Origin of the sequence: Streptomyces sp. 4F14 (genome assembly GCF_048159485.1) — a bacterium.
In the GTDB taxonomy this organism is placed as follows: domain Bacteria; phylum Actinomycetota; class Actinomycetes; order Streptomycetales; family Streptomycetaceae; genus Streptomyces.
In genome coordinates, this window is record NZ_JBLRVY010000010.1 from 1 (window position 1) to 55,871 (window position 55,871).

Genomic DNA, 55,871 nt, shown 5'->3' on the forward strand with positions numbered 1-55,871 from the left:
GGCGTCCCGGCTCAGGGCGTCCCGGCTCAGGGCGTCCCGGCTCAGGGCGTCCCGGCTCAGGGCGTCCCGGCTCAGGGTGCTCCGGCGATGCAAGGGGTCCCGCCTCAGGGCGTCCCCGTGCAAGGGGCTGCACCGATGCCGGGCTCCCCCGCGCAAGGCGCCGTCCCTCCGCAGGGCATGGTCCCCGCGCAGGCCCCGCAGGGTGTCGTACCGCCGCAGGGTGTCCCCGTGCCTCCGCAGGGCCAGCCTCTCGTGCCCGGCCAGGTCGCCGGGCAGCCTCAACTTCCCGGGCAGGGTCAGCCTGTTGTCCCGGGCCAGCCTCAACTTCCGGCGCAGGCCCAGCCTGTTGCTCCCGGCCAGCCTCAACTTCCCGGACAGGCCCAGCCCGTCGCCCCCGGCCAGCCCCAACTTCCCGGACAGGCCCAGCCCGTCGCCCCCGGCCAGCCCCAACCCCAGCTCCCCGCCCAGCCCGTCCCCGATTCCGCCGCAGCCGATCACTCCGGTCGGCACGACGCCGTTCCCCACGACCAGGCCGACGACCACACCCCGCCGCAGCCGCACCCGGCGAGCGCGCCGACGGGTCGCCGGCGTCGGGCCGTCGCGGTGCCCCCGGGGGCGGACGTGGACGAGGAGGCCGTGGCGCAGCAGACGCAGATTCCAGGGCAGGCGCAGATCCCGGGCCAGGCCCCCGCGCAGCCCCCGGCCGCTCTCCCGGCGCAGGCCGCGCAGAGCCCCGTACCCGGCGCCGGCCGGCCCGAGACCGGCGTACCCGGCACGGGCGTACCGAATGCGGGTGCCGCCGGGGGCCCCGTACCCGGCGTCGTCCCCCAGGCTCAGCCCCACCCCGTCCCGCAGCCGGGGCACACCGGGCATATCCCCATGCCGCTGCCCGCCGAGGCGCCGCCCGCGCAGCCGTTGCCCGCCGAGGCGATGGAGACCGACTCCACGCAGGGGCGGTCGATCAGTGTGCGGACGCTGGGGCAGGGGGTGCCGTTCACGCGGCAGGCCGCGCAGGTGCAGCAGCCGCAGACGACGCCTCCGTCGGGGACCAGTGTCGGGCGGCGGCGGAAGCTCGGGACTCCGCCGGGGCCGGAGGCGCGGCCGCATCCGGCCGCCGAGCAGCCCGTGCAACCCGCCGTGCCCGCGCAGCAGTTGCCGCATCCGTCGATGGCGGGGCAGACGCGGCTCGTGCCGGGGACGGAGGAGGCCGGGCGGTCGTACGCCATAGGGGCGCCGGACTCGAACGCCGCGGAGGGTCCTGAGCCGTTGGACGGGCCGGGCGGGGCCGTCGAGGTCGCCGACACGCCCCGACCGCAGCCGATGGACGACGAGTTGCCGCCCGAGCCGCTCGACAACCCGCGCCGGCTGCTGGTCTGGCCCGCGCCGGACGTCACCACGCAACAGGCGCTGAGCGACCGCGGATACCGGCCGGTGATCGTCAACTCCCGTGAGGAGGTGGACGCGCAGATCGCCGCGTTCCCGGCGGCCCTGTTCGTGGATCCGCTGACCGGGCCGATCACGCGGACCGCGCTCCAGTCGCTGCGTACGGCGGCGGTCGCGGCGGAGGTTCCGGTGCTGGTCACGGCCGGGCTGGGGCAGGCGACGCGGGAGGCGGCGTACGGCGCCGATCCGGCCGTCCTGCTGAAGGCGCTCGCGCCCCGGGACAGTGAACAGCATCCGCCGCGGGTGCTGCTGATCGAGGAACACGCCGAGATCGCGCTCGCGTTGACGTCCACGCTGGAGCGGCGGGGGATGCAGGTCGCGCGCGCGGCGAGCGATGCGGACGCGGTGATGCTGGCCGGGCAGTTCCGGCCGAACCTGGTGGTGATGGACCTGATGCAGGTCGACCGCCGGCAGGCCGGGATCCTCGACTGGCTGCGCGCGAACGGGCAGTTGACCCGGACGCCGCTCGTCGTCTACACGGCCGCCGTCGAGCAGCCCGATCTGCCCCGACTCGCCTCCGGGGAGACGGTGTTGTTCCTCGCGGAGCGCTCGACGAGCGGTGAGGTGCAGTCGCGGATCGTGGATCTGCTGGCCAGGATCGGCACCAACTAGCCCTATCTGGCCACGAGTCTGCGCGCCGCCTCCCGGATCGACGCCCGCAGGCGGTCGCGGTCCGACTCCTCGGTGCCCGCCAGGATGCGGCTCATCTGGGGGACGACCGTCATCCAGTTGGCCAGGGAGATGAGGAGCAGGAGCAGGTCGGCCGGGGGGATCGCGTCGGTGATCACGCCGCGTTCCTGGCCGTCGCGGACCGCGTCGACCTTGTGGACGTAGTGCTCGCGGCGGGCCTCCTCGTCGGGGAGGTCGGCCGTGCCGTACTCGATGCCCTCCCAGTACAGGAGGCGCAGCAGGTCCGGGTGGGCCGCGTGGTAGTCCATGAGGCGGTCGATCCAGCCGTCGATGTCGTCCGGGTCGACGGGGACGGCGGCAGCGAGTTCGACCATGCGGCGGCTGAGGACCTGCGTGAACAGCTCCGCCTTGTTGCCGTAATAGACGTAGATGAGCTGCTTGTTGGCCTTCGCCTCGGTCGCGATGCGGTCGATTCGGGCACCCGCGATGCCGTACCGGGCGAACTCGGCGACGGCCGCGTCGAAGATGCGCGCCTTGGTGGCCTCGGGGTCTCTGACTGCCATGGGTTCAGGGTAGCGGGGGCGGCGGGATAACCAACTGTTTGGTTGACAGGGAATGAGGGGTGCTTCCAGACTGTTGAGCTGTCGTCGCCAACCAACTGGTTGGTTGTGTATTCGTACGTGCTCGAAGGAGCCGAACGTCATGCAGTCGCCGTCCCTTCCCCTGACCTCGGTGTCCCGGCCCGTCCCGGCCCGCGCCGCCCGTTTCCTGTTGCCGCTCATAGCCCTCTGCACGGCGGTCACCGCCGCGAACATCTACCTCGCGGCGCCGCTGCTGCCGCTCATCGCGCGGGACTTCGGGACCAGCGCGTCGTCGGTCGCGTGGATCGCGTCCGTCGCCCAATTCGGTTACGCCGCCGGGCTGTTGGTGTTCGCGCCGCTCGGGGACCGGGTCAACCGGCGGCGGATCGTGGGGGTGTTGTCGGTCGTCACGGCGTTCGCGCTGGGCGGGGGAGCGGTGGCCGGGGGCGCCGGGGTGCTCGCCGTCGCCGTGTTCCTCGCGTCCGCCGCGACCGTCGTACCGCAGATCCTCGTGCCGTTCGTCGCCGAGCGGGCGCCCGCCGATCGCCGGGCGCGGCATGTGGCCGCCGTCATCGCCGGGCTGTTCACGGGGATCGTCGCGGCGCGGGTGTTGGGCGGGCTCGCCGGGCAGGCGTTCGGGTGGCGGTGGGTGTTCGTGGGGGCGGGGGTGCTGACGGCCGGGCTGGGGCTGGTGACGGCGGCGGTACTGCCCCGGGAGGCGCGGGGGCGGGGTGAAGGGCCTTTGTTCGCCGGGCTGTTGGGGATGCCGGGGCTGGTGCGGAGGTCGCCCGAGCTGTGGCGGGCTTGCGTGCGGCAGGCGGGGATGTACGGGGCGTGGTCGGCGTTGTGGACGTCGCTGGCGTTGCTGTTGACGGGGTCGGGGTCGAGTGCGGGCTCCGGGGCGGGTGCGGGTTCCGGCTCGGGTTATGGCATGTCCACCGCTACGGCCGGCCTCTTCGGGCTGTTCGGGCTCGCGGCGAGCGTGGTCGCGCCGCTGGCCGGCGGCCTCGTGGACCGCTTCGGCGCCGGGCACGTGGTGCGGGGCGCGTACGGGGTCGCCGCGCTGTCGGTGCCGCTGTTCTGGTGGGGCGGGTACACACTGCCGGCGATCTTCGCGGCGGCGGTGCTGATCCACGCGGCGCTGGTGGCGTCCCATGTCGCCAACCAGACACTGGCGTTGACGACGACGCCGTCCCCCGGGGTCGCCAACAGCGCGTACGTGGTGGCGGGGTTCGCGGGCGGGGCGACGGCATCGGCGCTGGCGGGGGTTGCGTACGGGGGGTTCGGGTGGGGCGGGGTGGTCGCGGTGGCGGGGGTCTGGCTGGGGCTGGGATGGGGGGTCACGGCGGTGCGACGGTGAAGGTCGGGGTGACTCTGATACGCCAGTCAGTCGAGGTCTTTCAGGGGCGCGGGGCTGTATCGATTTGCGGCTACCGCCGCGTGGGCGCGACCAGCCCCCACAACCCGCACCCGCCGGCGCACCACAAGCCACCCCTCCCCTACCGCCCTCAGACCTCCGTGATCTCCAACTCCCCCTCCGCGTACTGCCTCCGCAACACCTTCTTGTCGAACTTGCCCACGCTCGTCTTCGGCACGGCCTCGATCACCGTCCACCGCTCAGGAAGCTGCCACTTCGCGACGCCCCCCTCGTCCGCGAGGAACGACCGCAGCTCGGCGAAGTCCGCGCTCGCCCCCTCCTTCAACACCACGGTCGCCAGGGGCCGTTCGCCCCACTTCTCGTCCGGGACCGCGACGACCGCGGCCTCGGCGACAGCGGGGTGGGCCATCAGCGCGTTCTCCAGGTCCACGGACGAGATCCACTCGCCGCCGGACTTGATGACGTCCTTCGCGCGGTCCGTGAGCGTGAGGAACCCGTCGGGCGAGATGGTCCCGACGTCGCCGGTCTTGAGCCAGCCGTCCGCGCTGAACTTGTCCTCGGGGCGCAGGAGTTCGGCGTCGGGGCCGTTGTAGTACGCGCCCGCGATCCAGGGCCCGCGCACCTCCAGCTCCCCCGCCGAGACGCCGTCCCACGGAATCCGCTCACCGCCGGGCCCGGTGAGCCGCGGCTCGACGCCCGCGGGGAACCGCCCCTGCGTGAGCCGGTACGCGAACTCCTCGTCCGTACCGATGACTTGGGCGGGCGGCCGGGAGATCGTCCCCAGCGGCGAGGTCTCGGTCATGCCCCACGCGTGGCAGACCCGCATGCCGAGTTCGTCGAACGCGGCCATCAGCGCGGGCGGACAGGCGGAGCCACCGATGGTGACCTGCTGGAGGCTGGCGACCTCGCGCGGCCGGGCGGTGAGTTCGGCGAGGAGCCCCTGCCAGATCGTCGGCACGGCGGCGGCGTGCGTCGGTTTCTCGGACTCGATCATCTCCGCGAGCGGCCCGGGCTGGAGGAACCGGTCCGGCATCAGCATGTTGACACCGGTCATGAAGGTCGCGTGCGGCAACCCCCAGGCGTTCACATGGAATTGGGGTACGACGATGAGGGAGAGGTCCTCGTCGGTGAGGCCCATCGACTGCGCCATGTTGACCTGCATGGAGTGCAGGTAGATGGAGCGGTGACTGTACACAACTCCCTTGGGGTCACCGGTCGTTCCGGACGTGTAGCACATCGCCGCGGCGCTGCGCTCGTCCAGTTCGGGCCAGTCGTACGAAGTCGGCCGCCCGGCGATCAACTCCTCGTAGTCGTGCACCCGCACGGAGGCGTTCGCGAGCCCTGACCGGTCGCCGGGGCCCGAAATCACCACGTGCTCAACGGTCTTGAGGTGCGGCAGCAGCGGGACGAGCAGCGGCAGGAGGGAGCCGTTGGCGATGACGACCTTGTCCTGGGCGTGGTTGGCGACCCACACCAACTGCTCAGGGGGGAGGCGGAGGTTGAGGGTGTGCAGGACGGCGCCCATGGAGGGGATCGCGAAGTACGCCTCGACGTGCTCGGCGTTGTTCCACATGAGCGTGGCTATCCGCTCGTCGCCGGTCACCCCCAGTTCGTCCCGCAGCGCGTGCGCCAGCTGTGCCGCCCGCGCGGCCACGTCCGCGTAGCTCCGCCGATGCGGCTCCGCCTCGCCCGTCCAGGTCGTCACCTGCGAGGCGCCATGGATCGCGGCCCCATGGGTCAGGATCCTCGAAATCAGCAGCGGTACGTCCTGCATCGTGCTCTGCACGGCGTCCTCCAAGGCGACATTGCCTGCGACGGAACTGGTTGAGGCTGATTCTGCGCACATACCACTCGGTATGTCACTAGGAAGGGGCCGATCGATCGGCTCACATTAAAGCGAAGGTCAAAACGGCAGGTGCGGGGCGGTCATCGGCCCAGCGCGGCGAGCAGTTCCTCGGTCGCCGTACGCAATCGCCCGGCGCTCGCGGGATCGAAGGCGGGGCCGGTGAGCGGCAGCGGTTTCCCCTGGTTGAACGCGGTCAGGGCCGCCGCGGGAGGCTTGTCGAGCAACTCGGTCATCGGGACGATCGCCTTGGCGACCGGCGCGGCGAGCAGGCGTCCGAGGACCTTGTAGAGGGTGCGGGCGGGCTGGTTCATGCTGTCGCCGATGCCCGTGGCGACCAGGCCGGGGGCGTACAGGACGTACCGGGGGCGGGCGTCCGGGTGGACCTGGGTGAAAAGGAGACGGCGAGGAGGTCGTTGCGGCGGGCCGTCTGGGTCGCGATCCGCATCCCGCTGTAGCCCTCGCGGAGTTGCAGGTCGTCGAAGCGCATCTTCCCGGGGGCGCCGGGGCCGCGATGTTCAGCACGACCGGCGCCTCGGCGCGCTCCAGGCGGTCGTACAGGCCGTGGCCGAGGAGGTAGCGGCTGAGGTAGCCGAGCGCGAAACTCGACTCCAACCCGTCCTCGGTCTCCACGCGTTCACCCCGGAAGCGCTGGGCCGCGAGCACCAACACGTCGATGGTGTAGGGGAGTTGGGCTATGAGATCGCGTACGCCGGCCGTGGTGCCGAGGTCGGCCCGTACGAAGTCGGCGCGCTCACCGGCCACTTGGCGAAACCGCTCCCCCTTGGCCGCGCTGCTGCCCACCGCGATCACCCGGTCGCCCCGGGCCGGATAGTGCAGGGCGAGACCGCGGCCTATGCCGTCGGTTCCTCCGGTGATGACGAACGTACGCACGCTTCTCTTCCGGGCGGTCCGGGTACCTCGTGCGAGAGGGGCGGCGGCAGGGTTTCCGCTGACGGGCGCAGGCCGTCGGTGAGCAGGGCGAGGTACCGCCGCCGGTCCACACCCTCGGGATCGCCGGGATGGACGACGGCCATCGCCATCACGACGACCGCGACCAGATCCCGCACCTCCAGCTCCCGCCGCACCACCCCCGCCTCGACCGCGCGCTCCAGCAGCCGCCCCAGGGACGCCACGAACCGCTCGGCGGTCTCCCCCGCGAACGTCCGGAACCCCAGCGCCAGCGAGTGGATCGCCCGCCGCCGGACGAGTACGTCGGTGACGGTCGCGAGCGCGGCGACGAGATCCCGCCAGGGGTCATCGCCGCGGGCCGTGACCACGGGGTCGATCTCGGTGGCCAGCACATGGTCGAAAACGGCCCGGACGAGCTGATCGCGACCACCGAACCGGCGGTAGAGCGTCATCACACTCACCCCCGCCCGCTCGGCGATCTGCTCCAGCGTCGCTTCCGGCCCGACCTCCTCGAAGGCGAGCACGGCGGCGCCGAGGATCCGCTCGTGATTGCGCGCGGCGTCTGCCCGCAGGGGGCGCATGGGGTCACTCATCACGGGTAAATGTGAGCTGCCTAACACTTACCCTTCAAGGGCTGTCCGGCGGAGAAGGAGGCGCCGGGGGCCGGGGGGCGAGCCGGTCAGGCTCGCGCCAGCTCCAGCTCCGGGTCCTCCCGGAGTTTGCCCAGCGCCCGCGACACCGCCGACTTCACCGTGCCGATCGAGACGCCGAGGACCTCCGCCGTCTGGGACTCGCTGAGGTCCTCGTAGTACCTGAGGACTACCATCGCGCGCTGGCGGGCGGGGAGCTTCAGGATGGCTCGCCACATCGCGTCGTGGAGGGCCTGCTGCTCGGCGGGGTCCTCCAGGCCGGGGACCGGCTCCGGCTCGGGGAGTTCGTCGCACGTGAACTCGTCGACCTTGCGCTTGCGCCACTGGGACGTGCGCGTGTTGAGGAGGGCGCGGCGGACGTAGCCGTCGAGCGCGCGGTGGTCCTCGATACGGTCCCAGGCGACGTACGTTTTCGTCAGGGCGGTCTGGAGCAGGTCCTCCGCGTCGCACGGGTTCGCGGTCAGCGAGCGGGCGGTGCGCAGGAGCACGGGCTGACGGTCGCGGACGTAGGACGCGAACGACGGGTACCCCGGGCGGACGGTGGTCCGCGCCCCGCTGTTCGAAGCGCTGGTGCAGACGGGTGTGGTCATGTCCTCCACGCTAGGAGGGACACCCCGTGGTCCGGATCGCCCGCAGGTCCCGAAGACGAGTCCCCCTCAGGTTGTAGGGGTGGGGCAGGCCCCACCTCCTGAAGGTGGAGCCCCGGGACCTGGGTACTACGGGAAAACCCCTGGGGGGTCATCTGTCCGCTGTAAGGATCAGACCCGACGTAGGTACCCCGGTACCGGCTGTCACCAGCGCGGTCCCGGCGCCGGGCACCTGGTTCACGGCCGTCCCGCGCAGTTGCCGTACGGCCTCGGCGATGCCGTTCATACCGTGGAGGTACGCCTCGCCGAGCTGTCCGCCGTGCGTGTTCAGCGGAAGCCGGCCCTCCGCGACGTACCCGGGTCCCTCTCCAGGACCACAGAACCCGAACTCCTCCAGCTGCATGAGGACGAACGGCGTGAAGTGGTCGTACAGGATGCCCACGTCGATGTCGCCGGCGCCCAGCCCGGCCGCGCGCCACAGCCGCCGCGCGACCGCCCCCATCTCGGGGAGCCCCGCGAGGTCGCCCCGGTAGAACCCGGTCATCTGCTCCTGCCCCTTCGCCGCGCCCTGCGCCGCCGCCGCGATGCGTACGGAGGGCTGCGCGAGGTCTCTCGCGCGCTCGGGGGTCGTCACGACGATCGCCTGGCCGCCGTCCGTCTCCTGGCAGCAGTCGAGGAGGCGCAGGGGTTCGACGATCCAGCGGGAGGCGGCGTGGTCCTCCAGGGTGATGGGGCGGCCGTAGAAGTAGGCGGCGGGGTTGGTGGCGGCATACCTCCGGTCTACTACCGCCACCTCTCCGAACACCTCAGGGGTTAGGCCGTAGGTATGGAGGTACCTCTGGGCCGTCATCGCCACCCAGGAAGCCGGGGTGAGCAGGCCGAAGGGGAGGGTCCAGCCGAGGGCGACGCCTTCCGCGGAGGGCTCGCGCCGGGTGACCCCCGAGCCGAAGCGGCGGCCCGAGCGTTCGTTGAAGGCGCGGTAGCAGACGACGACCTCCGCGAGGCCGGTCGCCACCGCCATCGCCGCCTGCATGACCGTCGCACACGCCGCGCCGCCGCCGTAGTGGACCCGGGCGAAGAACCCCAGCTCCCCGATCCCGCACGCCTGCGCGACGCTGATCTCGGGGCTCGTGTCCATCGTGAACGTCACCATGCCGTCGACGTCCGTGGGAACGAGCCCGGCGTCGGCTATCGCCGCGCGTACGGCTTCCGCGGCCAGGCGCAGTTCGCTGCGGCCCGAGTCCTTGGTGAACTCGGTGGCACCGATGCCGGCGATGGCGGCGCGTCCGGCGAGGGGCGTGGTCGTGGGCCTGGTCATGGGCGTGGTCATGGGCCTGGTCATGGGAGCACCACCTGCACGGTGCCCGTCACATGGCGTCCCCGGCTGTTGTCCCCGGTGACCTTGACCGTCACCTCGTCGCCGTCGACCCGTTCGACCTCGCCCCTCAACTGCATCGTGTCCCCGGGATAGTTGGGCACCCCCAGCCTGATCGCGACCTTGCGCAGGCGGGAGTTCGGGCCGAAGTGGTCCGTGATGTACCGGCCCACCAGGCCGTTGGTCGTGAGGATGTTCATGAAGATGTCCGGGGAGCCCTTGGCGCGGGCCGCCTCGGGGTCGTGGTGGACGTCCTGGTAGTCGCGGGAGGCGATGGCTCCGGCGACGATCAGCGTGCGGGTGATCTCGACGTCCAGCGGGGGGAGTTCGGCGCCTTCCTTCATGCCGGGCCCCCTGCCGACTCTTGGGGACGGAACACCGGGAGCGTCAACTCGTCGTCGTACGCCCGGAATTCGAGGGTGACCGGCATACCGATGCGGACCTTGTCGCAGGGCACGCCGATGACGTTGCTCACCAGCCGTACGCCTTCGGCGAGTTCGACCAGGGCCACGGCGTACGGGGGGTCGAAGGCCGGGAACGGGGGGTGGTGCATGACGACGTACGAGTAGACCGTGCCCTCGCCGGACGCCTCCAGCGTGTCCCAGTCCGGGGAGCCGCAGTCGGCGCAGCCGGGGAGCCAGGGGAAGCGGAGGGCCGTGCAGGCGGTGCAGCGCTGGAGGAGGAGGCGGTGGCTCCGGACGCCTTCCCAGAAAGGGGAGTTGTCGCGGTTGATCACCGGGCGGGGGCGGTCCGGGAGGCGCTGCGGCGGGGCGTACTTGAGGATGCGGAAGCGGTGTGTGCCGACCAACTCGCCGCTCTGTACGCGCAGTTCGGTGCGGGTCGTGACGAAGTGGCCGGCGCCGAGCTTCGTGGACTTGCGGGGGGACACCGACTCGATCACCGAGTCGAAGGTGACCCGTTCGCCGAGGCGCAGGGGGCGGACGTACTCCTGCTCGGAGTCGGTCGCGACGACGGCCGTGCAGCCCGACTCGTCGAGGAGTGCGAGGAGTTGCTCGTAGGCGTCGGTGCGGGGCGGGTGGCCGGAGAGGCCGCCCATCGTCCAGACCTGGAGCATCGTGGGCGGGGCGATCGGGTCGGGGCCGGTGTAGGCGGGGTTCGTGTCGCCGAGGGCCTCGCACCAGTGGCGGATCATGGGGGCGTTCACGGGGTCCTTGGCGAGTCCGGCGACGGTGGCGGGGAGGCCCTCGTACGCCTTGAGTCTCGCCTCGTGGGAATCGTCCGGCACGGCGACCCTCTCCCTCACTGAGAAGATTCCTGACTGTCCGTCAGATGGCGTGGACTGTCAAGAACGGGACGCCAGTTGGGGACATGTGGAAACGCCTGCGCGGCGAAGCCCGAGAGCCTCGCCGCGCAGGCGTTCCACCACCCCGGTGAATCCACCCCACACCCGGTCGGAGGGCCGGTGCCGGTGCTCCGGCCCTCCCAGGTCAGCGGGTCACCACCACAGCGGGGCGAAGGTGACCTGCACGTTGTGGTTGCCCTGATTGATGGCCGTGAACGCGGAGCCGTTCACCTGGGCCGTGTTGCTCTGGTTGCTCGCGCCGGAGCCCACGGCGTTCTGCTGCGTGGTGGACAAGTTGCCGTTGTTGTCGCCGGCCACACCGCTGCCGATGATGCTGGCGACGCCCGCGTTCGATCCGTCGTCCGCGAAGCCGCCGTTGTCCGCCGCCGCGACGCCGGTGAACAGAGCGGCGGCGAGCGGGAGGGCGGAGACAGCGGCGACGATGCGGGCGGTACGGATGCTTGCCATGTTGTTCCTCCAGTGAACCCGGCTCGTGACCGGGATTGCATGAACTACGGCTGTTACCGGGCCAGTTGGCCGACCGTCCCGGTGGTTGTGACGACGTCGCGAGATCAGAGTTGCCCACCGGACCCCCACGGAACCACCCCAGGCGGCGTGATTAGCACGCAAGCGTGATGACCAGTCGATAAACCCCTTTCACCACCGTTCTGCGCGAGCGGTGACTTCCCGGGCGCGTCGCGACCGCCGTATCCCGTACGCCACTTGGGGTGAAGCGTTCCGGCAGCCCGGTCGGCGACCGCGCCCGAGACCGCCTTCCGGTTCTGCGCCCCCTCCCGTTCTTCGAACGGGTGTGCGAAACTGGGGGCATGGCCACCACCGACCGGCAGGCCACCACGCTGGCCCTGGCGCACGCACTCTCGGCCGCCGAGCGCGGCCTGTCCGTCATCCCCCTGTCCCGTACGAAACTCCCGGCCCTGCGCTCCCCCCACCGCCTCGACCCACCCGGCACCCCGCCCTGCCACGGCGAATGCGGCCGCCCCGGACACGGGGTGTACGACGCGACGACCGACCCGGCCCGCATCCGCGCGCTCTTCGCGGTGGCCCCCTGGGCGACGGGGTACGGCATCGCCTGCGGCCTCTCCCCGCACCACCTCATCGGCGTCGACCTCGACACGAAGGGCGACACCGACTCCACCGCCGCGCTGCGGGAGTTGGCCCTGCGCCACCTCTTCACCATCCCGCCGACGGTCGTCGTCCTCACCCCCTCCGGAGGCCGCCACCTCTGGCTCACCGGCCCGCCGGACGTCGTCGTCCCCAACTCCGCCGGCCGCCTCGCGCCGGGCATCGACATCCGGGGCGCGGGCGGATACCTGGTCGGTCCTGGCTCCCGTACGGACCACGGGGTGTACGGCACGGCGCCGGGTACGTCCCACCTCACCCCGGCGCCGTGCCCGCGCACCCTCCTGCGGCTGCTCCTCCCGCCGCCCCGGCCGTCGTCCTCCGCCGCGTCCGGCGCCGCCTCCCAACACGGGCAGGGGCTCGTGCAGTTCGTCCTCGCGGCGCACGAGGGGCAGCGCAACACCCGCCTCTTCTGGGCGGCTTGCCGCGCCTACGAGAACAACCTCGGCCTGTCGGGGGAGTTGCTCGAAGCGGCGGTCAGGACGGGGCTGACGGAGCGGGAGGCACGGTCAACTCTGGCGTCCGCCGCGCGACTTACGGGGTGGCGGGGAGGGCGGCTCTAGAAGCGGGGCCTTCGGGTGCCCTCGGCGGAAAGTAGCCCTTCAAACGGCGTGAACCGGAGCACCCCGTAGCGAAAAGGAGCGCTTTCGTAGGTAAAAGTGAGGACTTCGGCCTACGACACGCCTAAGGTGTCCGACCATGTCCCTGACCCGAGTCGTCCTCCTGTCCGGCCGTTCGATCGAGCTCTCCGACATCCGGCTCTCCTCGACGTACGGCGGCCTGCTGGAGGGCTACCCCTGCGCCCGTGTCAACGACATGGCGATCAACGGGCTGTTGAGGGGCGCCGAGCGCGACTCCCCGCGTACGCCGGTCCACTTGGTGGAGCCGCCGCGCACCTATCCCGACGACGACCCCAAGGGCCCCTTCGGCCCCGTGGAGATCCTCCCCGCGGTGTCCTGCGTCGCCTTCTTCCGCTCCACCCCGGTCTCCCCCTCCCTCGACCCCGTCCTGCACCGCTCCGCCCTCACGGTGATCTGGTTCCAGCAGACCGCCCAGGTGCCGTCCGGCACGGACGCGGACAAACGCCTGCGCGCCCTCGACTGGGAGGACCTGGCCCGCGACGACGAACTCTGACCAGCCCGAAGGGGTGCCCCTCTCCCGAGGAGCACCCCTTCTCACCTGCGGTGGGTGTGGGATTTGAACCCACGGTGACATCGCTGCCACGACGGTTTTCAAGACCGTTCCCTTAGGCCGCTCGGGCAACCCACCTCGGCCGCCGCCCACCTGGGGCGGAGCGGGGACAGCCTACCGGCCCCGGGTGGGGGGTGGGGTAATTCGGGGGTGCTCAGGCGGGGTTCCGGCGCAGCCACAGGAGTGCGGTGTGGACGGTCAGGCCCGTGAGGCCCGTCGCGTAGAGCCAGAAGGCCGGTGAGGTCGGGTCGGGGGTGAGGAGTTCGTCGGTGGAGAGGGCGATCAGCAGAACCGTGGAGGCCGTCGTCGCGTTGCGCCTGCGGTGGGCCAGGCGGTGGGTGCGGCGGGGGCCGTCCGCGAGGTGGAGGGCGTGGATCTCGGCCGGGCCGAAGGTCTCCTCCGCCGAGGTGCCTGGCGTCAGGTGGCTGCGGGCCTCGGTCACGTGGGCGCGGGCCTGCGCGCGCGGCATGGCGTGGCGGGTGCGGAGGAGGGCTTCGAGGTGGGTGAGCCAGTGTTCGTCGCCCGAGCGGGGGGTGAACCAGTGGCCGGGGGCGGGGAATGCGAACGCCGCGGTGGTGAGGGCCAGGCCCGCCGCGACCATCAGAGGCGCGGGGAGCGTCAGGGATCGCCCCTCCGGGAGGAGCGTGGACGCGGTGACGCCCCCGGCGAGGGCGACGACCGCCCCCGCGGCGAACCCCCACGCCCGCCGACCCGCGGCCCGGGTGACCGCCGCGAGGATCACCAGCACCACGACGGCCACGACGGCCACGTACGCCGCCAGCGACGACCAGCTCGGGCGCAGCCAGAGGCCCTCGCCGATCCAGGTGAGGACGCCCATGACGGCGCCCAGCGCGCCCAGGGCCGCGAGGTACGCCGTGAGGCGGTCGGACGGGGTCATGCCCTCGGCGTCGCGGCGGGCCCGGTGGGCGTCGGGCACGCGCTCCTCCCGGACCGAGCGGGCGTACGCGTCCGGCTCGCCGAACAGGTCGGTGGCGGTGCGGCCCGACTCGGTGACCGCCTCGTGGGCCTCGGCGAGGATCCGGGTGGGGAGGTCGTCCGGGACCTGCGGGTCCAGGGCGAGGCGGAACTCCACCACCGCCGCCCACTGCTCGTCGTCCTTGCGCTGCCACGTGACGGTCATGCCGTGCCTCCCTCCAGAAACGTTACGGCCGGGTCCGCTGTGTCCGGCGCCCCACAAAGCGTAAGGGGCGCCCTCCCTGGAGGACGCCCCTTACACACGCCACGGATCAGGACTTGCTGTCGCCCGTCCGCGAACCCAGCGTCAGGTCCACCGTCTGGGTCTTCCCGCCGCGCTGGTAGGTGATCGTCACCTTGTCGCCGGGCTTGTGGGTCCAGATCTCGCCGATCAGGGTCGGGCCGGAGTCGATGACCGTGTCGTCGAGCTTGGTGATGACGTCGCCCGCCTTGAGGCCGGCCTTGGCGGCGGGGCCGCCCGCCTCGACCGCGCCCTGGTCGCTGATCTTGGCGCCGCCGGTGCCCTCCTCCAGGGAGACGGAGGCGCCGATCTTCGCGTACACCGGCTGGCCGGTCTTGATCAGCTGCTGGGCGACGTACTTCGCCTGGTTGATCGGGATCGCGAAGCCGAGGCCGATCGAGCCGGCCTGGCCGGAGCCGAGGCCGCCGCTGCTGTTGGACTGGATCGCGGAGTTGATGCCGATGACGTTGCCCTGGGCGTCCAGGAGGGGGCCGCCGGAGTTGCCGGGGTTGATCGAGGCGTCCGTCTGGAGGGCGCTCATGTACGAGCTGCTGCTGCCGCTGCCGTCCGAGGAGGCGACGGGACGGTTCTTCGCGCTGATGATGCCGGTCGTGACCGTGTTGGACAGCCCGAAGGGGGCGCCGATCGCGATCGTCGAGTCGCCGACGGCGACCTTGTCGGAGTCGCCGAGGGTGAGCGGCTTCAGGTCCGAGGGCGCGTTCTTGAGCTTGATGACGGCTACGTCGTACCCCTGCGCGCGCCCGACGACCTCCGCGTCGTACTTCTTGCCGTCGGGGAACGTCGCCGTCACCTTGCCGCCGTCGGCCGCCTCCGCGACGACGTGGTTGTTGGTGACGATGTGCCCCTGCGTGTCGAAGACGAAGCCGGTGCCGGTGCCGCCCTCGCCGCTGCCGGACTCGGCCTGGATGGTGACGGTGCTGGGCAGGGCGCGCTGGGCGACCCCCGCGACCGTGCCGGCGTCGCGCTTGACCGAGCCGCCGCTGTCGGAGGCGGAGACGGTCGTCGAGCCGTTGTCGTCGTTGTCCTTGGCCATCGTGTAGCCGAGCGCGCCACCGAGGCCCCCGGCGACGAGGGCGGCCGCGACGACCGCCGCGACGAGCCCGCCACGCCCCTTGCGCCGGGGCGCGGGCTCCTGCCCGTACGCCGCGCCCCACGCACCGCCGGCGCCCGCACCGCCGTCGGCGTACGAGGGGACCGGCGGGGCCGGGGGCGGCCAGGAGCCGTCCACGGGAGCCGGCGCGGGGGTGGTGCCGTAGGCGTTCTGCGGGCGCGTGTGCGCGTACGGGTCCTGGGCGGGAGGCGCGTACGGGCCGGCCGGCGCGGGCTGCTGCTGGGGCGCCGGCGGCTCCGGCGCGGTCTTCGGCAACTGCGCGGTCTCCTCCGCGGCCGGGGACGTCGTGGGAGAGTCCACCGGCACGGGAGGTGCGGACGGGGCCGGGGGTACCGCGGTGCCCTCGTTCTCGGTGCTCACAGCTGTTCTCCTCGGTCCACGGCTGTCTGTCGAGTGTGCGTTGCCTATACGCTTCAAGCTTTTCCCACAGGCCGTCAGAGCACCATAAGCGGTGGCTGTGGGTCGACGGGCTTTCCTTATGTGCGACATCGGATGATACGACGGACATACCGGGCGCTCGTACAGAACATCTCAGACGGTTCTCAGATGGGACCATGACGCGGTGACCCACGCACGCCAGCACCACATCCAGGTCGTCGCCCACCGAGGCGCCTCCGAGGAGGCTCCCGAACACACCCTCGCCGCGTACCGCAAGGCCATCGAGGACGGCGCGGACGCGCTCGAGTGCGACGTACGGCTGACCGCGGACGGGCATCTCGTCTGTGTGCACGACCGGCGCGTCAACCGGACGTCCAACGGGCGCGGGGCGGTGTCGGCGCTGGAGCTCGCCGAGCTGAACGCGCTCGACTTCGGCTCCTGGAAGACGAAACGGGCCGCCCGCGCGCGCGTGGGGGACGAGGAGGAGCCCGACTGGGAGTTCCGGCCGGAGGACCGCGAGCATACGTCCGTGCTGACGCTGGAACGGCTCCTGGAGCTCGTCGCGGACGCGGGGCGGCCGGTGGAGCTGGCGATCGAGACGAAGCATCCGACACGTTGGGCCGGGCAGGTGGAGGAGCGGCTGCTGACGCTGCTGAAGCGGTTCGGGCTCGACGCGCCGGACGACCCGGCCGAGTCCGCCGTACGGATCATGAGTTTCTCGGCGCGGTCGCTGCACCGCGTGCGCGCGGCGCAGCCGACGCTGCCGACCGTGTACCTGATGCAGTTCGTCTCGCCCCGGCTGCGGGACGGGCGGCTGCCGGCGGGGGTGGGGATCGCGGGGCCGTCGATGCGGATCGTGCGCAGTCATCCCGCGTACGTGGAGCGGCTGAAGCGGGCGGGGCACCAGGTGCACGTGTGGACGGTGAACGAGGCGCAGGACGTCGACCTGTGTGTGCGGCTGGGGGTCGACGCGATCATCACGAACCGGCCCGGGGCCGTGCTGCGGCATCTCGGCACCCGGTAGGCGACCGTGATCGTCACGGGGTGTGCACCGGCGCGTTCGGTGCGTGTACGGGCGTGAAGAATGCGTCAGCGGACGGTCATCCACCGGTTTCCGGTACAGGCCAAGGGGGCATCCACTCGGTGGCGTGGGGCGAAGGAGGTCTCGGGGGTGGCGTTGGTGGTGGCACAAGAGGTGCCCACGTCGTCGAGCATGGCCGTGTCCCATGGCCCTGCGGGCGTGGGCGAGGCGAGACACCGGATGCGGGACCAGCTGCGCGGCGGCGGGGTCTCCGAGTCGGTCGTCGACGACGCCGTACTGATCCTGTCGGAACTGCTCAGCAACGCGTGCAAGCACGGGCGTCCGCTGGGCGACGCGCTCGCGGGTGACGGCGACGTGCGCGCGGCCTGGCGGGTCGACGCGCGCGGGCGCCTGGTCGTCGAGGTCACGGACGGCGGCGGCCCGACCCGGCCCTCCCCGGCCCACCCCTCCGTCACCGCGCACGGCGGCCGGGGGCTGAACATCATCTCCGCGCTCGCGCACGACTGGGGCGTCCGCGACGACGTCCACGGCGAGGTCACCGTCTGGGTCGTCGTCCACAACGACGTCCACGACCCGGACGCGTGCACGGCCGCCCGTACGGACTTCTCGCCGGGGCCGGTGACGCCGTCGCTGGCCGGGCTGGACTTCGAGGACCTGGAGTAGGCGGGGCGCCCGCGCGCGGGGCCGCTCCGCCACCCCGACCGGCTAGGCTCCCGGCGTACCAGACCAGCCGTACCCGGGAGACAGTCGATGGCCAAGAAGCGACCCCAGACCAAGGCCCAGGGGCCTCAGGTGACCGACGGGGAGATCCCGGTCGTGGGGGCGCGGGAGCCGTGTCCTTGCCGCAGCGGGCGGCGCTACAAGGCGTGTCACGGCCGGGCGGCGGCGCAGGCGGTCACCGAGCTGGTGCACCGGCCGTTCGAGGGGCTCGCGGGGGAGTGCGACTGGGTCGCGCTGCGGGAGCTGGTGCCGGCCGCGACGGCCGGGCTGACCCTCAAGGGCGGGCTGCCGGACGGCGTGCCCTCTGTGACGCTCGCCACGGTGCTGCCGATGGCGTGGCCGGCGCTGCGGCGCGACGACGGTTCGGTGCTGCTGGGGCTCCAGAACGACACCTCGTCGGGTGACGTCAGCCGCGACCTCGCGGACAACCTGCTGCGCGCGCTCCAGGCCGAGCCGGGCACTGCGGTGCAGGGCCGCCGGGCGCCGGCGGACGGTCCCCGGCTCCAGGATCTGCTGGATCCCGAAGGCGGGTTCGAGCCAGTTGTCCGCCCCGGTTTCGACTTCTGGGTGCCGGACACGGAGAACGCGACCGCGGACGTGACGGCGTCCCTGGAGCGCGCGAACGAGGCGGTGATCCCGACGGTCAAGCTGACCGGTGTGGACGCCGCGTACTGGTGCGAGACGCCGGAGAAGAACCACCTCAGGTGGGTCATGCCGCACCCGGAGGAGCGTCTTCTGGACGCTCTCGCGCGCCTGCACGCGGCCGGTGCGTCGAGCCTCGGCGAGGGCACCCGCCTGGTCGGTTCCTTCCGGGCGCACGGCCTGACCGTGCCGGTGTGGGACCTGCCGAGCGAGGTCCGCGCGGAGGACGTCGAGAAGCCCGCCGCCGCGTTCGCGGAGCGCCTCGCGACCGCCCTGGCCACGGACGCCCCGCTGACCCCGGACGAGCGCCGGGCGCGCGGCGGTCTGACGAACCGCCAGGTCACCCTGAGCTGACGCGGGGCTCCCCCGGGCGGGTGACTCCGCTCACAACTCCCGTACCCCGTAAGGCCGCTGAGCGCCGGAATCCGCCGCTCAGCGGTTGTCCGGAAAGACTCCGGACCATCGATGAAAACGGGAGATCGAATTTGCTTGGAGCCGATCTCTTGTTACGGTTCGAGTAGCCCGGTTGCTGGTGCATCCCCCGTCGCCAGCAACCGGGTCTTTTCATGCCCCCGCCCGGGCCCCGCGCCGCTTCACAGTCCGGCGCGATCCGTCAACTCCCCGTGTCCGGTGCGGAGTTGCTCCCCGAGCGCAGCAGCAGCGGCCCGTCGCCGCGGTGCGCGAACTCCGTCACGGCGCTGTAGGCGTCGAGGTTCCCCCGGGTCCGCTCACGGGGCGTCTCGCAGCTCGTGGGCTCGTCCTCGGCGCCGACGGCGCACCGCCGCTGGACGGTCCGCCCGTCGGGCCCCAGGAAGCTCAGGACGGCCTCCAGGGCCCGCCCGGTGGCGTTGCGGTAGTAGGTCCGCGCCCAGGTGTCCTCGCCCTGCGTCAGGACGCAGGTCTGCGCCTCCACCCCGTCCGGCGAGGTGAGTTCGGGACCGCAGCGCGCGGCGCTCGCGCCCCCGAGGCCCAGCAGGCGCGCGGGCCGCGAGGGCACGGCCGGCCTGGGGTCGTCGCGGGCGGGTACGACCGCCCGTACGGCGTCGTCGAGGACGTTGCCCTCCTCGCCCGCCGGGCCCGCCGACGCGAGGGTCAGGGGGAGCGCGACGGCGCACAGGGCGGTGGCGCCGAGGGCGAGGAGGCGAAGGTTCATAGGCGGAAGATAACGACCACGCGCGCGCGTGCCGTCCCTTCCGCGCCGGGCGGCCCTACAACTCGGGGGCGCTCACACCCGTACGAGTGAGGACGTCGACGACCGTGTCGACCACGGCCTCCACGTCGGGCACCCAGGGCGTGGCGGAGCCGGGCAGCGGGGCGCGCTCCCAGCGGATGTCGCCCTGGCCGCAGAGGGAGGGCGGGAGGGCGAGGTAGCCGCCCTCGCCGTGGAAGCGGAGCGAGCCGGGGACGTAGTCCTTCGCGTACAGGAGTTCGCCGAGCTGTTCCATCGAGTACGGCTTGACGAGGATCGCCCAGCGCGCGGGCGCGGCGACGACCGGGCCCAGGCGCATGCCCTTCGCGTCGAGTTCGGCGAGGGCCTGGGCCGCCGCGCGCGCGGGCAGGCTGACCGCGCAGGGCGCCGCGCCGCCGGTCGCCAGGACGATCGGGGCGGTGGGGCGGTTCGTCCACCACCAGCGGACCATCCGGTCGTCGGTGGTCGCCGCGAGGAGGCCGGGGTCGAAGGGGTGCGCGCCGGGCATCGTGCAGCCCGGGTCGGGGCAGGTGCACCGGGACCGGCTCTCCGGGTCGGCCGGCGCACCGGGGAGCACCGGCCACTGCCACTGCGTCGCGCAGGTCAGCGCCGCGTCGATCAACTCAGGCATCCCGTCGCCGCGTTGGGACAGAAGCCTGCGTCGCCTTCCGAGGATCTCGCGCATGAGCGCTCGTTCCTTTCCGTTGCACCGCTGGCAACACCGTGGGCCACATCACACCATGTGTCGATCACTTCACTGTGCATACCTGTTGGCGCATCACACCCTTGCACCGAGCAAGAGGAACCCCGAACTGCGTCGCGCAAAAGCCTTGGGCGTGGCGGGGGGTGGCGAAGTCTGGCGTTTTGCCGTCCCGCGTATTTCTCTCCGCCTCCGCCACGGAGGATGGGGCTCGGTCGTCGATGGCTATGACGCCCGGGTCGGTCACGAGGTTCCGGGCTACCGAGTACGTACCCATCACGACCGGTGTGACGCTCTGTGGAACAAGGCCAGTCGACCTCAATCGCCCGGAACCCGAGTCAGTTTTAAGCCAACTTTGCAATTCTGTCCACAACTCACTCTCTGTTCATCTGCGTTCATCGGCATCGCACGGACACCGGGAATCCGGATAGGACAATGCTGGACATCCCATCACGAGTGCGTGTAGATGTGGTGACACTGCCGGCGGTGCAGATTGAGCAGAATGACATGGGGGTTTGCGATGCTTTTGAGCAAAACGCACCGGTCCGAGAGCCGGACGCCATGAACGCCCCTCACCCTCCGAAAGTGGCCGGAATCGATTCCACGGTTCCCGCACCCGCCCACACTGCCGCGCCCGTGTCCGCGGGCCCGCCCGCCGCGGCCGTCCCGCTGCCCTCCACCGCCCCCACCTGCGCACCGGCACCGGGCGCCGCCCTCCAGGACCGCCTCGCCGGCTGGGTCTCCGACCTCACCACGCTCCACGAACTCACGGAACGTGTCTCCCGCACGGACACGCTGCCCGCGGCCCTGGACGAGCTCCTGCGCGCGGGCGCGGCCCTCGTCGGCGCGGCCCGCGGCCTGGTCGTCCTCGAACCCTCCGACGGTCCGGTGACCACCACCGCGCTCGGCCTGGACCGCGCGGACCTCGGCAGCCTGGAGACCGTCCCGCGCGCGTCCCTCCCCCACGGCCGCCTCCTCGACGCCCCCGGCGAACGGGAGTTGATCGTCGCCGACCTCCTCGCGGAGGAGGGCCTGGACCCCCGCCACCGCGAGGTCGCGGGCCGGCTGGGGTACGCGGCGGCGTACGGGGTACGGCTGGAGCGGGACACGCGGTACGGGCCGGCGCGGGTGGAGTTCGGCCGGCTGACCGGGAGGAGCGGGGCCACGCAGACGCGGGGCGGCGAGGCCGGCGGGGCCGGTGGCCTCGGCGGATCGGGCGGCGCTGGTCAGCTCGGCGGGGGTGGCGGGGCTGGAGGGACTGCTCAACTGGGCGGCCTGGGCGGCGCCGGCGGGCTCGGCGCCTCTGGCAGGCTCGGCGGAGCTGGTGGCCCTGGCGGGCCCGGCAGGGCCGGCGGAGGCAGCGGGCTCGGCAGCGCGGGCGGAGGCAGCGGAAGCGGTGGCCTCAGTGGGGGCGGTGGCATCGGTGGAGGCGGTGGCATCGGTGGAGCCATCGTCTCCAGCGTCCCCGGCATTCCCGGTGTCCCCGGCAACTCCCCTGTCTCCGTCGGGTCCAGCAGCCCCGGCATCCCCGGCTCCGTCGGGTCCGGCATCCCCGGCTCCCCCGTCTCCGGTGGGTCCGGCGTTCCCGCCAACTCCCCCGTCCCCGGCGGGTCCAGCGGCCCCGGGCTCCCCGACTCGCCCGGTATCCCCGGCGTCCGCAGTGCCCTCGACGCACCCGACCCCGTGGCGCCTCCCGCCTTCTCCGGCGCAGTCGTCTGGCTGTACGACGAGCCCGGGGCGCCCGACGAGCGGCGGCGGCATCTGGTCGAGCTGTACGCGCGGTTCGCGGCGGCGCACATCGGGCGGCTGCTGGAGGTCGAGCACACGCGCGCGTGCATGGCGACCATCGCCGAGGAACTGCTGCCGTCGCGGCTGCCCCGGGTCACGGGGGTGCAGCTCGCGGTGCGGCACCGGCGCGGGGCGCACGGGGGCGGTGACTGGTACGACGCGCTGCCGCTGCCGGACGCCGCGCTCGGGCTCTCCGTCGGGGCCGTCACCGGCGCGGGGGCCGGCGCGGTCGCCGCGATGGGGCGGCTGCGGGCCTCCCTGCGGGCGTACGCGGTGATGGAGGGCGAGGACCCCGTCGCCGTGCTGTCCGACCTCGAACTCCTGCTGCGGCTCACCGAGCCCGCCCGGTCGGCCACCGCGCTGTTCGCCTACTGCGAGCCCGCCCTGCGGAAGATCACCCTCGCCGGGGCCGGGCACTGCCCGCCGCTGCTGGTCGGCGACCGGCGTACCGAGTTCGTGGAGACGTCCGTCTCGGCACCGCTCGGCATGCTGTCCTGCTGGGAGGCGCCGAGCGTGGAACTGGAGGCGGAGCCGGGAGAGACGGTTCTGCTGTACACGGACGGGCTGCTCAGGCGGACCGGGGACTCCGTGGACCGGGCCTTCACCCGGCTGCACGCGGCCGCCGCCGGGGTGCCGAAGGCGCTGCGCGGGGACCCCGGGGCCGTCGCGGACCACGTGCTGCGGGCGATGGTGCCGGACGGGGAGGGCGCGGAGGACGTCGTACTGCTGGCGGTGCGGTTCGAGTAGGACCGGGTAGCTCCGCAGGGGGAGACAGGAGGATGGCCCTATAGGGGGGTTTGCCGGATTCCGTACATCCGTACGATGGGGGCAGTCCCGATGTCGCGGGACGGTCCCGTGCCGTATGGAGGAGGAACACCGTGGCTGACGAGCTCACCACCGAGGGCGAGCCTGAGGAGCCGATCAAGCAGCGCAAGAACGGCCTGTACCCCGGGGTCTCGGACGAACTCGCCGAGAACATGAAGTCCGGGTGGGCCGACACGGAGCTGCGCGACCTCGCGGCGATCCCGCAGGCCGATCGGACCGCCGCCCGGCGTGCCGCGCTCTCCGCCCGCTTCCCCGGTGAGCGGATCGTCGTCCCCGCGGGGAACCTCAAGGTCCGGTCCAACGACACGGACTACCCGTTCCGCGCGTCCGTGGAGTACGCGTACCTGACCGGCAACCAGACCGAGGACGGCGTCCTCGTGCTCGAACCCGAGGGCGCCGGGCACACCGCCACCCTCTACCTCCTCCCCCGCTCCGACCGGGAGAACGGCGAGTTCTGGCTCTCCGGCCAGGGCGAGCTGTGGGTCGGCCGCCGGCACTCCCTCACCGAGGCCGCGCAGGTGTACGGCCTCCCCGTGTCCGACGTCCGCGAGCTCGCGGACGCGCTGCGCGAGGCGACCGGGCCCGTCCGCGTCGTGCGCGGCTACGACGCGAGCGTCGAGACCGCCCTCCACGACAAGGTCACCGCCGAGCGGGACGAGGAGCTGCGGGTCTTCCTCTCCGAGGCGCGGCTCGTCAAGGACGCCTTCGAGGTCGGCGAGCTCCAGAAGGCCGTCGACTCGACCGTGCGCGGCTTCGAGGACGTCGTACGGGTCCTCGACAAGGCCGAGGCGACCTCCGAGCGGTACATCGAGGGGACGTTCTTCCTCCGCGCCCGCGTCGAGGGCAACGACGTCGGGTACGGGACGATCGCGGCGGCTGGGGCGCATGCCTGCACGCTGCACTGGGTGCGCAACGACGGCCCCGTGCGCTCGGGCGACCTGCTGCTGCTCGACGCCGGCGTCGAGACGCACACGTACTACACGGCCGACGTGACGCGGACCCTCCCCGTCAACGGGCGGTTCAGCGAGGTGCAGCGGCGGGTGTACGACGCCGTGTACGACGCGCAGGAGGCCGGGATCGCGGCGGTGCGGCCCGGCGCGAAGTACCGGGACTTCCATGACGCCGCCCAGCGGGTGCTGGCCGAGCGGCTCGTCGAGTGGGGGCTCGTCGAGGGGCCCGTGGAGCGGGTGCTCGAACTGGGGCTCCAGCGCCGGTGGACCCTGCACGGGACCGGGCACATGCTCGGGATGGACGTCCACGACTGCGCTGCCGCGCGGGTGGAGTCGTACGTGGACGGGACGCTGGAGGAGGGCATGGTGCTGACCGTCGAGCCCGGGCTGTACTTCCAGGCCGACGATCTGACGGTGCCCGAGGAGTACCGGGGGATCGGGGTGCGGATCGAGGACGACATCCTGGTCACGGGGGAGGGGAACCGGAATCTGTCCGCGGGGCTTCCTCGGCAGGGGGATGAGGTCGAGTCGTGGATGGCTTCGCTTAAGAGCTGAGGTTGTGGACGGTGGCCGGGTTCCGAAGGGGGGTCCGGCCACCGTTGCGGGGTGTCGCGCCATCGTGGCTGGTCGCGCAGTTCCCCGCGCCCCTAAGGCGTCACCGGCAGGGCGTCTACAAAGAGAGCGCCTGCCAGGAGTCCTGCGCTTCCCCTCGGGCTCCAGCCCCGTTCGTTCAAGTCCGCGTCGAACGCCTCCAGCGCCGCCCTGCCCTCCCCCGTCGCCGTGCCGCCCGCCTCCAGGACTCCGCGCGCTCCTGCTTGCACCTGTCTCAGCCCCAACGGGCCCGCCGTGTGCAGGAGTTCGGTGTCCTGGAGGGTGGACATCACCGTGAGGAGCGCGTCGAGGCGGGCCGCCTCTTCGGGGGCGCCCGCTGTGCGGGATGCGGCCAGGGACGTGAGGGCGCGGCGGACGTGAGGGAAGCCGGCGCGGGCCTCTCCCCTCGCGCCCGCCGCGCCGTACTTCGCCGAGACCGTCGAGCCCCGGGACGGGCGGCGGGGGGCCGTGCGGTCGGGGTGGGCCGCGATGCGTTTCGCGGTGGTGGTGATGTCGGCGCCTCGGGCGAGGGGGTCGAGGGCGGCCGCCGCGACCAGGAGGCCCAGCGTCCACAGGGCGCCCCGGTGACCGCCGCCCGCCAGGCCCACGGAGTGTTCCGTGCAGCGGCCGATCGAGCCGAGTTCCGCGCGGAGGCGGGGGGTCGGTTCGCCGGTGCGGCGGGCCGCCGCCGCCATCGCCGTCAGGCCCGGGACCAGCGCCTGGGCCGACCAGCGCAGTCCGCCGTGGTCCCGCCGGGTGACCCGCGCGGCCAGGTCACGCGGATCGGGCAGCCCCGGCTTCGGCACCAACGCGAGCTGTCCGGTCAACGCGTCCACGGCGGCTCGCGCGAGCGCCTCGTCGGCGGGGCTCTTCATGGACGTACCTCCTGGGAACAGAACAGTGCCGCCGGTGAAGGCCATCCCGCTACGACGCGGGTGCGTCCGTGGGCGGGGTGCCCGTGGGCGGGGTGCCGCCTCCGCCTCCGCTGCCCGCGCCCGTGTTCTCCGCGTCCGGGTCGATGCCGAGGGTCAGGTAGCCCTTGTAGCCCTTCGAGGGGTCCTTCTTGTGGACCGGGTCGAGGGTGAGGAGGCCGCTGGCGGCGCCGCCTCCGTCGTAGACCATGTCGTCGGCGAGGAGCGTGTAGCTGCCGGAGTGCCGCGCGTACGGGTCCAGGGTGAAGATCTGCTGGGCGGTCTCGTCGGCGAAGAAGAGCTGGCCGGTGTGGTTGACCTTGCCGCCCTCGTAGGTGCCGTCCTCTTTCGTGCCGCCGGTGTGGACCTTGACGTGGATGTGGCAGGTGCGGGGGGTGTACCAGCCGGGGAAGATCGTCTCGAACTTCACGACCCCGTTGGCGTTGGCGATCTGGTAGCCACGGAGGTACGTCGCGTCGTTCGCCGTGGAGCCGTCCTCGCTCTCGGCCGGGGCCGAGCCGCCCGGGTTGGCGGTGGTGTAGCCGGAGTAGTAGCCCCAGGCGTCGCAGTGCCAGATCTCGACGGCCGCGCCGGGGACGGGGGTGCAGCCGTCGGTGGCGTCGACGACGGTGAGGCGGAGGGTGAGGGGGACGCCGCTCTTGCCTTCGGTGATGTTCTTTCTCACCAGCGCGCCGTCGAGGTAGTAGGGGCCCTCGGTGACGCTGGTCATGAGGGTCATGCAGGCGGCGGCCGTACTCGCCCCCGTGCCCGTCTCCGCGTACGCCGCCTGGTAGCCCGCCAGCGCCAGTCCGCCCGCCGCGGCCGTACCGCCGCCGACGATCAGCGCGCGGCGCCGGGTGATCGAGGTGTCCTTGTGGTTTCCCGTCATGCACAGGAAGGTAAGAACCGCGTCCGTCAGTTCCTTGGGGGTCCGCTGAGAGGGACCTGTGAGCGCTGAGGAAACTGAGGCCGCGTCACACCGCGACGAGCGGAGCGTCCTCGCGCCACTTGAGGATCTTGTCGAAGCTGACGACCGCGCCGCCGAGTCCGGGCTTGTTGCCGATGTGGACATGGTCGGCGAGCTGCTGGATGAGGAAGAGGCCCCGGCCCTGTTCCGCGTCGGCGGCGGAGACTCTGGGCGCTCTCTCCGCGTGCGCGAAACCGGGCCCCGAGTCGGTGACCTCGATCCGGCACTTCTCGCCGTCGAGGTAGGCGGTGACGCGGAACGCCTCGGACGTCGTGCCCCCGCCGTGCTCGACGGCGTTCGCACATGCCTCGGTCAGCGCGACGGAGAGGTCGTAACAGACGTCGGGGTCGACGCCCGCCGTCTCCATCGTGCCGAGCAGCAGACGCCTGGCGAGCGGCACGCTCGCGGCATCGCGCCGCAGATGCAGTGACCACCAGATGCTCATGTTCCAGCCTCCTGGTCGCGGCTCTGGTCGCGGCTCGACATACCGATACCTATTGCCCCGAGAGGGCTCATGTAAGCGTGAATTCCACGTGATCCCGCCCATGTGGCGGACGCGCGCCGGGCCGTGGCGGGTGTATGCGCACCTCAGTCGCCTCTTGTCGTTTCCGCCGGACCTGCCGTCCGCCGGCGATCGGGCCAGTGCGATGATGAGCCCGCCATGACTGTCCCCCTCCGGCTCACGAGGGCCGCGGTGTTCGCCGCGGTCTGCGTCGTGCTGGCCGCCGTCGGGCACGCGCTCGCGTCCTGCGCGACGATCCCGGTGTGGACCCTGGGGGCGGGGTTCCTGGTGATGTGCGCGCTGGTCGCCCCGCTGTGCGGGCGGGAGCGTTCGCTGCCGGGGATCGTGGCGTTCCTCGCGGCCGGGCAGACCGCGCTGCACGTGGTGTTCGGGCTCGGGCAGCACACGGATTCCATGGCGTCCATGCCGGGCATGACAGCCGCCCCCTCCGACGCCCACCTCGTCGCACAGGCCGCGCGCCTGCTGTGCGGGACGACGGTCGCCGCGATCAGCCCGGAGCACGCGTACCGGATCCTCACCGAGGCGCGGGTGTACAACGCCGCCGCGCACCCCGCAGCCACCAGCGAACCCGCGCTGATGCCGTCCCTGCCGATGCTGCTCGGCCATGTCCTCGCGGCCGTCGCCGCCGGCTGGCTCCTGCGGCGCGGGGACAGCGCGCTGCTGCGGCTGATCGACCTGTCCGTGCGCGGGGTCGCCGAGGGGGCGCTCGTACGCTCCCTGCGCGGGGCGCTCGCGCTGGTGCGCGCGCTGGTCGCGGGGCTGCCCGGCGTACCCGGCGGCCTGCACACGCCCCGCGCGGATCAGCTCACGCCGCCCCGGCTGCGGCATGCGGAGCTTCAGCACACGGTCGTACGGCGCGGGCCGCCGGCCGGCGGTCTCACCCTCGCCGCCTGACACGACGTACCGCCTCCCGAGAGAGGGGTCGGCGTCGTGCGCCCTCACCCGACCTCACTCACCGTGGAGTGCCATGAACACCCGCCGTCTCCTCGCCGCGTCCGCCCTCGCCGGGACCGCCGTCCTCGCGCTGTCCGGGCCCGCCTTCGCGCACGTCACCGTCGTCCCGGAGGGCACCGCCGCCAAGGGCGGTTACGCGGTCGTCGACTTCCGGGTCCCGAACGAGCGCGACAACGCCTCGACCGTGAAGCTGGAGGTCACCTTCCCGGCCGACCACCCGCTCGCGTCCGTGATGCCGCAGCCGGTCGAGGGCTGGTCCGTCGTCGTCACCAAGGGCAAGCTCGCCAAGCCGCTGAGCCTGCACGGCAAGCAGATCACCGAGGCCGTCACGAAGGTCACCTGGACCGCCTCCGGCAAGGGCATCGAGCCCGGCTTCATCCAGCAGTTCCCGGTGTCGGTGGGCGCGCTGCCCGAGGACGCCGACTCGCTCACCTTCAAGGCGCTCCAGACGTACTCCAACAAGGAGGTCGTGCGCTGGATCGAGGTCCAGGCGGACGGCGCCGAGGAGCCCGAGCACCCGGCCCCGACGCTGGCCCTGGCCGCCGCGTCCGGCGACGGGCACCACGACAGCGGCACCACCGAGACCGCCGCGAAGACGGCGCCGGCCGCCTCCGCGTCGTCCGCCGACACCGACAGCACCGACACGACCGCCCGGGTCCTCGGCGTCGTCGGCATCGTCGTCGGGATCGCCGGGGTCGCGTACGGCGTGCTCGCGGGACGTCGTCGTACCGGCTCGTCCGAAGCCTGATCCTCGCGGGCGCGCGCCCGGCCGGACCGGCGCGCGCCCCCTCCTTCCGAACATCTGGGACATTTCTCCATGCGCAAGAAGACGTACGCCACGGCCGCCCTGCTCGCCGCCGCCGTGCTCACCCTCTCCGCCTGCGGGAGCGGCGACGACAGCGCCTCCTCCGTCGCCTCGGTCGTCGACGAGGGCGGCAACACCACCGAGCAGGCCGCGATCGTGCTGGACCAGCCCTTCACCAAGCCGAACCTGGTGCTGACCGACGCGGCGGGCAAGAAGTACGACCTGCGGGCCGCGACCAAGGGGAAGCCGACGCTGCTGTACTTCGGGTACACGCACTGCCCCGACGTCTGCCCGCTGACCATGAACAACATCGCCGTCGCCAAGTCGAAGCTGCCGAAGGCGCAGCAGGACGAGCTGCGGGTGGTGTTCGTGACGACCGACCCCGAGCGGGACACCCCGGCCGCGCTCGCCTCCTGGCTCAAGGGCATCGACCCGCAGGTCGTCGGCCTGACCGGTGACTTCAAGACGATCCAGGCCGCCGCCCGCACGGTCGGCATCACCATCGAGCCGCCGCACAAGGACAAGAACGGCAAGATGGTCTCCACCCACGGCACCCAGGTCGTCGCGTTCTCGCCGAAGACCGACGGCGGGTACGTCCTCTACACGGAGTCGGCGACCGTCGACGACTACATCAAGGACCTGCCGAAGCTCGTGCAGGGAGCGAAGCCGTGAGGCTCTGCGCTCTAGGCGTCGGCGCGGTGCTGCTGCTCGCCGGGTGCGGGTCGTCGGACGGCGGCGCTCCGGCCCTGTCCGTCGGCGCCGCCTACATCCCGCAGCCCGTCTCCGACATGGCCGCCGGGTTCCTGACCATCAGCAACAAGGGCGGTACGAAGGACCAGCTGACGTCCGTGACCAGCGCGGACGGGCCCGTCACCGTGCACGCGACCAGCGGCGGGACGATGACCGAGGTCCGTTCCCTCGATGTCCCCGCGCACGGTCAACTCGTGTTCAAGAGCGGCGGTAACCATCTGATGTTCGAGAAGCTGGAGCGCAAGCCGAGGCAGGGCGAGAAAGTCACCGTGACCCTGCACTTCGCCGAGTCGAAGGCCATGAAGGTCGAGATTCCGGTGGAGTCGGCGACGTACGTCCCGAAGACCGGGAACTGAGGGAGGGAAACACATGCCGTCGGCCACCGCCTCGCGCGTGCGCACCTGGGTGCTGCTGTTCCTGGCCGTCACCGGAGCGCTTCTCGCCGGTGCCGCGCCCGCGTCCGCGCATGCCGCGCTCACCGGCAGCGATCCCACGCAGGGGTCGGTGGTCAAGGAGGCGCCCACGCAGGTCACGCTCACGTTCTCCGAGAAGATCGCCACCAACAGGGACTCCGTGCGCGTCCTGGACCCCAAGGGGAACCGGGTCGACGCGGGGGCCGCGAACAACACGGGCGGTACGACGTACGCCGTGCCGCTGCGCAGCGGGCTGCCCGACGGGACGTACACGGTCACGTACCAGATCGTCTCCGAGGACAGCCATCCCGTCGCCGGGGCGTACACGTTCTCCATCGGGGCGGCCTCCGAGACCAGCGTCTCGACGAACGTCCAGGACGCCGGGGGCGGGGTCGTGGGGGCGCTCTACGACGCCGGGCGGTACTTCTCGTACGCCGGGTTCATCGTCCTCGTCGGCGGGGCCGCGTTCGTGCTGGCCTGCTGGTCGCGGGGGAGTTCCGTACGGGCCGTGCAGCGGCTCGTCGTCGGGGGGTGGCTGACGCTCACCGCGTCGACGCTGTTCCTGCTGCTCGTGCGCGGGTCGTACACCGGGTCCGGGAAGGTCGGGGACATCTTCGACCTCTCGCTGCTGGGGGATGTCCTTCAGACGAAGGCGGGGGCGGCGCTCGTCTCCCGGCTGCTGCTGCTCGCCGCCGCCGCGCTGTTCATCGCCGTGCTGTTCGGGGCGTATGACAAGCGGGAGGACGAGGAGAAGCGGGACCTGACGTTCGGGCTCGCGGTGGGGGGTACGGTCGTCGCCGCCGGGCTGGCCGCCAGTTGGGCGCTCGCCGAGCACGCGTCGACCGGGTTGCAGGCCGGGATCGCCATGCCCGTCGACATCGTGCATCTGCTCGCCGTGGCGCTCTGGCTGGGCGGGCTCGTGACGATGCTGGTCGCGTTGTATCGGGCGCCCGCGGATCAGCCTGTCGAGGCTTCCGCCGTGCGGCGGTTCTCGCAGATCGCGTTCGGGAGTGTGCTGGCGCTGGTCGCCACCGGGATCTACCAGTCCTGGCGGCAGCTCGGGTCGTGGTCGGCGTTCACGGAGACGTCGTACGGGCAACTGCTGCTGGTGAAGATCGGGCTGGTGGTGGTGCTGGTGGGGATCGCGTCGGTGTCGCGGCGGTGGACCGGACGGCTGGTGGGGGCCGGGGCTGGGGCCGATTCCGAGGAGGCGGGCGATTCCGAGGAGGCCACGGCCGAGGCGCCGGCTTCCGGGAAGGTCAAGGAGTCCGTCGCCGCGCGCAAGAGTGCCGACGGCGCTGCGGGTGACCGTAAGCGTGCCGCTCAGCTCGCCCGGCAGCAGGCCGCCGTCGACAGTGCCCGGCAGAAGAAGCTGCGGGACGGGGACGCGAACCGGTTCGGGCTGCGGCGTTCCGTCCTCGCCGAGGCCGGCGTCGCCGTCGTGCTGCTCGCCGTGACCACCATCCTGACGTCGACCGAGCCCGGACGTACCGAGCTGGAGGCCAAGGCCGCGAAGTCCGTGTCGTCCAACGCCGCCTCGGACGGGACCGGGGGCGCGCTGACCCTCGACATGAGCTTCGACACCGGCGGAGCCAAGGGCAAGGGCGTCGTCAGCGTCGACATGGACCCGGCCGGGACCGGCGCCAACGAGCTGCACGTCTACCTCACCGACGCGAACGGCCAGCCCTTCGACGTCCCCGAGCTGAAGGTCGCCTTCACGCTCGAATCCCAGAAGATCGGGCCCCTGCCCGTCACCCCCGACCACATCACCACCGGTCACTGGGCGGCGAACGGAGTGCAGATCCCGGTGGCCGGCGAGTGGAAGATCGCCGTCACCGTCCGGACCTCCGACATCGACCAGACGACCGTCTCCAAGAACGCGCAGATCGGCTGAGAGCAGTGACCCTTTCGGAGCCCCGTACGACCCAGGAAACGCCCACGCAGGAGGGGCTGTCCCGCCGGACGCTGCTCGGTACGGCCGGTGCGGCCGGGCTGGTGCTCGGCGCGGCGGGCGGTGCGGGTGTGGCGTACGCCGCCGCGCCCGATGAGGCGACGCCGCTGACGTCCGTGGGGGCGGACGCGGTCGCGTTTCACGTGAAACATCAGCCCGGGATCCTTCAGGGGCTCCAGGCGCGCGGGCATGTCGTCGCGTTCGACCTGGCCGCGGGGGCGGGGCGGGCGCAGGCCGTCGCGCTGATGCGGCGGTGGTCGGGGACCGCTGAGCGGTTGATGGCGGGGCAGGCGGCGGGGCAGGGGGACACCGGGATCGCTCTTGATGCCGGGCCCTCCTCGCTGACCATCACCTTCGGGTTCGGGCACAGCTTCTTCGCGAAGACCGGGCTGGAGAAGCAGCGGCCCGTGGGGCTCGATCCGCTGCCGAGTTTCTCCTCCGACCGGCTCGACAAGGCCCGCAGCGACGGGGATCTGTGGGTGCAGATCGGCGCCAACGACGCGCTCGTCGCCTTTCACGCCCTGCGCGCGATCCAGAAGGACGCGGGGAGCGCCGCGAAGGTCCGCTGGCAGATGAACGGGTTCAACCGGTCGCCGGGGGCCACCTCCCACCCCATGACCGCGCGGAATCTCATGGGGCAGATGGACGGGACGCGTAATCCGAAGCCGTCCGAACCGGACTTCGATCAGCGGATCTTCGTACCGGAGTCCGGCTCGTCGTCGGAGAACCCCGCCTGGATGGCGAACGGGTCCTACGCCGTCGTCCGCCGGATCCGGATGCTCCTCGACGACTGGGAGAAGCTGACCGTCGCCGCGCAGGAGCAGGTCGTCGGGCGGCGGAAGGCGGACGGGGCGGCGCTGTCCGGGGGGTCGGAGACGACCCCGATGGACCTGGAGAAGATGGATGCGAAGGGGGATCTGGTGGTCCCCATCAACGCGCACGCGCGGATCTCACGGCCGGATCAGAACGGGGGCGCGGCGATGCTGCGGCGGCCGTTCTCGTTCCACGACGGGATCGACGCGGACGGTGCCCCTGACGCCGGGTTGCTCTTCATCTGCTGGCAGGCGGATCCGCTGCGGGGGTTCGTGACGGTGCAGCGGAAGCTGGATCGCGGTGACGCCCTGTCGAAGTACATCCGGCACGAGTCGAGCGGGCTGTACGCGGTGCCGGGTGGGGCGGCGGAGGGCGGGTACGTGGGACAGGCGCTGCTGGAGGGGTGAGCTTCTCGGGGATCGGCCGGAGGTCACGCTGATTCACTCGACCGTGAGACCCGTGGGCCGGGTTCCGCTAGGGCCATTAGGGTGAGGCCATGCCTGCCAGCTATGCGTATCTCGGTCCCGAGGGCACCTTCACGGAGGTCGCTCTGCGGACGCTGCCCGAAACGGCCACCCGGCAACTGGTTCCGTACGTGTCCGTGCAGTCCGCGCTGGACGCGGTGCGGGTCGGCGAGGCCGAGGCCGCGTTCGTGCCGATCGAGAACTCCGTCGAGGGCGGGATCACCACCACGCTCGACGAGCTGGTCGCGGGTGCCCCGCTGATGATCTACCGCGAGGTGCTGCTGTCGATCACCTTCGCGCTGCTGGTGCGGCCCGGCACGAAGCTCTCCGAGATCAAGACGGTCTCCGCGCACCCGGCGGCCCAGCCGCAGGTCCGCAACTGGATGAGGAAGCACCTCCCGGACGCCCTCTGGGAGTCCGCCGCCTCGAACGCGGACGCCGCCCGCCTGGTCCAGGAGGGCCGGTACGACGCCGCCTTCGCCGGCGAGTTCGCCGCCGCGCGGTACGGCCTGGAGGCCCTGGAGACCGGCATCCACGACGCGGAGAACGCGCAGACCCGGTTCGTGCTGGTCGGGCGTCCGGCCCGGCCCGCCGCGCCGACCGGCGCCGACAAGACGTCCGTCGTGCTGTGGCAGTCCGACGACCACCCCGGCGGGCTGCGCGATCTGCTGGGCGAGTTCGCGACGCGGGGCATCAACCTCATGCTGCTCCAGTCCCGGCCGACCGGGGCGGGCATCGGCAACTACTGCTTCTGCGTCGACGCCGAGGGGCACATCAACGACCGGCGGGTCGCGGAGGCGCTGATGGGGCTGAAGCGGATCTGCCGCGAGGTGCGGTTCCTGGGGTCGTATCCGCGCGCGGACGTCGTCGACGCGGGGGATGTGGCGGTGCCGTTCCCGGGGACGTCGGACGCGGAGTTCATGGCGGCGTCGGAGTGGGTGGCCCGGTGTCAGGACGGGCGCTTCCAGTAGTGGCGCTTCCGGTAGTACAGGCGTACCGCTAGTTATCCACAGGAGTTATCCACAGGTGGGCTTCTCGACCTGGGGATAAGTCGACTGCGCGGGGGTGGTCAGTCGACAAATCGCCTCCCCGACCCTCGGGTTGTCCACCGACGGGTCGGTCACCCTTCGTCCACTTGTTTCCTGCGCGCAATCCTTTGGAGCGACGCGTTTCCACTCGAAAGTGGATACGGGGCGCGTTTGGGACAGAATTTCCCGGCACGGCGCAACGCGACGGAAAGATCGTTTCCGATGTCCACAGATCTTTCGCACACCCTGTGGATAACTTTTCCCCGGCTGTGGATCACTGTGGACAACCGATCCCCAAGTCCCTTTTTCCACAAGGCAGTCGGGTCAACTCCGGGCCTCGATGATGCCCCGTCTCAGGGAATGGGACGGATTCCCTTGACACGCTCGGCAATTCCCTCATAACGGGTCGTAAGCGTCTATTCGGCGCACCGGAATAGTGGGTCGTGGGCCCTCGGTCCACACCGGTAGCCTTGGGCCTGTGATTGACCTTCGCCTGCTCCGTGAGGACCCCGACCGTGTGCGCGCGTCGCAGCGCGCCCGTGGAGAGGACGTCGCGCTCGTCGACTCCCTCCTGTCCGCCGACGAGCGGCGCAGGTCGTCCGGCGTCCGCTTCGACGAACTCCGTGCCGAGCAGAAGCAGCTCGGCAAGCTGATCCCCAAGGCCGCCGAGGACGAGAAGGCGGAGCTGCTGAAGAAGGCCGAGCAGCTCAAGGCCGACGTCAAGGCCGCCGACGCCGAGCGCGACGCGGCGGACACCGAGACGCACGAACTCCTGCTCCGGCTCGGCAACCTCGTCCACCCCGACGTACCCGTGGGTGGCGAGGAGGACTTCGTCACGCTGGAGACGCACGGCGAGATCCGGGACTTCTCCGCCGAGGGGTTCGAGCCCAAGGACCACCTGGAGCTGGGGCAGCTCCTCGGCGCGATCGACGTCGAGCGGGGGGCCAAGGTCTCCGGCTCGCGCTTCTACTTCCTGACCGGCGTCGGCGCGCTGCTTGAGCTGGCGCTCGTCAACGCGGCGATCTCGCAGGCCACGGCCGCCGGGTTCACGCCGATGCTGACGCCGGCGCTGGTGCGTCCGCAGTCGATGGCCGGGACCGGGTTCCTCGGGCAGGCCGCGCAGGACGTCTACCACCTCGACAAGGACGACCTGTACCTCGTCGGCACGTCCGAGGTCGCGCTCGCGGCGTACCACATGGACGAGATCCTCGACGCGGAACGCCTGCCGCTGCGGTACGCCGGGTTCTCGCCCTGCTTCCGGCGCGAGGCCGGGTCGCACGGCAAGGACACGAAGGGGATCTTCCGGGTCCACCAGTTCGACAAGGTCGAGATGTTCTCCTACGTCGCGCCCGAGGACTCCGAGGCGGAGCACCGGCGGCTGCTGGAGTGGGAGAAGCAGTGGCTTACGTCGCTTGAGCTGCCGTTCCGGGTCATCGACGTCGCGACCGGTGACCTCGGGTCGTCGGCCGCGCGGAAGTTCGACTGCGAGGCGTGGATCCCGACGCAGGGCAAGTACCGCGAGCTGACGTCGACGTCCGACTGCACCGAGTTCCAGTCGCGGCGGCTGTCCATCCGGTACCGGGAGGGCAAGACGGTGCGGCCGCTGGCCACGCTGAACGGGACGCTGTGTGCCGTGCCGCGCACGATCGTCGCGATTCTGGAGAACCACCAGCAGGCGGACGGGTCGGTGCGGGTGCCGGAGGTGCTGCGGCCGTTCCTGGGCGGGCGCGAGGTGCTGGAGCCCACGGGTTCCTGAGCCGGGGTGAGTTCGAGGGGGCGTCCCTTTTCCGGGGCGTCCCCTGTTCTGTGCGCGGGGGTGTCCGATGGGGGTCGATCCGAGTGAGGGTGCTGTGAACGAGGCTGGTCCTGAGAGTGCCGACGGTGACGATGCGGGCGTATTTCCGTACAAGCTGATCGCGACCGACCTCGACGGGACGCTGCTGCGGTCCGACGAGTCCGTGTCCCCCCGCACGCGCGCCGCCCTCGCCACGGCGACCTCCGCCGGGGCGACCCACATCGTCGTCACCGGCCGTGCCGTTCCCTGGACCCGGCACATCCTCGACGCCCTCGGCTACACCGGGCTCGCCGTCTGCGGGCAGGGCGCGCAGGTGTACGACGCCGGCGCGCATCGTCTGCTGACGTCCGTGACCCTCGACCGGCAGCTCGCCGGGGTCGCGCTCGCCAAGATCGAGGCCGAGGTGGGGCCGCTGTACCTCGCGGCCAGCCGGGACGGGCTCGACGGGGAGGTGCTGGTCGGGCCGGGGTACGCGAGCCTCGGGAACCTGCCGGCGACGCCGCTCACGGATGTGGCCGAGCTGTGGGCCGCGCCGCTGAACAAGATCTACATCCAGCATCCGACACTGAGCGACGACGAGCTGGCGGAGGCGGCGCGGGTGGTCGCCGGGGGCTTCGTCACGGTCGCCATGGCCGGCGAGGGCATCGTCGAGCTGCTGCCGCTGGGCCTCTCCAAGGCCACGGGCCTCTCCCTCGCGGCGCGACGCCTCGGCCTCAAGTCCGCCCACACGATCGCCTTCGGCGACATGCCGAACGACCTGCCGATGTTCGCGTGGGCCTCGCGGGGAGTGGCCATGGCCAACGCGCACGAGGAACTGAAGGCGGTGGCGGACGAGGTGACCGCGTCCAACGAGGAGGACGGGATCGCGGTGGTGGTGGAGCGGTTGATGGGGTGAGGTGGGTTCTGCGCGGTTGCCGGGTGCGGGTCCACTGTGGCTGGTCGCGCCCGACAACGGTCCGACTTCCAGCGGAGGATGCACGGATCGAACGTGCGCGGGCTGTTAGACCCGACCACGGCTTAGCAAGCCGGTGCCTTACCCCTCGGCCAATCCTCCGGGTGGGCGGCCCACGCGAGAGCGATCTCGCGTGCTCGAAGTGGCCGCCCCGGGCAGTTCCTCACGGGCGGGCTCGGACGGAGTGAGCGACTACTCCGGAGCCCGCGGAGGACTGCCCTGACGGAAGCGGAACGTACTGCCGTGCATGGACATCGTCCCGCTCCTCTCCCAGCAGACGACACCGGCTGAAAACCGGCGATGCGGACACAACTACTGTGCCCACCCGACCAGTTGTTCGCCACTGATTAAAACGCCGGCCCCTATTTCCGCCGCCACCTCTTGCGCCGGGCCTTGCTGAAGAACCACCCGGCGGGCGGCTCGTCGGACCGCCAGGGCTGTGGCTCGGGCGCCTCGCGGCTCCACTTCGCGGACAGCATCCGCGCCCGCGCGGACGGCTCGTTCGCCTCCGCGCCCCGCACGAAGTCCTCGTCCAGGACAAGGTCGTCCCAGACCTCGTCCCTCGATCGTTCCTCCGCCATCCTTCCCTCCTGTCCCCGTCCCCTTTACGCCAGTGTGCCCGGACGGAGGTGAAACCTCCGTCAAGGCCGACCGGCACCTCACAGGCCCCTCTTATCCCTCCCTCACTCCTCCCCGGCGAGCGTGAGGGTGCGCAGCTTCTGGCCCGCGTACCAGGTCGCGAGGCCGGTGACCGCGACGAGGAAGATCACCGCGGTGGTGAGCCCGACGTCGGAGGTGACGAGGTCGCCGCCGGTGACCTCGTGCGCGACGGCGAGGGACCACTGCTGGACGCTGAGCGTGCGCGCACCCGGCACCAGGGACCCGAACAGCGCCTCCCAGACGAGCGCGTAGACGAGCCCGAAGACCACGGCATGCCGCGAGACCGTACCGAGGAGGAGGAACACCGCCGCGTAGGCGATGGACGAGACGAGCGCGGCGACGGTGTACGCGACGGCGATCTGCTGCCCGTTGCCGTTGAGGATGAACCCGGCGATGAGGGTGGGCAGCGCGGAGAACACCATGGTCACGGCGATGGCGACGATCAGCTTCGTGGAGATGATCGTCGGCCGCTTGATCGGCTTGGACAGCAGGTACACCACGGACCCGTCGTCGATCTCGGGCCCGATCGCGCCGGTCCCGGCGATGACACCGATGATCGGCACCATCGTCGCGAGCGCGAGCCCGCCGAGCAGGTCGACGGCGGTCTGGTCGTCGGCCCCGGCGAGGGCCCGGACGAGTACTGCGATCACGATCAGCAGCATCGGCAGCGCGCCGAGGATAAGGGCCCGGCGTCGGCCGAGCAGGGCCCGGTAGGTGAGCCGGGCGACAGTGGGGTCGTACATCAGGGCCTCCTACGCCGCGACCAGGTACGAGAACACGGACTCGAGGGACTCGTCGGACGGCGAGACGGCGAGGAGCCGGATGCCGTGGTCCCGGGCCACCCGCGGCAGCAGGGCGGTGAAGCGGCCGAAGTCGACGGCCTGGATCAGCAGCGCGTCCTCGGCCTTGTCGACCTCGATGCCGGAGGTCGACGGGTCGGCGATGAGTGCGGCGGCGAGCGCGCGGTCGTCGCTGGAGCGGACGAGGTAGCGGTGCGGCCGGTCGGTCATGAGGCGGCGGATGCGGCGGAAGTCGCCGCTCGCGGCGTGCCGTCCGGCGACGATGACCTCGATGTGGCGGGCGAGCTGTTCGACCTCTTCGAGGATGTGCGAGGAGAACAGGACCGTGCGGCCCTCGTCGCCCATGCGGCGCAACAGGTCCATGAGCTGCATGCGCTGGCGGGGGTCCATGCCGTTGAAGGGCTCGTCGAGCAGGAGCAGCGAGGGGTCGTGGACGAGGGCGCTGGCCATCTTCACGCGCTGGCGCATGCCCTTGGAGTAGGTCTGGATCCGGCGGTCCTGCGCGTACTCCATCTCGACGGTGGCCAGGGCCTTCTGGGCGGCCTTGGCGCCGAGGCCGTGGAGTTCGGCGTTGGCGACGACGAACTCGCGGCCGGTGAGGAAGTCGTACATCGCCTCGCGCTCGGGGACGATGCCGATGTGCTTGTAGATGTCCTCGTTGCGCCAGACGGGGGCGCCGTCGAGGGTGACCGTGCCGGTGGAGGGGGCGAGGAAGCCGCCCATCATGTTGATGAGGGTGGACTTGCCGGCGCCGTTGGGGCCGAGGAGGCCGGTGACTCCGGGGCCGATGGTCATGGTGATGTCGTTGACGGCGACCACGTTGCCGAACCAGCGGGAGACGTGGTCGAGGGAGAGCGTGGTCACAGGCCCACCTTCCGGTAGCGGCGGATCAGCAGGCCGTAGCAGGCGGCGATGAGTCCGAGGGTGACGAGGACGTAGACCGCGCCTTCGCCGTTCGACGGGCCCACCCCGCCGGGGAAGGCCGACTTCGCGCCGAGGAACGCGGTCTGGATCCCGTCGATCAGCGTGATCGGCGAGAACAGGCCGATCCAGGGGATGGAATCGCCGCTGGACTGCTCGTGGGCGATGGCCTGGAGGGTGGAGACAGCGCCGTAGGAGATGGTCAGGACAGCGATCACGGCGGCGATGCCGAAGCCGCGCCGGGGGGTGACGGCGGCGATGACCAGGCCGAGTCCGGCGAAGAGCAGCGAGAGCAGGGCCACGGAGACGAGTCCTTGTCCGAATCCCTCGGTCTGGTCGGCGAAGTCGAGCTTGGCGAGCAGCGCGCCCACGTACAGGACGATCAGCGGGGCCGCGGTCAGCGCGAACAGAGCGGAGGCCAGCGCGGCGAACTTCGCGAGGACGTAGTCGGTGGTCTCGATGGGCCGCGAGAAGTACAGCGGGACCGTCTTGAAGCGCAGGTCGCGGGAGACCGACTGGGGCGCCTGGGAGGCGACGTACAGGCTGATGACGGCCTGCATGACGATCGCGTAGCGCGTGTAGTCCAGGGGGAGTTCCTTGGCCTTCGTGGCGACCGCCACGGCGACCATGATGGCCGCCGGGACGAGCATCACGACGAACAGGAGCATCGGCAGGACCTTGGACTTGGCCGAGCGGCCGAGGCCGTAGGAGCCGCGCAGGGACTGGGCGTACAGCGAGCGGCGGGCGTAGGCGCGGCCGAGGCGGGGGCCGTCGTAGCCGCGGTAGCCGATGTCGTGGATGCGGGAGGTCTCGCCCGCGGTGTGGTCAACCGCCATGGCGGACGGCCTCCTTGCTCTGGTCGCCGCTCTGGTCGCCGCTGGGGCCGCCGGGCCGGCCTGCTTCCTCGTCGGCGGTGGTGAAGACCTCGGAGATGTGGTGTCTGCGCTGTTCCATGCGGACCAGGCCGAGGCCGAGGTCGGCGACGACGTCGCGGACGAGGTCGTACGTCTCCTCGCTCTGCGCGGTCAGCAGGAGGAGGTGGCCGGCGCCGGGGAGGCCCGCGCCTCCGTCCTGGACGTCCGCCCCGCGGGCGAGGAGGGCCTCGCGCAGGGCGCGGGTGCCGTCCGGGTGGTCGTCGGTGTCGGTGACCTCGACGGCGAGGGTGGTGGTGGTCTGGGTGAAGTCGGTGGTGGAGCTGGAGCGCAGGAGCTTGCCGCCGTCGATGACGACGACGTGGTCGCAGGTGCGCTCCAGTTCGCCCAGGAGGTGGGAGGTGACCAGGACCGAGATGCCGAAGTCGGTGTGGATCCGGCGGATCAGGCCGAGCATCTCGTCACGGCCGACCGGGTCGAGGCCGTTGGTCGGCTCGTCGAGGAAGACCAGGCGGGGGTCGTGGACGAGGGCCTGGGCGAGCTTGACGCGCTGCTTCATGCCCGTCGAGTAGCCGCCGATGGGGCGGTAGCGCTCCTCGTACAGCCCGACATGCCGCAGGGTGTCCGCCGTGCGCTCGCGGGCCGCGGTGGGCGGGAGGCCGGACATGCGCGCCATGTGGACGACGAACTCGGTCGCCGAGACGTCCGGCGGGAGGCAGTCGTGCTCCGGCATGTAGCCCACGCGCTCGCGGATGGCGGCGCCCTTGGTCGCGACGTCGAGCCCGAGCACTTCGGCTCGGCCCTCGCTCGCGGGGGACAGACCCAGGAGGATCTTGATCAGGGTGGACTTGCCGGCGCCGTTGGCACCGACGAGCCCGGTCACACCGGGTCCGATGTCCACGGACAGCCGGTCGAGAGCGGTCACCCTCGGGAACCGCTTGCTCAGGCTTTCGGTCGCGATCACAGTCACACTTCGAAGGTAGTGACCGGGCCCACACTCGGTCGTCACTCCGTAGAGCCGTCTTCACCCCGTACCTGAGATGTAGGGGACGCCTAAGGGATCCCCTACCTGAGAGGTACGGGCAGGACGGGGAACCCGTGCCAGCCGGGACCTCCCACCCTATTGACGGTTTCTCTAACAAGTGCCAGATTCGGCGGGGTCAAGTTACGGACGCGTATCGCAACCGCACGGCGAGGTGGCATGACCACGGCAGTGACCCCCGATTCCCGCGCCGACCTGCGGGGATTCCGCCAGGTGCAGCGCCTCGCCTACGCGTGCGCGCAGGACGTCGCGTCCCGGCTGACACCGGGCGTCACCGAACGCGAGGCCGCGCGGATGCAGCGCCAGTGGATGCGCGAGCGCGGCGTACGGGACTGGTTCCACCTGCCCTTCGCCTGGTTCGGCGACCGCACCGCGTTCACCGGTTTCCGCGTCCCCCTCCAGTTCTTCCCCACCAACCGCCGCCTGGAGCCCGGGATGCCGTTCATCCTGGACCTCGCGCCCGTGTACGAGGGCTACACCGCCGACATCGGCTACTCGGGCTCGCTCGGCGAGAACCCCGTACAGGAACGTCTGATGGCCGACCTGGAGGCGCACCGCGAGCTGATCCTGAGGGAGGTCCGCGAGCGCAGGTCGCTGCGCGAGATCTACCAGGACGTGGACCGCCTCATGGCTCTCCAGGGCTACGCCAACCGGCATCGCGCGTACCCCTTCGGTGTGATCGCCCACAAGGTGGACCGGGTGGCGCAACGGCGTTTCTCCCCGCATTTGTTCGGGTTCGGCGTCCAGTCCCTCAAGGGGCTCGCCTCGGACGCCCTGCACGGGCACCGCGACGGCTGGTCCCCGCTGTGGTCGCCGTACCGTTTCTCCGACCATCCCCCGCAGCCCGGGCTGTGGGCGGTCGAACCACATCTCGGATTCCGGGGCACCGGGGCCAAGTTCGAGGAGATCCTCGTCGTGACGGACTCCAAGGACGAGGCGGAGAGCGCCTTTTGGCTGGACGACGACCTGCCGCACGTGCGGCGCTGGGCGGAGGGGAAGTGACCATGCTCGACGGGGCGCGCGAACGCCGGATCACCACCGGCGGGATCGAGCTGTGCGTGGCGGAACTCGGCGAGCTGGGGAACCCCGTCGTCGTCCTCGTGCACGGCTACCCGGACACCAAGGAGGTCTGGGCGCCGGTCGCCGCCCGCCTCGCCGAGCGGTTCCACGTGGTGCTGTACGACGTGCGCGGGCACGGGAGTTCGAGCGCGCCGAAGCCGCTGCGGGGCGGGTTCACGCTGGAGAAGCTGACGGACGACTTCCTCGCGGTGATCGACGCGGTCAGCCCGGGGCGCCCGGTGCACCTCGTCGGCCACGACTGGGGGTCCGTGCAGTCCTGGGAGTTCGTGACCGTCGCGCGCACGGAGGGCCGTATCGCGTCCTTCACGTCGATGTCGGGGCCCTCCCTCGACCACTTCGGCCACTGGATCAACCGCCGTCTGCGCCGGCCCACTCCGCGCCAGGCCGCCCAACTCCTCGGCCAGGGCGCCAAGTCGTGGTACGTGTACCTGCTGCACACCCCGGTCCTGCCCGAACTCGCCTGGCGCGGACCGGTCGGCAAGCACTGGCCGGCCCTGCTGCGCCGCGCGGAACGCCTCGACGACCCCGCGTACCCGACCGCGTCCCTGCCCTCGGACGCGGCCAACGGCGCCTGGCTGTACCGCGACAACGTCCGCGCCCGGCTGACCCGGCCGCGCGCGGACGCCTACGCGCACGCGCCCGTGCAGCTCATCACGCCGCTCGGGGACGCGTTCCTGTCTCCTCGCCTGTACGACGACCTGGAGACGTGGGCGCCGCGCCTGACCCGGCGCACGCTGCCCGCAAAGCACTGGATCCCGCGCACCCGGCCCGACCAAGTCGCCGCCTGGGTCACCGAGTTCGTGACCTCCGTCGAGGCCGGGCGGACGCGTTCGGCCACTCCGCCCGGCCCGCACGCGGAGCGGTTCGCGGGGCAGCTCGTGCTCGTCACCGGCGCGGGCAGCGGCATCGGGCGGGCGACCGCGTTCGCCTTCGCGGAGGCGGGCGCGCGCGTGATAGCCGTCGACCGCGACGCCGAAAGCGCCACGCGTACGGCCGAGTTGGCGCGGCTCGTGGGCGCACAGGAGGCGTGGGCGGAGGCCGTGGACGTCTCCGACGAGAAGGCGATGGAGGAACTCGCCGACCGGGTCGGCCAGTTGTACGGCGTCGTCGACGTGCTGGTCAACAACGCCGGCATCGGGATCTCCGGCTCGTTCTTCGACACGACCACCGAGGACTGGCGGCGCGTCCTGGACGTCAACCTGTGGGGCGTGATCCATGGTTGCCGCCTCTTCGGACGGGCCATGGTCGAGCGCGGGCAGGGCGGCCACATCGTGAACATCGCGTCGGCCGCCGCGTACCAGCCCTCGCGCGTGCTGTCCGCGTACGGCACGTCCAAGGCCGCCGTCCTCATGCTGAGCGAGTCCCTGCGTGCGGAGTTGGCGGGCCAGGGGATCGGGGTGAGCGCGATATGCCCCGGGCTGGTCAACACGGGCATCGCGTCGGCCTCGACGTTCGTGGGCGTCGACGCGCAGGAGCAGGAGCGGCGGCGGGAGAGCTCGTCGCGGCTGTACGGGCGGCGCAACTACCCGCCGGAGAAGGTCGCCGAGGCGGTCGTACGCGCGGTGGTCCGCAACGACGCCGTCGTGCCGGTGACGCCGGAGGCGAAGGGGTCGCGGCTGCTGTCGCGGCTGTCTCCGAGGGTGTTGAGGGCGTTGGCGCGCTATCAGCCCCGGGTGTAGGGGAGTTGGGTAACTAGCGCATGCATGGCTCTAGTTACCCAAATGCCGCATTTCACCCGCTAGTTATCCACAGAATCCCCAATTCCCCTGTGGATAACTACGGTTGGTTGTGGATCAAACCTGGGGACGAAAATCGGGTGCGTGATCCACATCTCTCTCCGCACACTGAGGAGATGACCACCGGCCATCGCACCGTGAAGGTGTCCAAATACCTCTCGAAACACCTGCGCCACCAACCCGACCGCATCGGCCTCCGCCTCGATCCGGCCGGCTGGACCGAGATCGACGCCCTCCTCGCGGCGACCGCCGCGCACGGCTTCCCCATCACCCGCGAGGAGCTGGACCACGTCGTCGCCACGAACGACAAGAAGCGCTTCGCGGTCGAGGGCACGCGGATACGGGCCAGCCAGGGCCACAGTGTCTCCGTGGACCTCGCCCTCCCGGCGACCGCGCCGCCTGCGCACCTCTTCCACGGGACCCACCCTCGCGCCCTCTCCTCGATCCGGGCCGAGGGGCTGCGCCCCATGAACCGCCACGACGTCCACCTCTCCCCGGACCGCGAGACAGCGACTCGCGTGGGGGCGCGACGGGGGCGGCCGGTCGTCCTCACGGTCGATTCCGGGGCCATGCACCGGGACGGGCACGTTTTCCAGGTCAGCGCGAACGGGGTGTGGCTGACGAAGGCGGTGCCGGTGGAGTACATCCGGTTCGGCGAAACGCGTTGAGCGGGATTGCGGCTCCGTGACGGCGGGTGGTCGCCGTTTCACGTGAAACACGACGTTTCACGTGAAACACAGCTCTCCGCATACGCTCGGTGTATGAGCCTGCACCTGAGCACTGTGATCCTCCCGTACCGCCGCTGGCACGAAGGCAGCCGGGAGGCATGGCAGCGAGCGGAACAGCTCGGGTTCCACGCCGCCTACACCTACGACCACCTGTCCTGGCGGTCCTTCCGCGACGGGCCGTGGTTCGGCGCCGTCCCCACGCTGACCGCCGCAGCGGGCGTCACCGAGCACCTACGCCTCGGCACCCTCGTCACCTCCCCGAACTTCCGCCACCCCGTGACGCTCGCCAAGGAGCTGATCTCGCTGGACGACGTCTCCGGCGGGCGGATCACCCTCGGGATCGGTGCGGGCGGTACCGGCTTCGACGCGACCGCGCTCGGGCAGGAGCCGTGGACGCCGCGTGAGCGTGCCGACCGGTTCGCCGAGTTCGTGACGCTGCTGGACCGGCTGCTCACGGAGGACTCCGTGTCGTACGAGGGCGACCACTACTCGGCGCACGAGGCCCGCAACATCCCGGGGTGTGTGCAGCGGCCCCGCCTCCCCTTCGCCGTCGCCGCGACCGGGCCCCGTGGGCTGAAGCTCGCCGCGCGGTACGGGCAGGCGTGGGTGACCACGGGCGACCCCAAGCTGTACGAGAACGGCACGCCGGAGCAGTCCCTGCGCGCCCTGCGCGACCAGATGGACCGTCTCGCGGACGCCTGCGCGTCCCTGGGCCGCGATGTCGGCTCCCTCGACAAGATCCTCCTCACCGGCTTCACCCCGGACCGCGCACAGCCCCTCGACTCCCTCGACGCCTTCGTCGACTTCGCCGGACGCCACCAGGAGGTGGGCTTCACCGAGCTGGTCGTCCACTGGCCGATCCCGGACTCGGACTTCGCGGCGGACGAGAAGATCTTCGAGCGGATCGCGATGGAGGCGCCGGCGCAGCTGGGGTGAGGACGGGGGCGGGGCCTCGGGCAGGGTGAGGTCGTGGTCGGGGGCGGGGTGAGGCTGCGGCTTCGAACAGGGTGAGGCCGTGGGCCAAGGTGAGGCCGCGCAACCTCGGGCAGGGTGAGGCCGGTCGGGCACGGGGCGAGTCCGTGGCCCGGCGCTCCACGGCCTCTCACCCCTCCACCTCGGGCTCCTCAGCCGCTCCAACACCCCTCCCCCGGCCCTCCACACCGCTCACCCCTCCACCCGGCGATCCTCAGCCGCTCCAGCCCTCTCCGCCCGACCTCCACAGCCGCTCACCCCCTCCACCCCGCGATCCGCAACCGCTCCACCCCCTCCACCCCACGTCACGTACATCTCATCCGCGCCCACACCCCCGCCCCCGCGCGCACCCATGCGGGAGAATGCCCCCGTGACCTCAGCGACCCGGCAGCCCGAGACCCCCGCAGCCATACGACCTCCCCGTCTGATCGCCACCGACCTCGACGGGACGTTGTTGCGGGACGACGGGCAGGTGTCGCCGAGGACGGTGGCCGCGCTGGCGGCGGCCGAGGACGCGGGCATCGAGGTGTTCTTCGTGACCGGCAGGCCCGCGAGGTGGATGGACGCGGTCAGTGATCACGTGCACGGACACGGGCTGGCGATCTGCGGAAACGGCGCGGCGGTGGTCGACCTGCACGGCGGCCCCGGAGCCCACCGCTTCGTGAAGGTCAGGGAGCTGGCCCGGGAGAACGCCCTCGACGCCGTACGCCTGTTGCGGGAGGCCGCGCCGGGGACGATGTACGCGGTGGAGCAGACGTACGGGTTCCACCAGGAGCCGGAGTACCCCAAGATGCACATGGAGATCCCGGACTCCCTGGCCCCCGCCGAGGAGCTGCTCGCGCCGGACGGCCCCGGCGCGCGGGAGCCGGTGCTGAAGATCCTCGCCTACCACCGCACGCTGGACCCGGACGCGTTCCTCACGCTGGCCCGCGAGGCGATCGGGGCGCGTGCCTCGGTCACCCGGTCCAGCCCGAGCGCCCTCCTGGAGATCGCGGGCCCCGGCATCTCCAAGGCCAGCACCCTGGCCCTGTGCTGCGCGGAACGCGGTATCGCCCCCGAGGAGGTCGTCGCCTTCGGTGACATGCCGAACGACGTCGAGATGCTGACCTGGGCGGGTCGCTCGTACGCGATGGGCAACGCCCACCCGGACGTGGTCGCGGCGGCGTCGGGACAGACGGTCGCGAACAACGAGGACGGGGTCGCGGTGGTGATCGAGAAGCTGGTGGCGGAGCGGGTCTGACGGCTGCGGGTAAGGGGCGTTCGCCATGGTTGGTGCCCCTTACTCGGTCAGCACCCCCACTGAAGATCTACCCCGCTCACCCCAGCGGCACCCCCCGGTCCGCGAGCCACGGCACCGGGTTCACCGCCGAGCCCATCTCCGGGGTCACTCGCACCTCGAAGTGCAGGTGCGGCCCCGTGGAGTTGCCGGTGGTGCCGGTCTGGCCGATCCACTGGCCGGCGAAGACGCGTTCGCCGGGGTCGACGGCGACGGAGGCGAGGTGGGCGTACTGGGTGTGGTAGCCGCCGGGATGGCTGATGACGAGCTGGACGCCGAAGCCGTCGCCGCAGGCCACGCGGACGACCCGGCCGGCGCCGACCGCGCGGACGGGCGTACCGATCGGGACGGCGAAGTCCTGGCCGGTGTGGCGGTGGGCCCAGCGCGCGCCGCCGCTGCCGAAGGAGGCGGAGAGGCGGTAGGACTCGACGGGCGCGACCCAGCCGCCGGACGAGGGCGCCGGCTGCGGGAGCCGGGTCGCGCCGGGGCAGGCCCCCGCCGCGACGGACGCCGCCGCCCGCCCCTGGAGCCGCCACCGCGCCTCCTCCAGCTTGCGTTCGATGTCCCGCTTCAGCCCGGCGAGTTCGGTGGTACGCCGCTCCAGGACCTGCCACGCGGACGCCGCCCGCGCCGCGTCCCCCGCGAGCCGCTCCTCGACGGCCCTGCGCCTGCCGAGCGCGCTCCCGACGGCGAGATTCGCCTGCGCGAGCACGTGCTGACCGCGCATCAACCGGTCGGGATCACCGTCCAGCACGACCTGTACGGCCATGGGGAGCCCGCCCCCGTCGCGGTACTGGGCTCGCGCGATCCGCCCGAGGTCCTCGCGCAGCCTGCCGAGTTCGCGCAGCTCCTGGGCGCGCAGCTCCTCGTACCGCTGGGCTTTGGCGCGCTGGGTCTCGGCCTCGCGGCGGCCGGCGTCGTACTCCTGGGACGCGGCGGCGGCCTCCTCGTACAGCTGCGCGACCTGCGCGCCGAGGCCGTCGCCGAAGCCGTTCTCGCCGTCGGCGCCTGCGGGGGTGGGGCGGGCCGCGAGGACCGCCGCCGCGCACAGCAGGACCGGAACGAGCAGGGGGCGGCGGCGAGGTGAGCGCATGTCAGCGATCGTGTCCCAGGGGGCGGGGGGTGTGCCTGTTCACGTCATACGACCGGGGGACAGCGCGTCCGGATGGCCCAACCCCGGGTGACATCCCGTCACGCCTGGTTGACCCCGGCCGGATTCAGAACGGCGCCTCCCACACCACCGTCGTCCCGCCGCCGATTCCCGGCTCGCACCGGCTGCCGCCGCCGAGGGACTCCGCGCGCCGCACGAGGTTCAGCAGGCCGCTGCGCCGACCGCCGTCGGTGATGCCGACCCCGTCGTCGGCGACGGTCAGCCGTACCCCCGGACGCCCGTCGGGAAAGATCACCCCCGCGTCGACGACAACCTCGATACGGGAGGCACGCGCGTGCCGGAAGGCGTTGGAGAGGGCCTCGCGCAGGGCCGCGACGAGGTTCTTGCCGGTCGCCTCGCCGACGAGACCGTCGACGTCGCCGACGAACCGGCAGTCCGGCCGGAAGCCGAGCGGTACGGCGGCCATGGCGACCTCGCGCAGGACGCGGGTACGCAGGTGGGTCGGCGTCTCGCCGGGCCCCTGGCGCAGGGCGAAGATCGCGGTGCGGATCTCCTGGATGGTGACGTCGAGTTCGTCGACGGCCCGCCCGACGCCCTCGCGCACCTCGGGCGCGACGGCCTCGCGCTGTGCGCTCTCCAGCGTGAGCCCGGTCGCGAACAGCCGCTGGACGACGAGGTCGTGGAGGTCGCGGGCGATCCGGTCGCGCTCCTCGAACACCGCGAGCCGCTCCCGGTCGCGCTGCGCCTCGGCCGCGATCAGCGCCAGCGCGGCCTGTTCGGCGAACCGGCGGGCGAGTTCCCGCTCGGCCTCGGTGAACGTCCGCCGCCCGCGCGCCCTGGGCAGGCAGAGGGTGCCCAGGAAACGCCCGTCGCCGCGCAGCGGGAGCAGCAGGCACGGCCCGTACTCGGCGGCGCGCGAGGTGACCGATCGGGGGTCGGTGGCCGCGTCCTCGACGTACACCTCCTGCCCGTCCAGCAACGCCCTGACCAGCTCACTGTCCCCCGGGACGAGCTCGCCGAGCATCCCCGAGGGGCGGTCCGAGGCGACGGCCGCGATCTCCAGGCCGCCTCCTTCGGCGGGCAGCAGGACGACCCCGGCGGCGGCCTCGGCGAGGGTGCGGGCGTGTTCGGCGACCACCTGGAGCGCGTCGTCGGGGTCCTCGCCGGCCAGCAGCGCGGTGGTGACGGCGACGGAGCCGTCGATCCAGCGCTCCCGCTGCCGTGCCGCCTCGTACAGCCGCGCGTTGCCGATCGCGATCCCCGCCTCCCCGGCGAGGGCGCGCGCGAGGTCGAGGTCGGCGCCGTCGAAGGGCCGCCCGTCCCGGCGCCCGGCGAGACAGAGGTTGCCGTACAGCTCGCCGTGCACGCGGATGGGGACGGCGAGCGCCCAGCCGGAGCCGTCACCGCCCTCCTCGACGGCCGCGTCCTGGACGCCGAGGAGGGTCACAGCGGTCTCCGGGATGCGCTCCAGCTCTCCGCTCACGGACCGCAGGGCTTCGAGGAGACGGGGGTCGACGGTCATGGAGCAAGGGTAATTTGCCCCATTTGAGAAGCTCGGTGTTTCACGTGAAACACCGACTTACCCGGCTTCCACCAACACCTCCGCCGTCTCCTCCCGCCCCACCATCTCCCGCAACGGCCCCTCCACAGCGGCCAACTCGGCATAGGAGCCCCGCTGCACCACCCGCCCCGCGTCCAGCACGATCACCTCGTCCACCGCCTCCAGCCCCGCCAGCCGATGGGTGATCAGCAGCGTGGTCCGCCCCTCGGTCGCGGCCAGCAGGTCCGCCGTGAGCGCGTCGGCGGTCGGCAGGTCGAGGTGTTCGGCGGGCTCGTCCAGTACCAGGACGGGGAAGTCCGCGAGGAGCGCGCGGGCCAGCGCGAGGCGCTGCCGCTGGCCGCCGGAGAGCTTCGCGCCGTGCTCGCCGACGAGCGTGTCGAGGCCGTCGGGCAGGGCGTCGGCCCACTCCAGGAGCCGCGCCCGCCGCAGGGCGTCCCGCAGCTCCGCCTCGTCCGCGCCCTTCCGCGCGAGGAGCAGGTTCTCGCGGACGGTGGAGTCGAACAGGTGGGCGTCCTGGGCGCACAACCCGACCAGCCCGCGCACGTCGTCGCTGTCGAGGGCGTACGCGTCCACGCCGCCCAGCGTGTACGTCCCGGACTCGGCGTCCAGGAACCGCAGCAGCGCCTGCGCGAGGGTCGTCTTCCCGGAGCCGGAGGGACCGACGACGGCGATCCGGCGGCCCTCCGCGAGCGTCAGGTCGACCCCGGCGAGGGCGGCGCGCTCCTGTCCGTCGTACCGCGCCGTGAGCCCCTTCAGGGCCAGCGGGAACGGTGTGGCGGGCGCCTGGCGGGGCCGCTGCGGCTCCCGTACGGGCGCGGGGGAGTCCAGCACCTCGTGGACCCGCTCCGCGCTGCGTCGCACCCGCTGCCGGTACCGCACGGCAAGGGGCAGCCCGAGGACCGCCTCGAACGCGGCCAGCGGCGTGAGCACCACGACGGCCATCGACACACCGTCCAGCCGCCCGGAGGCCACCCCCTGAGCCCCCACCAGCGCCGCCCCCGCGACGGTCAGCCCGGTCACCAGCACGGTCAGCCCGTCCCCGAGCGCGGTCGCCGCCGCCCCGCGCGAGGCGATCCGCGTCAGCACCCAGTCGGCCGCACGCGCCTCGTCCGTACGGCGGTGCAGGGCGCCGGCGACGGTGAGTTCGGCGGTGCCGGTGAGCAGGTCGGCGACCCGGGTCGCCAGCACCCCGCGCGCGGGGGCGAGCCGGCGTTCGGCCCGCCGGGAGACCGCCCCGGTGACCAGCGGCACACCCACCCCGGCCAGCAGCAGTCCGGCGGCGAGGACCGCGCCCGCCTCCGGCAGCAGCCAGCCGGTGAAGGCCACCGACCCGGCCGACACGACGACGACGGCGCCGACCGGCAGCAGCCAGCGCAGCCAGTAGTCCTGGAGGGCGTCCACGTCAGCGACGAGCCGCGACAGCAGGTCCCCGCGCCGGGCCGAGCGCAGTCCGGCGGGCGCGAGCCGCTCCAGGCGCCGGTAGACGGCGACCCGGGTGTCGGCGAGCATCCGCAGCACCGTGTCGTGCGAGACGAGCCGCTCCGCGTACCGGAACACGGCCCGCCCGATCCCGAACGCCCGCGTCCCCGTCACGGCCACCATCAGATACAGCACCGGCGGCTGCTGCGAGGCCCGCGAGATGAGCCACCCGGACGTCGCCATGAGCCCCACGGCACTGCCGAGCGCGAGGCTCCCGAGCAGCGCCGCGAGCAGCAGCCGCCCCCGACGCGGCCCGGCCATGGCCCGCACCCGCGCGAGCACACCGCCGCGTACGGTGCCGGTGGGCGTCTCTCCGGCGACCTCTTTCAGCTCGCCGGGAGTGAAGAAGTCGGCCTGCGTGACACCGTGTTCGTCCCGTACGACGGCCACCGGCGCCCGATCCACGGCAACGGTCCCCGCCTCCGCGATCCGCACCACCCGGTCCGCCGCCTCCAGCAGCGCCGGCCGGTGCACCACGAGCAGAACCGTCCGCCCCTGCGCGAGCCGTCGGACCGCCGCGACGACCTCCGCCTCGGTCGCGCCGTCCAGTGCGGCCGTCGGCTCGTCGAGGAGCAGCACAGGCCGGTCCGCGAGGAACGCGCGCGCCAGGGCGAGCCGCTGCCGCTGCCCGGCGGAGAGTCCGGCACCGTCCTCGCCGAGCACGGTGTCGAGGCCGGCGGGCAGCGCGTCCACGAACTCCAGGGCGCCCGCGTCGGCGAGCGCCCGGCGGACGGCCGTGTCGTCGGCGTCGGGGCGGGTGAGGCGGACGTTCTCCGCGATCGTCGCGGCGTACAGGTGGGGCCGCTGGGGGACCCAGGCGATCCGCGCGCGCCACTCGTCAAGGTCGAGGTCGGTGAGGTCCTTGCCCCCGATCCTGACCTCGCCCTCGGTGGGCCGGGCGAAGCCGAGCAGGACGTTCAGGAGCGTCGACTTGCCGGCGCCGCTCGGGCCGACGAGGGCGACCGTCTCGCCGGGTGCGACGGTGAACGAGGCGTTCTCGACGGCGGGGACGGCCCGGCCGGGGTAGCGGACGGTCACTCCGTCGAGGGTGATCGCGCCCTGCGGGACGGCGGCCGTGCCGGACGCGGGGACCGGCTCCTCCAGCACCGCGAAGATCTCCTCGGCGGCGGCGAGCCCCTCGGCGGCCGCATGGTACTGCGTGCCGACCTGCCGCAGCGGCAGATATGCCTCCGGCGCCAGGATCAGGATGACCAGTCCGATGTAGAGGTCCATCTCGCCGTGCACGAGCCGCATCCCGACCGTCACCGCGACCAGCGCGACCGAGATCGTGGACAGCAGCTCCAGCGCGAAGGAGGAGAGGAACGCGATCCGCAGCGTCTTGAGGGTCGCCTGGCGGTACTCGCCGGTGATCTTCCGGATCGACTCGGCCTGCGCCTTGGCCCGCCCGAACACCTTCAGCGTCGGCAGCCCGGCGACCACGTCCAGGAAGTGCCCCGACAGCCGTGACAGCAGCCGCCACTGACGGTCCATCCGGGACTGGGTGACCCACCCGATCAGCATCATGAAGACCGGGATCAGCGGCAGCGTCCCGACGATGATCGCCGCCGACACCCAGTCCTCGGTCACGATCCGCGCGAGCACCGCGACCGGTACGACGACGGCGAGCCCCAACTGCGGGAGATAGCGCGAGAAGTAGTCGTCGAGGGCGTCCACGCCCCGGGTCGCGAGGGAGACGAGCGACCCGGTCCGCTGCCCGCTGAGCCACCCCGGGCCGAGCGCCCCCGCCTGCTCCAGCAGCCGCCCCCGCAGCTCCGACTTCACGGCGGCGCTCGCACGGTGGGCGGCGAGTTCGGTGAGCCAGGAGACCAGCGCACGGCCGGTCGCGACGGCCACCAGCAGGAGGAGGGGGGTGCGGAGGTCACCGACCAAGTGGCCGTGCTGGAAGGCGCCGACGACGATCTCGGCGATGAGCATGGCCTGAGCGATGACCAGGAGAGCACCGAGAGCCCCGAGTCCGACGACCGCCGCCAGGAAGAGGCGGGTGGCGCGGGCGTATCGGAGGAGACGCGGATCGATTGGTTTCACGTGAAACATGCCCCTTCGGTCCAGAGGGGTGTTTCACGTGAAACACCCCTCTGTCGAAACTCAATGCGCTTCAGCGATGTGCTGCGTCCCGATCCGCTTCCGGAAGACCCAGTACGTCCACCCCTGGTACAGCATCACGACCGGCGTCGCGATCACCGCACACCACGTCATGATCTTCAGTGTGTACGGGCTCGACGAGGCGTTCGTGACCGTGAGGCTCCACTCCGGGTTCAGCGACGACGGCATGACGTTCGGGAAGAGCGTCAGGAAGAGCATCGCCACGGCGGCCACGATCGTGACGCCGGAGAGCGCGAACGACCAGCCCTCACGCCCGGCCTGATTCGCGACGAGCGCGGCGACCAGGGCGGCGACGGCCACGACGAGAGCGACCAGGCTCGCGCCGTCCCCGCTGTCGGCCTGCGTCCAGACCAGGAAGGCCAGGGCGAGGGCGGCGGTGACGAGACCGACCTTGAGGGCCAGCTTGCGAGCCCGCTCCCGGATGTCACCGACCGTCTTGAGGGCCGTGAACACCGTGCCGTGGAAGGTGAACAGGCTCAGCGTGACGAGCCCGCCGAGGACGGCGTACGGGTTGAGCAGCTCCCAGAAGCCGCCCACGTACTCGAAGTCCCGGTCGATCTTCACGCCGTGCACGATGTTGCCGAACGCGACGCCCCACAGGAACGCGGGGATCAGGGAGCACCAGAAGATCGCCCGCTCCCAGTTGCGCTGCCAGTTCTCCTCGGGCCGCTTGGCGCGGTACTCGAAGGCGACGCCCCGGACGATGAGGCAGAGCAGGATGACCAGCAGCGGCAGGTAGAAGCCGGAGAAGAGGGTGGCGTACCACTCGGGGAAGGCGGCGAAGGTCGCGCCGCCCGCGCTGAGCAGCCAGACCTCGTTGCCGTCCCAGACCGGGCCGATGGTGTTGATGAGGACGCGCTTCTCCACCCGGTTACGGGCGAGGAGCTTGGTGAGGACGCCGACCCCGAAGTCGAAGCCCTCCAGGAAGAAGTAGCCGGTCCACAGGACGGCGATCAGGACGAACCAGACGTCGTGCAGTTCCATGACGGTGCAGCTCCCTCGGCCTAGTACGAGAAGGCCATCGGCTTGTCGGCGTCTCGCGCCTCGCCGCCGATCTTCGTGGGCGGGTTGAGGTCGGCCTCGGTCAGCTCCGGCGGGCCGGCCTTGACGTACTTGGCGAGGAGCTTGACCTCGACGACGGCGAGGATCGCGTACAGCGTGGTGAAGGCGATCATCGAGGTGAGGACCTCGGCCTGGGAGACACCGGGGGAGACCGCGTCGCGGGTCTGGAAGATGCCGTAGACGACCCAGGGCTGACGGCCCATCTCGGTGAAGATCCAGCCCCAGGAGTTGGCGATCAGCGGGAAGGCCAGGGTCCAGATCGCCAGGCGCCAGTACCAGGTGGTGAGCTGGGGGCCGAGCGCCTTCTTGCGGAAGAGGACCAGGTTCGGCACCTCGTCCTCACCGGTGCGCAGGTGCTCGGGGAGCATGAACTTCTTGCGGGTCAGCCACAGGCCGAGCATGCCGATCGCGAGGGAGGTCATGCCGAAGCCGATCATCCAGCGGAAGCCCCAGTAGGCGACCGGGATGTTGGGGCGGTAGTCGCCGGGGCCGAACTTCTCCTGCTCGGCCTTGTTGACGTCGTTGATGCCGGGGACGTGCGAGGTGAAGTCGTCGTTCGCGAGGAAGGACAGCAGGCCCGGGATCTCTATGGCCACCTTGTTGTGGCCCTTGTCGACGTCCCCGTAGGCGAAGACGGAGAACGGCGCGGGTGCCTCGCCGTCCCACAGGGCCTCGGCGGCGGCCATCTTCATCGGCTGCTGCTTGAACATGACCTTGCCGAGGGTGTCGCCGCTGATCGCGGTGAGCAGACCGGCGATCACGACGGTGATCAGGCCGAGGCGCAGGGTCGTCCGCATCTCGACGATGTGCCGCCTGCGGACCAGGTGGAAGGCGGAGATGCCGACCATGAACGCGCCGCCAGTCAGGAACGCGGCCGTGAGGGTGTGGAACGCCTGGCTGAGCGCGGTGTTCTGGGTCAGGACGAGCCAGAAGTCGGTCAGTTCGGCGCGGCCCTTGGCCTCGTTGATCCGGTAGCCGACCGGGTGCTGCATCCAGGAGTTCGCGGCGAGGATGAAGTAGGCCGACAGGATCGTGCCGATCGAGACCATCCACATGCAGGCGACGTGGATCTTCTTCGGGAGCTTGTCCCAGCCGAAGATCCACAGGCCGATGAAGGTGGACTCGAAGAAGAAGGCGATCAGGGCCTCGAAGGCGAGGGGGGCGCCGAAGACGTCACCGACGAAGCGCGAGTAGTCGGACCAGTTCATGCCGAACTGGAACTCCTGCACGATGCCGGTGACGACGCCCATCGCGATGTTGATCAGGAAGAGCTTGCCCCAGAACTTCGTCGCCCTGAGGTACTTCTCCTTGCCGGTCCGCACCCACGCGGTCTCCAGCCCGGCGGTGAGCGCCGCGAGCGAGATCGTCAGGGGGACGAAGAGGAAGTGGTAGACGGTGGTGATACCGAACTGCCAGCGCGCCAGTGTCTCTGGCGCCAAGGCCATTTCCACGTCGTCAGTCTCCTTACGTGCCGTGGTACTGCGGCAGTTTGCCCCGTATGTCACACACAACAGTGGAGCAACTGGGACACGCTTGTGAACGCGTTCACATTCACAAGCAATTATGGCGCATGGCTGTTCGAGGGCGGAGGGGTGGGGGGTACCCAAGCGGCGTGCGACGTGCGTCATGCACATCGCGCCCCTGTCCAGGTTTCACGTGAAACGTCCCCGGAACCGGCCGGATCAGGGCTCCTGGCACCCGCTTCCCGGTGAAGCCGACGCTCCACATGGCACCGGCAAACGGTCGGCGCAAGCCCGAAACCGGCCGCCGTGCGATTGGTCACAGGCCGGCCCCGCTCCTGCGGCGCCCTAGTCGTTGAAGAACGAGGCGAGCATGTCGTTCAGATCTTCCAGCGTGTCGTCACGGCTGCTGACATCGAGTGCGGCGAGCAGGCCGATGCAGTCGGCGATGTAGC

50 protein-coding genes, 2 tRNA genes and 2 pseudogenes (1 of these 54 running past the window's edge) are annotated in these 55,871 nt (G+C 71.7%); 23 read left to right on the forward strand and 31 right to left on the reverse strand.

Features of this window, described 5'->3' with window-relative positions; translation table 11 throughout:
* Positions 1–2,055 (forward strand): annotated as a pseudogene (locus tag ACLZOT_RS18615) (hypothetical protein); the annotation flags it as partial.
* A gap of 2 nt (positions 2,056–2,057) precedes the next feature.
* On the opposite strand, the gene ACLZOT_RS18620 reads toward ACLZOT_RS18615, so the two are convergent.
* On the reverse strand, positions 2,058–2,636 hold the full coding sequence (locus ACLZOT_RS18620; RefSeq protein WP_416970081.1) for a TetR family transcriptional regulator: 579 nt from the start codon (positions 2,634–2,636) through the stop codon (positions 2,058–2,060).
* A 139-nt stretch (positions 2,637–2,775) separates the two neighbouring features.
* Between ACLZOT_RS18620 and ACLZOT_RS18625 the strand changes: the two genes are divergently transcribed.
* Entirely contained in the window at positions 2,776–4,014 is a 1,239-nt protein-coding gene (locus ACLZOT_RS18625; protein WP_416970082.1) for an MFS transporter, read from the forward strand.
* Positions 4,015–4,162: 148 nt separating this feature from the next.
* Here the strand turns inward: ACLZOT_RS18625 and ACLZOT_RS18630 are convergent, their stop codons facing one another.
* The 10 genes and pseudogenes from ACLZOT_RS18630 to ACLZOT_RS18675 form a co-directional block, all read right to left on the reverse strand.
* Positions 4,163–5,818 carry a long-chain fatty acid--CoA ligase gene (locus tag ACLZOT_RS18630; RefSeq protein ID WP_416970083.1) on the reverse strand — a complete coding sequence of 552 codons (1,656 nt, stop codon included), beginning with the start codon at positions 5,816–5,818 and terminating at the stop codon, positions 4,163–4,165.
* 140 nt (positions 5,819–5,958) lie between these two features.
* Positions 5,959–6,189: a hypothetical protein gene (locus ACLZOT_RS18635; protein ID WP_416970408.1), complete on the reverse strand. Its 231-nt coding sequence runs from the start codon at positions 6,187–6,189 to the stop codon at positions 5,959–5,961.
* A complete protein-coding gene (locus ACLZOT_RS18640) occupies positions 6,186–6,365 on the reverse strand; it encodes a hypothetical protein (protein ID WP_416970409.1) in 180 nt (59 codons plus the stop codon). The genes ACLZOT_RS18635 and ACLZOT_RS18640 overlap by 4 nt, the downstream gene beginning before the upstream one ends.
* A gap of 113 nt (positions 6,366–6,478) precedes the next feature.
* A pseudogene (locus tag ACLZOT_RS18645) lies at positions 6,479–6,769 on the reverse strand (SDR family NAD(P)-dependent oxidoreductase); the annotation flags it as partial.
* The gene (locus ACLZOT_RS18650; RefSeq protein ID WP_416970084.1) at positions 6,730–7,380 is read right to left on the reverse strand and encodes a TetR/AcrR family transcriptional regulator; all 651 of its coding nucleotides are present in this window, start codon (positions 7,378–7,380) and stop codon (positions 6,730–6,732) included. The gene ACLZOT_RS18650 and the pseudogene ACLZOT_RS18645, both read right to left, overlap by 40 nt.
* Before the next feature lie 86 nt (positions 7,381–7,466).
* Positions 7,467–8,027 (reverse strand): SigE family RNA polymerase sigma factor, encoded by a 561-nt coding sequence (locus ACLZOT_RS18655; protein WP_416970085.1) that lies wholly within the window; start codon positions 8,025–8,027, stop codon positions 7,467–7,469.
* A 148-nt stretch (positions 8,028–8,175) separates the two neighbouring features.
* Complete coding sequence (locus tag ACLZOT_RS18660) at positions 8,176–9,342, reverse strand: lipid-transfer protein (protein ID WP_416970086.1); 1,167 nt, start codon at positions 9,340–9,342, stop codon at positions 8,176–8,178.
* Between the two features lie 20 nt (positions 9,343–9,362).
* The gene (locus ACLZOT_RS18665) at positions 9,363–9,743 is read right to left on the reverse strand and encodes a MaoC family dehydratase (protein WP_416970087.1); all 381 of its coding nucleotides are present in this window, start codon (positions 9,741–9,743) and stop codon (positions 9,363–9,365) included.
* Positions 9,740–10,645, reverse strand: a complete 906-nt coding sequence (locus tag ACLZOT_RS18670) for a bifunctional MaoC family dehydratase N-terminal/OB-fold nucleic acid binding domain-containing protein (RefSeq protein WP_416970088.1) — start codon at positions 10,643–10,645, stop codon at positions 9,740–9,742. The genes ACLZOT_RS18665 and ACLZOT_RS18670 overlap by 4 nt, the downstream gene beginning before the upstream one ends.
* Positions 10,646–10,855: 210 nt before the next feature.
* Positions 10,856–11,170, reverse strand: coding sequence for a hypothetical protein (locus tag ACLZOT_RS18675; RefSeq protein WP_416970089.1), 315 nt, complete (start codon positions 11,168–11,170; stop codon positions 10,856–10,858).
* Positions 11,171–11,529: 359 nt separating this feature from the next.
* Here ACLZOT_RS18675 and ACLZOT_RS18680 point away from each other — a divergent pair, with 359 nt between their 5' ends.
* Together ACLZOT_RS18680 and ACLZOT_RS18685 are read left to right on the forward strand one after the other, a co-directional pair.
* Entirely contained in the window at positions 11,530–12,405 is an 876-nt protein-coding gene (locus ACLZOT_RS18680; protein WP_416970090.1) for a bifunctional DNA primase/polymerase, read from the forward strand.
* 136 nt (positions 12,406–12,541) lie between these two features.
* Positions 12,542–12,976: a hypothetical protein gene (locus ACLZOT_RS18685; protein WP_416970091.1), complete on the forward strand. Its 435-nt coding sequence runs from the start codon at positions 12,542–12,544 to the stop codon at positions 12,974–12,976.
* A 48-nt stretch (positions 12,977–13,024) separates the two neighbouring features.
* Here the strand turns inward: ACLZOT_RS18685 and ACLZOT_RS18690 are convergent.
* The 3 genes from ACLZOT_RS18690 to ACLZOT_RS18700 all read right to left on the reverse strand — a co-directional run bounded on the left by ACLZOT_RS18690 (position 13,025) and on the right by ACLZOT_RS18700 (position 15,741).
* Positions 13,025–13,111 (reverse strand) — tRNA-Ser (locus ACLZOT_RS18690).
* Between the two features lie 76 nt (positions 13,112–13,187).
* Entirely contained in the window at positions 13,188–14,174 is a 987-nt protein-coding gene (locus ACLZOT_RS18695; RefSeq protein WP_416970092.1) for a hypothetical protein, read from the reverse strand.
* Positions 14,175–14,280: 106 nt separating this feature from the next.
* A complete protein-coding gene (locus ACLZOT_RS18700; protein ID WP_416970093.1) occupies positions 14,281–15,741 on the reverse strand; it encodes a S1C family serine protease in 1,461 nt (486 codons plus the stop codon).
* Between the two features lie 202 nt (positions 15,742–15,943).
* Here ACLZOT_RS18700 and ACLZOT_RS18705 point away from each other — a divergent pair, with 202 nt between their 5' ends.
* From ACLZOT_RS18705 to ACLZOT_RS18715, 3 genes are all read left to right on the forward strand, one after another.
* On the forward strand, positions 15,944–16,783 hold the full coding sequence (locus ACLZOT_RS18705; protein WP_416970094.1) for a glycerophosphodiester phosphodiesterase: 840 nt from the start codon (positions 15,944–15,946) through the stop codon (positions 16,781–16,783).
* A 60-nt stretch (positions 16,784–16,843) separates the two neighbouring features.
* Complete coding sequence (locus tag ACLZOT_RS18710) at positions 16,844–17,464, forward strand: ATP-binding protein (protein ID WP_416970095.1); 621 nt, start codon at positions 16,844–16,846, stop codon at positions 17,462–17,464.
* A gap of 87 nt (positions 17,465–17,551) precedes the next feature.
* Positions 17,552–18,517, forward strand: a complete 966-nt coding sequence (locus ACLZOT_RS18715; protein ID WP_416970096.1) for a DUF5926 family protein — start codon at positions 17,552–17,554, stop codon at positions 18,515–18,517.
* A 259-nt stretch (positions 18,518–18,776) separates the two neighbouring features.
* Here ACLZOT_RS18715 and ACLZOT_RS18720 read toward each other — a convergent pair whose 3' ends face one another.
* Positions 18,777–19,316 carry a hypothetical protein gene (locus ACLZOT_RS18720; protein ID WP_416970097.1) on the reverse strand — a complete coding sequence of 180 codons (540 nt, stop codon included), beginning with the start codon at positions 19,314–19,316 and terminating at the stop codon, positions 18,777–18,779.
* 55 nt (positions 19,317–19,371) lie between these two features.
* Positions 19,372–20,037, reverse strand: a complete 666-nt coding sequence (locus tag ACLZOT_RS18725; RefSeq protein ID WP_416970098.1) for a bifunctional DNA primase/polymerase — start codon at positions 20,035–20,037, stop codon at positions 19,372–19,374.
* A 450-nt stretch (positions 20,038–20,487) separates the two neighbouring features.
* Here ACLZOT_RS18725 and ACLZOT_RS18730 point away from each other — a divergent pair, with 450 nt between their 5' ends.
* Both ACLZOT_RS18730 and ACLZOT_RS18735 read left to right on the forward strand, forming a co-directional pair.
* Positions 20,488–22,587 (forward strand): PP2C family protein-serine/threonine phosphatase, encoded by a 2,100-nt coding sequence (locus ACLZOT_RS18730; RefSeq protein WP_416970099.1) that lies wholly within the window; start codon positions 20,488–20,490, stop codon positions 22,585–22,587.
* Between the two features lie 131 nt (positions 22,588–22,718).
* On the forward strand, positions 22,719–24,170 hold the full coding sequence (locus tag ACLZOT_RS18735) for an aminopeptidase P family protein (RefSeq protein WP_416970100.1): 1,452 nt from the start codon (positions 22,719–22,721) through the stop codon (positions 24,168–24,170).
* A 92-nt stretch (positions 24,171–24,262) separates the two neighbouring features.
* Here ACLZOT_RS18735 and ACLZOT_RS18740 read toward each other — a convergent pair whose 3' ends face one another.
* The 3 genes from ACLZOT_RS18740 to ACLZOT_RS18750 all read right to left on the reverse strand — a co-directional run bounded on the left by ACLZOT_RS18740 (position 24,263) and on the right by ACLZOT_RS18750 (position 26,529).
* On the reverse strand, positions 24,263–25,081 hold the full coding sequence (locus ACLZOT_RS18740) for a triphosphoribosyl-dephospho-CoA synthase (RefSeq protein ID WP_416970101.1): 819 nt from the start codon (positions 25,079–25,081) through the stop codon (positions 24,263–24,265).
* Positions 25,082–25,130: 49 nt separating this feature from the next.
* On the reverse strand, positions 25,131–26,006 hold the full coding sequence (locus ACLZOT_RS18745; protein WP_416970102.1) for an intradiol ring-cleavage dioxygenase: 876 nt from the start codon (positions 26,004–26,006) through the stop codon (positions 25,131–25,133).
* A gap of 85 nt (positions 26,007–26,091) precedes the next feature.
* Positions 26,092–26,529 (reverse strand): ATP-binding protein, encoded by a 438-nt coding sequence (locus ACLZOT_RS18750; RefSeq protein WP_416970103.1) that lies wholly within the window; start codon positions 26,527–26,529, stop codon positions 26,092–26,094.
* Positions 26,530–26,745: 216 nt separating this feature from the next.
* Between ACLZOT_RS18750 and ACLZOT_RS18755 the strand changes: the two genes are divergently transcribed.
* The 9 genes from ACLZOT_RS18755 to ACLZOT_RS18795 all read left to right on the forward strand — a co-directional run bounded on the left by ACLZOT_RS18755 (position 26,746) and on the right by ACLZOT_RS18795 (position 36,475).
* Positions 26,746–27,501: a hypothetical protein gene (locus ACLZOT_RS18755; RefSeq protein WP_416970104.1), complete on the forward strand. Its 756-nt coding sequence runs from the start codon at positions 26,746–26,748 to the stop codon at positions 27,499–27,501.
* A 73-nt stretch (positions 27,502–27,574) separates the two neighbouring features.
* Positions 27,575–28,309, forward strand: a complete 735-nt coding sequence (locus ACLZOT_RS18760; protein WP_416970105.1) for a YcnI family protein — start codon at positions 27,575–27,577, stop codon at positions 28,307–28,309.
* A 69-nt stretch (positions 28,310–28,378) separates the two neighbouring features.
* A complete protein-coding gene (locus ACLZOT_RS18765; protein ID WP_416970106.1) occupies positions 28,379–29,038 on the forward strand; it encodes an SCO family protein in 660 nt (219 codons plus the stop codon).
* Positions 29,035–29,472: a copper chaperone PCu(A)C gene (locus ACLZOT_RS18770; protein ID WP_416970107.1), complete on the forward strand. Its 438-nt coding sequence runs from the start codon at positions 29,035–29,037 to the stop codon at positions 29,470–29,472. The genes ACLZOT_RS18765 and ACLZOT_RS18770 overlap by 4 nt, the downstream gene beginning before the upstream one ends.
* 13 nt (positions 29,473–29,485) lie before the next feature.
* A complete protein-coding gene (locus ACLZOT_RS18775; protein ID WP_416970108.1) occupies positions 29,486–31,423 on the forward strand; it encodes a copper resistance CopC/CopD family protein in 1,938 nt (645 codons plus the stop codon).
* A complete protein-coding gene (gene efeB / locus ACLZOT_RS18780; protein WP_416970397.1) occupies positions 31,420–32,700 on the forward strand; it encodes an iron uptake transporter deferrochelatase/peroxidase subunit in 1,281 nt (426 codons plus the stop codon). The genes ACLZOT_RS18775 and efeB overlap by 4 nt, the downstream gene beginning before the upstream one ends.
* A gap of 89 nt (positions 32,701–32,789) precedes the next feature.
* Positions 32,790–33,728, forward strand: a complete 939-nt coding sequence (pheA, locus tag ACLZOT_RS18785; RefSeq protein WP_416970109.1) for a prephenate dehydratase — start codon at positions 32,790–32,792, stop codon at positions 33,726–33,728.
* Positions 33,729–34,263: 535 nt separating this feature from the next.
* Complete coding sequence (gene serS / locus ACLZOT_RS18790) at positions 34,264–35,541, forward strand: serine--tRNA ligase (RefSeq protein WP_416970110.1); 1,278 nt, start codon at positions 34,264–34,266, stop codon at positions 35,539–35,541.
* A gap of 94 nt (positions 35,542–35,635) precedes the next feature.
* Positions 35,636–36,475: an HAD family hydrolase gene (locus ACLZOT_RS18795; RefSeq protein WP_416970111.1), complete on the forward strand. Its 840-nt coding sequence runs from the start codon at positions 35,636–35,638 to the stop codon at positions 36,473–36,475.
* Between the two features lie 72 nt (positions 36,476–36,547).
* On the opposite strand, the gene ACLZOT_RS18800 is transcribed toward ACLZOT_RS18795, so the two are convergent.
* The 6 genes from ACLZOT_RS18800 to ACLZOT_RS18825 form a co-directional block, all read right to left on the reverse strand.
* A tRNA-Ser gene (locus ACLZOT_RS18800) sits at positions 36,548–36,634 on the reverse strand.
* A 260-nt stretch (positions 36,635–36,894) separates the two neighbouring features.
* The gene (locus ACLZOT_RS18805; RefSeq protein WP_416970112.1) at positions 36,895–37,113 is read right to left on the reverse strand and encodes a hypothetical protein; all 219 of its coding nucleotides are present in this window, start codon (positions 37,111–37,113) and stop codon (positions 36,895–36,897) included.
* Positions 37,114–37,215: 102 nt separating this feature from the next.
* Positions 37,216–37,935 (reverse strand): ABC transporter permease, encoded by a 720-nt coding sequence (locus ACLZOT_RS18810; RefSeq protein ID WP_416970113.1) that lies wholly within the window; start codon positions 37,933–37,935, stop codon positions 37,216–37,218.
* Positions 37,936–37,944: 9 nt separating this feature from the next.
* A complete protein-coding gene (locus tag ACLZOT_RS18815; protein ID WP_416970114.1) occupies positions 37,945–38,856 on the reverse strand; it encodes an ABC transporter ATP-binding protein in 912 nt (303 codons plus the stop codon).
* The gene (locus tag ACLZOT_RS18820) at positions 38,853–39,749 is read right to left on the reverse strand and encodes an ABC transporter permease (RefSeq protein ID WP_416970115.1); all 897 of its coding nucleotides are present in this window, start codon (positions 39,747–39,749) and stop codon (positions 38,853–38,855) included. The genes ACLZOT_RS18815 and ACLZOT_RS18820 overlap by 4 nt, the downstream gene beginning before the upstream one ends.
* On the reverse strand, positions 39,739–40,749 hold the full coding sequence (locus tag ACLZOT_RS18825) for an ABC transporter ATP-binding protein (RefSeq protein WP_416970398.1): 1,011 nt from the start codon (positions 40,747–40,749) through the stop codon (positions 39,739–39,741). The genes ACLZOT_RS18820 and ACLZOT_RS18825 overlap by 11 nt, the downstream gene beginning before the upstream one ends.
* A gap of 237 nt (positions 40,750–40,986) precedes the next feature.
* On the opposite strand from ACLZOT_RS18825, the gene ACLZOT_RS18830 reads away from it, so the two are divergent.
* The 5 genes from ACLZOT_RS18830 to ACLZOT_RS18850 all read left to right on the forward strand — a co-directional run bounded on the left by ACLZOT_RS18830 (position 40,987) and on the right by ACLZOT_RS18850 (position 46,583).
* On the forward strand, positions 40,987–41,829 hold the full coding sequence (locus ACLZOT_RS18830; RefSeq protein WP_416970116.1) for a M24 family metallopeptidase: 843 nt from the start codon (positions 40,987–40,989) through the stop codon (positions 41,827–41,829).
* Positions 41,826–43,586 (forward strand): SDR family oxidoreductase, encoded by a 1,761-nt coding sequence (locus ACLZOT_RS18835; protein ID WP_416970117.1) that lies wholly within the window; start codon positions 41,826–41,828, stop codon positions 43,584–43,586. The genes ACLZOT_RS18830 and ACLZOT_RS18835 overlap by 4 nt, the downstream gene beginning before the upstream one ends.
* 173 nt (positions 43,587–43,759) lie before the next feature.
* Positions 43,760–44,311: an RNA 2'-phosphotransferase gene (locus tag ACLZOT_RS18840; protein ID WP_416970118.1), complete on the forward strand. Its 552-nt coding sequence runs from the start codon at positions 43,760–43,762 to the stop codon at positions 44,309–44,311.
* 93 nt (positions 44,312–44,404) lie between these two features.
* On the forward strand, positions 44,405–45,307 hold the full coding sequence (locus ACLZOT_RS18845; protein ID WP_416970119.1) for an LLM class flavin-dependent oxidoreductase: 903 nt from the start codon (positions 44,405–44,407) through the stop codon (positions 45,305–45,307).
* 406 nt (positions 45,308–45,713) lie between these two features.
* Positions 45,714–46,583 carry a Cof-type HAD-IIB family hydrolase gene (locus ACLZOT_RS18850; protein WP_416970120.1) on the forward strand — a complete coding sequence of 290 codons (870 nt, stop codon included), beginning with the start codon at positions 45,714–45,716 and terminating at the stop codon, positions 46,581–46,583.
* A 76-nt stretch (positions 46,584–46,659) separates the two neighbouring features.
* On the opposite strand, the gene ACLZOT_RS18855 is transcribed toward ACLZOT_RS18850, so the two are convergent.
* The 6 genes from ACLZOT_RS18855 to ACLZOT_RS18880 all read right to left on the reverse strand — a co-directional run.
* Positions 46,660–47,712: a M23 family metallopeptidase gene (locus ACLZOT_RS18855; protein WP_416970121.1), complete on the reverse strand. Its 1,053-nt coding sequence runs from the start codon at positions 47,710–47,712 to the stop codon at positions 46,660–46,662.
* 124 nt (positions 47,713–47,836) lie between these two features.
* The gene (locus ACLZOT_RS18860; RefSeq protein WP_416970122.1) at positions 47,837–49,252 is read right to left on the reverse strand and encodes a GAF domain-containing sensor histidine kinase; all 1,416 of its coding nucleotides are present in this window, start codon (positions 49,250–49,252) and stop codon (positions 47,837–47,839) included.
* A 57-nt stretch (positions 49,253–49,309) separates the two neighbouring features.
* Entirely contained in the window at positions 49,310–52,825 is a 3,516-nt protein-coding gene (gene cydD, locus ACLZOT_RS18865) for a thiol reductant ABC exporter subunit CydD (protein ID WP_416970123.1), read from the reverse strand.
* Between the two features lie 51 nt (positions 52,826–52,876).
* Positions 52,877–53,878, reverse strand: coding sequence for a cytochrome d ubiquinol oxidase subunit II (gene cydB, locus ACLZOT_RS18870; RefSeq protein WP_416970124.1), 1,002 nt, complete (start codon positions 53,876–53,878; stop codon positions 52,877–52,879).
* Between the two features lie 20 nt (positions 53,879–53,898).
* A complete protein-coding gene (locus ACLZOT_RS18875) occupies positions 53,899–55,407 on the reverse strand; it encodes a cytochrome ubiquinol oxidase subunit I (RefSeq protein WP_416970125.1) in 1,509 nt (502 codons plus the stop codon).
* 357 nt (positions 55,408–55,764) lie between these two features.
* On the reverse strand, positions 55,765–55,871 hold the end of the coding sequence (locus ACLZOT_RS18880; RefSeq protein WP_416970126.1) for a hypothetical protein. Its footprint extends 415 nt past the window's final position; 107 of the gene's 522 nt are visible here — the last part of the coding sequence; its start codon lies off the right edge, out of view; it ends in the stop codon at positions 55,765–55,767.

What these genes read in the sequence shown, in the direction of transcription:
- ACLZOT_RS18760 (WP_416970105.1), top strand. Translation starts at nt 27,575, where the DNA reads ATGAACACCCGCCGTCTCCTCGCCGCGTCCGCCCTCGCCGGGACCGCC.
- ACLZOT_RS18635 (WP_416970408.1), bottom strand. Translation starts at nt 6,189, where the DNA reads ATGAACCAGCCCGCCCGCACCCTCTACAAGGTCCTCGGACGCCTGCTC.
- ACLZOT_RS18685 (WP_416970091.1), top strand. Translation starts at nt 12,542, where the DNA reads ATGTCCCTGACCCGAGTCGTCCTCCTGTCCGGCCGTTCGATCGAGCTC.
- ACLZOT_RS18730 (WP_416970099.1), top strand. Translation starts at nt 20,488, where the DNA reads ATGCTGGACATCCCATCACGAGTGCGTGTAGATGTGGTGACACTGCCG.
- ACLZOT_RS18655 (WP_416970085.1), bottom strand. Translation starts at nt 8,027, where the DNA reads ATGACCACACCCGTCTGCACCAGCGCTTCGAACAGCGGGGCGCGGACC.
- ACLZOT_RS18810 (WP_416970113.1), bottom strand. Translation starts at nt 37,935, where the DNA reads ATGTACGACCCCACTGTCGCCCGGCTCACCTACCGGGCCCTGCTCGGC.
- ACLZOT_RS18695 (WP_416970092.1), bottom strand. Translation starts at nt 14,174, where the DNA reads ATGACCGTCACGTGGCAGCGCAAGGACGACGAGCAGTGGGCGGCGGTG.
- ACLZOT_RS18755 (WP_416970104.1), top strand. Translation starts at nt 26,746, where the DNA reads ATGACTGTCCCCCTCCGGCTCACGAGGGCCGCGGTGTTCGCCGCGGTC.
- ACLZOT_RS18720 (WP_416970097.1), bottom strand. Translation starts at nt 19,316, where the DNA reads ATGAACCTTCGCCTCCTCGCCCTCGGCGCCACCGCCCTGTGCGCCGTC.
- ACLZOT_RS18820 (WP_416970115.1), bottom strand. Translation starts at nt 39,749, where the DNA reads ATGGCGGTTGACCACACCGCGGGCGAGACCTCCCGCATCCACGACATC.
- ACLZOT_RS18640 (WP_416970409.1), bottom strand. Translation starts at nt 6,365, where the DNA reads ATGCGCTTCGACGACCTGCAACTCCGCGAGGGCTACAGCGGGATGCGG.
- ACLZOT_RS18775 (WP_416970108.1), top strand. Translation starts at nt 29,486, where the DNA reads ATGCCGTCGGCCACCGCCTCGCGCGTGCGCACCTGGGTGCTGCTGTTC.
- ACLZOT_RS18750 (WP_416970103.1), bottom strand. Translation starts at nt 26,529, where the DNA reads ATGAGCATCTGGTGGTCACTGCATCTGCGGCGCGATGCCGCGAGCGTG.
- ACLZOT_RS18830 (WP_416970116.1), top strand. Translation starts at nt 40,987, where the DNA reads ATGACCACGGCAGTGACCCCCGATTCCCGCGCCGACCTGCGGGGATTC.
- ACLZOT_RS18855 (WP_416970121.1), bottom strand. Translation starts at nt 47,712, where the DNA reads ATGCGCTCACCTCGCCGCCGCCCCCTGCTCGTTCCGGTCCTGCTGTGC.
- ACLZOT_RS18745 (WP_416970102.1), bottom strand. Translation starts at nt 26,006, where the DNA reads ATGACGGGAAACCACAAGGACACCTCGATCACCCGGCGCCGCGCGCTG.
- ACLZOT_RS18845 (WP_416970119.1), top strand. Translation starts at nt 44,405, where the DNA reads ATGAGCCTGCACCTGAGCACTGTGATCCTCCCGTACCGCCGCTGGCAC.
- ACLZOT_RS18805 (WP_416970112.1), bottom strand. Translation starts at nt 37,113, where the DNA reads ATGGCGGAGGAACGATCGAGGGACGAGGTCTGGGACGACCTTGTCCTG.
- ACLZOT_RS18710 (WP_416970095.1), top strand. Translation starts at nt 16,844, where the DNA reads ATGCGTCAGCGGACGGTCATCCACCGGTTTCCGGTACAGGCCAAGGGG.
- ACLZOT_RS18740 (WP_416970101.1), bottom strand. Translation starts at nt 25,081, where the DNA reads ATGAAGAGCCCCGCCGACGAGGCGCTCGCGCGAGCCGCCGTGGACGCG.
- ACLZOT_RS18625 (WP_416970082.1), top strand. Translation starts at nt 2,776, where the DNA reads ATGCAGTCGCCGTCCCTTCCCCTGACCTCGGTGTCCCGGCCCGTCCCG.
- ACLZOT_RS18675 (WP_416970089.1), bottom strand. Translation starts at nt 11,170, where the DNA reads ATGGCAAGCATCCGTACCGCCCGCATCGTCGCCGCTGTCTCCGCCCTC.
- ACLZOT_RS18840 (WP_416970118.1), top strand. Translation starts at nt 43,760, where the DNA reads ATGACCACCGGCCATCGCACCGTGAAGGTGTCCAAATACCTCTCGAAA.
- ACLZOT_RS18650 (WP_416970084.1), bottom strand. Translation starts at nt 7,380, where the DNA reads ATGAGTGACCCCATGCGCCCCCTGCGGGCAGACGCCGCGCGCAATCAC.
- pheA (WP_416970109.1), top strand. Translation starts at nt 32,790, where the DNA reads ATGCCTGCCAGCTATGCGTATCTCGGTCCCGAGGGCACCTTCACGGAG.
- ACLZOT_RS18765 (WP_416970106.1), top strand. Translation starts at nt 28,379, where the DNA reads ATGCGCAAGAAGACGTACGCCACGGCCGCCCTGCTCGCCGCCGCCGTG.
- ACLZOT_RS18620 (WP_416970081.1), bottom strand. Translation starts at nt 2,636, where the DNA reads ATGGCAGTCAGAGACCCCGAGGCCACCAAGGCGCGCATCTTCGACGCG.
- ACLZOT_RS18665 (WP_416970087.1), bottom strand. Translation starts at nt 9,743, where the DNA reads ATGAAGGAAGGCGCCGAACTCCCCCCGCTGGACGTCGAGATCACCCGC.
- ACLZOT_RS18860 (WP_416970122.1), bottom strand. Translation starts at nt 49,252, where the DNA reads ATGACCGTCGACCCCCGTCTCCTCGAAGCCCTGCGGTCCGTGAGCGGA.
- ACLZOT_RS18680 (WP_416970090.1), top strand. Translation starts at nt 11,530, where the DNA reads ATGGCCACCACCGACCGGCAGGCCACCACGCTGGCCCTGGCGCACGCA.
- cydB (WP_416970124.1), bottom strand. Translation starts at nt 53,878, where the DNA reads ATGGAACTGCACGACGTCTGGTTCGTCCTGATCGCCGTCCTGTGGACC.
- ACLZOT_RS18715 (WP_416970096.1), top strand. Translation starts at nt 17,552, where the DNA reads ATGGCCAAGAAGCGACCCCAGACCAAGGCCCAGGGGCCTCAGGTGACC.
- ACLZOT_RS18660 (WP_416970086.1), bottom strand. Translation starts at nt 9,342, where the DNA reads ATGACCAGGCCCACGACCACGCCCCTCGCCGGACGCGCCGCCATCGCC.
- ACLZOT_RS18725 (WP_416970098.1), bottom strand. Translation starts at nt 20,037, where the DNA reads ATGCGCGAGATCCTCGGAAGGCGACGCAGGCTTCTGTCCCAACGCGGC.
- cydD (WP_416970123.1), bottom strand. Translation starts at nt 52,825, where the DNA reads ATGTTTCACGTGAAACCAATCGATCCGCGTCTCCTCCGATACGCCCGC.